Annotated in this window: 46 protein-coding genes and 1 tRNA gene (1 of these 47 running past the window's edge); 23 read left to right on the top strand and 24 right to left on the bottom strand. The window is 58.2% G+C overall.

The window, feature by feature from the left end; all coding sequences use genetic code 11:
• Nucleotides 1-465, bottom strand: the 5' portion of a protein-coding gene (locus tag AC1DK3_RS02395) for a dihydrofolate reductase family protein (RefSeq protein ID WP_477190696.1). 66 nt of this gene lie to the left of the window's left edge; the window shows 465 of its 531 coding nt (coding positions 1-465); the start codon lies at nucleotides 463-465; its stop codon lies off the left edge, out of view.
• Nucleotides 466-732: 267 nt separating this feature from the next.
• On the bottom strand, nucleotides 733-1122 hold the full coding sequence (locus AC1DK3_RS02390; protein WP_477190695.1) for a GFA family protein: 390 nt from the start codon (nucleotides 1120-1122) through the stop codon (nucleotides 733-735).
• 930 nt (nucleotides 1123-2052) lie between these two features.
• Here AC1DK3_RS02390 and fumC point away from each other — a divergent pair.
• The 3 genes from fumC to AC1DK3_RS02375 all read left to right on the top strand — a co-directional run bounded on the left by fumC (nucleotide 2053) and on the right by AC1DK3_RS02375 (nucleotide 4091).
• On the top strand, nucleotides 2053-3444 hold the full coding sequence (gene fumC, locus AC1DK3_RS02385) for a class II fumarate hydratase (RefSeq protein ID WP_477190694.1): 1392 nt from the start codon (nucleotides 2053-2055) through the stop codon (nucleotides 3442-3444).
• 188 nt (nucleotides 3445-3632) lie between these two features.
• Entirely contained in the window at nucleotides 3633-3860 is a 228-nt protein-coding gene (locus AC1DK3_RS02380) for a DUF4169 family protein (RefSeq protein ID WP_477190693.1), read from the top strand.
• The gene (locus tag AC1DK3_RS02375) at nucleotides 3861-4091 is read left to right on the top strand and encodes a ribbon-helix-helix domain-containing protein (protein WP_477190692.1); all 231 of its coding nucleotides are present in this window, start codon (nucleotides 3861-3863) and stop codon (nucleotides 4089-4091) included.
• Between the two features lie 32 nt (nucleotides 4092-4123).
• Here the strand turns inward: AC1DK3_RS02375 and AC1DK3_RS02370 are convergent, their stop codons facing one another.
• Both AC1DK3_RS02370 and AC1DK3_RS02365 read right to left on the bottom strand, forming a co-directional pair.
• Nucleotides 4124-4408 carry a hypothetical protein gene (locus tag AC1DK3_RS02370; RefSeq protein ID WP_477190691.1) on the bottom strand — a complete coding sequence of 95 codons (285 nt, stop codon included), beginning with the start codon at nucleotides 4406-4408 and terminating at the stop codon, nucleotides 4124-4126.
• A 255-nt stretch (nucleotides 4409-4663) separates the two neighbouring features.
• Nucleotides 4664-5119, bottom strand: a complete 456-nt coding sequence (locus AC1DK3_RS02365) for a hypothetical protein (RefSeq protein WP_477190690.1) — start codon at nucleotides 5117-5119, stop codon at nucleotides 4664-4666.
• A 412-nt stretch (nucleotides 5120-5531) separates the two neighbouring features.
• Here AC1DK3_RS02365 and AC1DK3_RS02360 point away from each other — a divergent pair, with 412 nt between their 5' ends.
• The 3 genes from AC1DK3_RS02360 (at nucleotide 5532) to infA (ending at nucleotide 6872) form a co-directional block, all read left to right on the top strand.
• Complete coding sequence (locus AC1DK3_RS02360; RefSeq protein ID WP_477190689.1) at nucleotides 5532-5984, top strand: YcbK family protein; 453 nt, start codon at nucleotides 5532-5534, stop codon at nucleotides 5982-5984.
• A 284-nt stretch (nucleotides 5985-6268) separates the two neighbouring features.
• Nucleotides 6269-6475 (top strand): cold-shock protein, encoded by a 207-nt coding sequence (locus tag AC1DK3_RS02355; protein WP_013214405.1) that lies wholly within the window; start codon nucleotides 6269-6271, stop codon nucleotides 6473-6475.
• Nucleotides 6476-6569: 94 nt separating this feature from the next.
• A complete protein-coding gene (gene infA / locus AC1DK3_RS02350; protein ID WP_339085679.1) occupies nucleotides 6570-6872 on the top strand; it encodes a translation initiation factor IF-1 in 303 nt (100 codons plus the stop codon).
• Nucleotides 6873-6929: 57 nt separating this feature from the next.
• Here the strand turns inward: infA and AC1DK3_RS02345 are convergent, their stop codons facing one another.
• Nucleotides 6930-8231 carry an NTP/NDP exchange transporter gene (locus tag AC1DK3_RS02345; protein WP_477190688.1) on the bottom strand — a complete coding sequence of 434 codons (1302 nt, stop codon included), beginning with the start codon at nucleotides 8229-8231 and terminating at the stop codon, nucleotides 6930-6932.
• Nucleotides 8232-8518: 287 nt separating this feature from the next.
• Here AC1DK3_RS02345 and AC1DK3_RS02340 point away from each other — a divergent pair, with 287 nt between their 5' ends.
• Nucleotides 8519-9901, top strand: coding sequence for a polyhydroxyalkanoate depolymerase (locus AC1DK3_RS02340; protein ID WP_477192851.1), 1383 nt, complete (start codon nucleotides 8519-8521; stop codon nucleotides 9899-9901).
• Nucleotides 9902-10000: 99 nt separating this feature from the next.
• Here AC1DK3_RS02340 and polA read toward each other — a convergent pair whose 3' ends face one another.
• Nucleotides 10001-12985: a DNA polymerase I gene (polA, locus tag AC1DK3_RS02335; RefSeq protein WP_477190687.1), complete on the bottom strand. Its 2985-nt coding sequence runs from the start codon at nucleotides 12983-12985 to the stop codon at nucleotides 10001-10003.
• Nucleotides 12986-13242: 257 nt separating this feature from the next.
• Between polA and AC1DK3_RS02330 the strand changes: the two genes are divergently transcribed.
• Nucleotides 13243-13560, top strand: coding sequence for a hypothetical protein (locus AC1DK3_RS02330; RefSeq protein WP_477190686.1), 318 nt, complete (start codon nucleotides 13243-13245; stop codon nucleotides 13558-13560).
• 168 nt (nucleotides 13561-13728) lie between these two features.
• A tRNA-Arg gene (locus AC1DK3_RS02325) sits at nucleotides 13729-13805 on the top strand.
• A 284-nt stretch (nucleotides 13806-14089) separates the two neighbouring features.
• Here the strand turns inward: AC1DK3_RS02325 and AC1DK3_RS02320 are convergent.
• On the bottom strand, nucleotides 14090-15160 hold the full coding sequence (locus tag AC1DK3_RS02320) for a hypothetical protein (protein ID WP_477190685.1): 1071 nt from the start codon (nucleotides 15158-15160) through the stop codon (nucleotides 14090-14092).
• A gap of 504 nt (nucleotides 15161-15664) precedes the next feature.
• Between AC1DK3_RS02320 and AC1DK3_RS02315 the strand changes: the two genes are divergently transcribed.
• Nucleotides 15665-16687, top strand: a complete 1023-nt coding sequence (locus AC1DK3_RS02315) for a DMT family transporter (RefSeq protein WP_477190684.1) — start codon at nucleotides 15665-15667, stop codon at nucleotides 16685-16687.
• 29 nt (nucleotides 16688-16716) lie between these two features.
• On the opposite strand, the gene AC1DK3_RS02310 is transcribed toward AC1DK3_RS02315, so the two are convergent.
• Together AC1DK3_RS02310 and AC1DK3_RS02305 are read right to left on the bottom strand one after the other, a co-directional pair.
• Entirely contained in the window at nucleotides 16717-17955 is a 1239-nt protein-coding gene (locus AC1DK3_RS02310; RefSeq protein WP_477190683.1) for an MFS transporter, read from the bottom strand.
• A gap of 9 nt (nucleotides 17956-17964) precedes the next feature.
• The gene (locus AC1DK3_RS02305) at nucleotides 17965-18444 is read right to left on the bottom strand and encodes a MaoC family dehydratase (RefSeq protein WP_477190682.1); all 480 of its coding nucleotides are present in this window, start codon (nucleotides 18442-18444) and stop codon (nucleotides 17965-17967) included.
• 617 nt (nucleotides 18445-19061) lie between these two features.
• Here AC1DK3_RS02305 and AC1DK3_RS02300 point away from each other — a divergent pair.
• On the top strand, nucleotides 19062-19670 hold the full coding sequence (locus AC1DK3_RS02300; RefSeq protein ID WP_477190681.1) for a TetR/AcrR family transcriptional regulator: 609 nt from the start codon (nucleotides 19062-19064) through the stop codon (nucleotides 19668-19670).
• Nucleotides 19671-19783: 113 nt separating this feature from the next.
• On the opposite strand, the gene AC1DK3_RS02295 is transcribed toward AC1DK3_RS02300, so the two are convergent.
• The 9 genes from AC1DK3_RS02295 to AC1DK3_RS02255 all read right to left on the bottom strand — a co-directional run bounded on the left by AC1DK3_RS02295 (nucleotide 19784) and on the right by AC1DK3_RS02255 (nucleotide 28923).
• Nucleotides 19784-20419: a GTP cyclohydrolase II gene (locus AC1DK3_RS02295; protein ID WP_477190680.1), complete on the bottom strand. Its 636-nt coding sequence runs from the start codon at nucleotides 20417-20419 to the stop codon at nucleotides 19784-19786.
• Between the two features lie 45 nt (nucleotides 20420-20464).
• Nucleotides 20465-21043 carry a c-type cytochrome gene (locus AC1DK3_RS02290; RefSeq protein ID WP_477190679.1) on the bottom strand — a complete coding sequence of 193 codons (579 nt, stop codon included), beginning with the start codon at nucleotides 21041-21043 and terminating at the stop codon, nucleotides 20465-20467.
• The gene (gene soxC / locus AC1DK3_RS02285; protein WP_477190678.1) at nucleotides 21030-22367 is read right to left on the bottom strand and encodes a sulfite dehydrogenase; all 1338 of its coding nucleotides are present in this window, start codon (nucleotides 22365-22367) and stop codon (nucleotides 21030-21032) included. The genes AC1DK3_RS02290 and soxC overlap by 14 nt, the downstream gene beginning before the upstream one ends.
• A 171-nt stretch (nucleotides 22368-22538) precedes the next feature.
• Nucleotides 22539-23609 carry a bifunctional riboflavin kinase/FAD synthetase gene (locus AC1DK3_RS02280; protein ID WP_477190677.1) on the bottom strand — a complete coding sequence of 357 codons (1071 nt, stop codon included), beginning with the start codon at nucleotides 23607-23609 and terminating at the stop codon, nucleotides 22539-22541.
• A 78-nt stretch (nucleotides 23610-23687) separates the two neighbouring features.
• On the bottom strand, nucleotides 23688-24227 hold the full coding sequence (locus AC1DK3_RS02275) for a flavin reductase family protein (protein WP_477190676.1): 540 nt from the start codon (nucleotides 24225-24227) through the stop codon (nucleotides 23688-23690).
• 65 nt (nucleotides 24228-24292) lie between these two features.
• The gene (gene ribB / locus AC1DK3_RS02270) at nucleotides 24293-25402 is read right to left on the bottom strand and encodes a 3,4-dihydroxy-2-butanone-4-phosphate synthase (protein WP_477190675.1); all 1110 of its coding nucleotides are present in this window, start codon (nucleotides 25400-25402) and stop codon (nucleotides 24293-24295) included.
• 118 nt (nucleotides 25403-25520) lie between these two features.
• Nucleotides 25521-26636 carry a dimethylsulfone monooxygenase SfnG gene (sfnG, locus tag AC1DK3_RS02265; protein ID WP_477190674.1) on the bottom strand — a complete coding sequence of 372 codons (1116 nt, stop codon included), beginning with the start codon at nucleotides 26634-26636 and terminating at the stop codon, nucleotides 25521-25523.
• Between the two features lie 87 nt (nucleotides 26637-26723).
• Nucleotides 26724-27281, bottom strand: coding sequence for an NAD(P)H-dependent oxidoreductase (locus AC1DK3_RS02260; protein WP_477190673.1), 558 nt, complete (start codon nucleotides 27279-27281; stop codon nucleotides 26724-26726).
• A gap of 340 nt (nucleotides 27282-27621) precedes the next feature.
• Entirely contained in the window at nucleotides 27622-28923 is a 1302-nt protein-coding gene (locus tag AC1DK3_RS02255; protein ID WP_477190672.1) for a porin, read from the bottom strand.
• A gap of 616 nt (nucleotides 28924-29539) precedes the next feature.
• On the opposite strand from AC1DK3_RS02255, the gene AC1DK3_RS02250 reads away from it, so the two are divergent.
• The 6 genes from AC1DK3_RS02250 to AC1DK3_RS02225 all read left to right on the top strand — a co-directional run bounded on the left by AC1DK3_RS02250 (nucleotide 29540) and on the right by AC1DK3_RS02225 (nucleotide 38653).
• Nucleotides 29540-30982: an LLM class flavin-dependent oxidoreductase gene (locus AC1DK3_RS02250; RefSeq protein ID WP_477190671.1), complete on the top strand. Its 1443-nt coding sequence runs from the start codon at nucleotides 29540-29542 to the stop codon at nucleotides 30980-30982.
• A 157-nt stretch (nucleotides 30983-31139) separates the two neighbouring features.
• Entirely contained in the window at nucleotides 31140-31442 is a 303-nt protein-coding gene (locus AC1DK3_RS02245) for a putative quinol monooxygenase (RefSeq protein ID WP_477190670.1), read from the top strand.
• A gap of 396 nt (nucleotides 31443-31838) precedes the next feature.
• Nucleotides 31839-33983, top strand: coding sequence for a catalase (locus tag AC1DK3_RS02240; RefSeq protein ID WP_477190669.1), 2145 nt, complete (start codon nucleotides 31839-31841; stop codon nucleotides 33981-33983).
• A 303-nt stretch (nucleotides 33984-34286) separates the two neighbouring features.
• Nucleotides 34287-35354 (top strand): ROK family protein, encoded by a 1068-nt coding sequence (locus AC1DK3_RS02235; protein ID WP_477190668.1) that lies wholly within the window; start codon nucleotides 34287-34289, stop codon nucleotides 35352-35354.
• 79 nt (nucleotides 35355-35433) lie between these two features.
• Entirely contained in the window at nucleotides 35434-37080 is a 1647-nt protein-coding gene (locus AC1DK3_RS02230) for a B12-binding domain-containing radical SAM protein (protein WP_477190667.1), read from the top strand.
• Between the two features lie 781 nt (nucleotides 37081-37861).
• A complete protein-coding gene (locus AC1DK3_RS02225) occupies nucleotides 37862-38653 on the top strand; it encodes a DUF2092 domain-containing protein (RefSeq protein ID WP_477190666.1) in 792 nt (263 codons plus the stop codon).
• 9 nt (nucleotides 38654-38662) lie between these two features.
• Here the strand turns inward: AC1DK3_RS02225 and AC1DK3_RS02220 are convergent, their stop codons facing one another.
• The 5 genes from AC1DK3_RS02220 to AC1DK3_RS02200 all read right to left on the bottom strand — a co-directional run bounded on the left by AC1DK3_RS02220 (nucleotide 38663) and on the right by AC1DK3_RS02200 (nucleotide 47153).
• Entirely contained in the window at nucleotides 38663-41842 is a 3180-nt protein-coding gene (locus AC1DK3_RS02220) for an efflux RND transporter permease subunit (protein WP_477190665.1), read from the bottom strand.
• Nucleotides 41843-41845: 3 nt separating this feature from the next.
• Nucleotides 41846-42967 (bottom strand): efflux RND transporter periplasmic adaptor subunit, encoded by a 1122-nt coding sequence (locus AC1DK3_RS02215; RefSeq protein ID WP_477190664.1) that lies wholly within the window; start codon nucleotides 42965-42967, stop codon nucleotides 41846-41848.
• A 342-nt stretch (nucleotides 42968-43309) separates the two neighbouring features.
• The gene (gene ppk2 / locus AC1DK3_RS02210) at nucleotides 43310-44134 is read right to left on the bottom strand and encodes a polyphosphate kinase 2 (protein ID WP_477190663.1); all 825 of its coding nucleotides are present in this window, start codon (nucleotides 44132-44134) and stop codon (nucleotides 43310-43312) included.
• A gap of 150 nt (nucleotides 44135-44284) precedes the next feature.
• On the bottom strand, nucleotides 44285-45346 hold the full coding sequence (gene cax, locus AC1DK3_RS02205) for a calcium/proton exchanger (RefSeq protein WP_477190662.1): 1062 nt from the start codon (nucleotides 45344-45346) through the stop codon (nucleotides 44285-44287).
• Between the two features lie 25 nt (nucleotides 45347-45371).
• On the bottom strand, nucleotides 45372-47153 hold the full coding sequence (locus AC1DK3_RS02200; protein ID WP_477190661.1) for a SulP family inorganic anion transporter: 1782 nt from the start codon (nucleotides 47151-47153) through the stop codon (nucleotides 45372-45374).
• Between the two features lie 508 nt (nucleotides 47154-47661).
• Between AC1DK3_RS02200 and AC1DK3_RS02195 the strand changes: the two genes are divergently transcribed.
• The 5 genes from AC1DK3_RS02195 (at nucleotide 47662) to AC1DK3_RS02175 (ending at nucleotide 55133) form a co-directional block, all read left to right on the top strand.
• Nucleotides 47662-49914 (top strand): DUF3141 domain-containing protein, encoded by a 2253-nt coding sequence (locus AC1DK3_RS02195; protein WP_477190660.1) that lies wholly within the window; start codon nucleotides 47662-47664, stop codon nucleotides 49912-49914.
• A 43-nt stretch (nucleotides 49915-49957) separates the two neighbouring features.
• A complete protein-coding gene (locus AC1DK3_RS02190) occupies nucleotides 49958-50386 on the top strand; it encodes a hypothetical protein (protein ID WP_477190659.1) in 429 nt (142 codons plus the stop codon).
• Between the two features lie 252 nt (nucleotides 50387-50638).
• Nucleotides 50639-51421: an enoyl-ACP reductase FabI gene (gene fabI, locus AC1DK3_RS02185; RefSeq protein ID WP_477190658.1), complete on the top strand. Its 783-nt coding sequence runs from the start codon at nucleotides 50639-50641 to the stop codon at nucleotides 51419-51421.
• 318 nt (nucleotides 51422-51739) lie between these two features.
• Nucleotides 51740-54496, top strand: a complete 2757-nt coding sequence (locus tag AC1DK3_RS02180; protein WP_477190657.1) for a TonB-dependent receptor — start codon at nucleotides 51740-51742, stop codon at nucleotides 54494-54496.
• 94 nt (nucleotides 54497-54590) lie between these two features.
• Nucleotides 54591-55133, top strand: coding sequence for a peroxiredoxin (locus tag AC1DK3_RS02175; RefSeq protein WP_477190656.1), 543 nt, complete (start codon nucleotides 54591-54593; stop codon nucleotides 55131-55133).
• A 25-nt stretch (nucleotides 55134-55158) separates the two neighbouring features.
• On the opposite strand, the gene AC1DK3_RS02170 is transcribed toward AC1DK3_RS02175, so the two are convergent.
• A complete protein-coding gene (locus tag AC1DK3_RS02170; RefSeq protein ID WP_477190655.1) occupies nucleotides 55159-55935 on the bottom strand; it encodes a DeoR/GlpR family DNA-binding transcription regulator in 777 nt (258 codons plus the stop codon).
• Nucleotides 55936-56062: 127 nt separating this feature from the next.
• Between AC1DK3_RS02170 and AC1DK3_RS02165 the strand changes: the two genes are divergently transcribed.
• Nucleotides 56063-57649 carry an amino acid permease gene (locus AC1DK3_RS02165; protein ID WP_477190654.1) on the top strand — a complete coding sequence of 529 codons (1587 nt, stop codon included), beginning with the start codon at nucleotides 56063-56065 and terminating at the stop codon, nucleotides 57647-57649.
• The last annotated feature ends 22 nt before the right edge of the window (nucleotides 57650-57671 follow it).

The raw sequence follows: 57671 nt of genomic DNA, 5'->3' as shown, positions 1-57671 counted from the left end.
CGGCGGCCGGGGTCCGGCGAAATATGGTTTGCCGTGACCAAGCACGACGGGGTGCAGGTAGATCCGATACTCATCGATCAGGCCAAGTTCGGTGAGGCTTCGCGCCAAGTCCGGGCCAGCAACTTCGATCTCCCCGTCGCGCTCGGCCTTCAGCTTGCGGATCGCACCCTCAAGATCATCCTCAACAAGCGTGGCCTTGGGGCCGACCGACTTCAAGGAGCGCGAGACGACCCATTTCTGCTGGTTCCGCCACGCCGCCGCGAAGGCGCGTCTCTCTGCATCCCATTCAAGATGATCGTCGTCCCAGTAGCGCATGATCTCATAGATCTTGCGGCCGTACACACTGCCCGTCTGCCCCTCCGCCTGCTCGATGAAGTGGCGAAAGAGCGTGGGGCTTGGCGCAAACTTCATGTGATCGACGTAGCCGTCCAGCGACTGGTTCATTCCGAAAACGAGCTTCGCCATGCTGCAAAATCTCCACCCCAGATTACTCAGAATAGCCTCAGCCGCCGTTGCGCGGAAGTGAGGTTGCACACAATCTGCGCGCCGCTTCGTCGATGGGAGCGTTGACCTGAGGTGCGCTTCAAACTCAGTGCAGATGTCGTTGCGACCGCTCACAATCTCCGCGGTTCCGCATCTCCGCACAACGTCCCATCAAACTGCTGTCTTTTTTACGTGGATCCCGACCTGCGCCGGGATCACGAAGCAAGCTGTGACGCCTGAGAGTGAGCTCTAAAACCACATGTCGGCGACGCAGCGGCCGTCGCGCGGCAGATCATCAAAGCTTACGAGCCCGTCGAAGTGATCGATGACGATCGCGCCGACCGCGTCCGGCTCTGCGAGGCGAAGATTGACGGCGATGCGACGGCGGCCGACGTCGCCTGTGCCGAGTTCGCGCCAGTAGGCGACGCAGCCGCAGCCGGGGCAAAAATGAAAGCTGGTCGCCTTGCCTCGGACATAGGCTTTCGTCGGGCCCGTTACGTGGATACCTTCGCCGTCATAGTCGTAGGCCCACAGCACACCGTAGCGCCGGCAGACCGTGCAATTGCAGGCGGTAGCCGATTCCGGCGTGCCTGCGAATGTCCAGCGCACAGAGCCGCAATGACACGATCCTTCGAGCATCTCTTTGAACCTCGCGCGCCGCTAACCATTCGCGAAAATGTTTTGCCGGAAGTAATCCCCGCTGGCGGACAGGCTCGCATACTCACGCTCATCTTTCCACACGCGAAGGGCATGAGCTCGTGCCGCGAGACATGTGTGGTGAAGAGCATGCGGGGTCGCGCGGAGAAATCGGTATGCCGCGGGTTCACTGCCTGCCGCGCGCGGGCCTCGTGATGAGGCGGCGCGGTGAAACGCCGCTCGAAAGGAGATGCGGGGGCGGATGGCGGGTTCGACGGCTCAGGGATCGCTTTCAAAAGCGATCCGCACTCATACGAGAGGCGCCGGACATATGGGCCGGGGCCGAGGCGGAGAGTTGGCATGCACGGGACGGCGCTGGTCCGCATCCCTAATACATATGCAAAGAGCGAGGCCACGCCGTCCCGTCCCTTTATTTATTTGTCCACGGCGACTCGCGTTCCGCGAGCCGGCCGCCGTGGACGCTTGCCGTCGCGCTGTTCATTGATTCAGACCGGCAGGCACATCGTCAACCTGCACGCTCTACCGTCATGCCGACGAAGGTCGGCACCCAGACACCAGTCGCCAGACGGGGTCTATCGGTTTGGCTGGATCCCGGTCTTCGCCGGGATGACGGTGGGTTGGGTCGGCCGCCGGATCTGCCGCGCTCCGAGCGGGATGATAGAGGTGGTGGGTTCAACGTCATTCTCGGCCGAGGGCGGCGCAGCTGCGCCGAAGGCCGGGGATCCAGCGTAAGACTCGTCGAAGACGCAGTATTGGGCCTTCGGCAACTTTTACGCTGGATCCCCGAACCGCTCGCATGCTCGCGGTTCGAGGATGACGGAATGCTTATGAAAAACGCTCGACAAAGCGCGCCCCATGCGCGACGAAGCACGAAATTCGACACATCCGATCCATCACGGGACCGAGCACACCATGAGCAAGACGCGCACCGAAACCGACACCTTTGGCCCGATCGAAGTGGCGGCCGATCGTTATTGGGGCGCGCAGGCTCAGCGTAGCCTCGGCAATTTCAAGATCGGCTGGGAGAAGCAGCCCGCTCCCATCGTTCGCGCGCTCGGCGTCGTCAAGCGCGCCGCGGCCGAGACGAACATGGCGCTCGGCAGGCTCGATCCGAAGATCGGCGATACGATCGTCAAGGCTGCGCAGGAAGTCATCGAGGGGAAACTCGACGATCATTTCCCGCTCGTCGTCTGGCAGACGGGTTCGGGTACGCAGTCAAACATGAATGCGAACGAAGTCATCTCGAACCGCGCGATCGAAATGATGGGCGGCGAGATGGGCTCGAAAAAGCCCGTGCATCCCAACGATCACGTCAACATGAGCCAGTCGTCCAACGACACCTATCCGACGGCGATGCACATCGCGTGCTCGGAAGAGGTCGTGCACCGGCTCATTCCGGCGCTTCAGCAGTTGCGCAACGCGTTGAACGACAAAGCACAGGCTTGGTCGCGCATCATCAAGATCGGCCGCACGCACACGCAGGACGCGACGCCGTTGACGTTGGGCCAAGAGTTTTCGGGTTATACCCAGCAGGTTGAGAACGGCATTGCGCGCATCGAGCAGACGCTCCCGAAGTTGATGGAACTCGCGCAGGGCGGCACCGCAGTCGGCACCGGTCTCAACGCGCCGAAGGGCTTCGCGGAGCTGGTGGCGGAGCGCATCGCATCGATCACGCACCTGCCATTCAAGTCGGCGCCCAACAAGTTCGAGGCGCTCGCCGCGCACGATGCGATGGTGTTCTCGCACGGCGCGATCAACACCGTCGCCGCGTCGCTGTTCAAGATCGCGAACGACATCCGGTTGCTGGGTTCGGGCCCTCGTTCCGGCCTCGGCGAACTATCGCTCCCCGAAAACGAGCCCGGTTCGTCGATCATGCCGGGCAAGGTTAACCCGACGCAGTGCGAGGCGCTCACGCAGGTTTGCATTCAGATTTTCGGCAACAACGCCGCCATATCGTTCGCCGGCAGCCAAGGGCATTTCGAGCTGAACGTTTACAATCCTGTAATGGCCTACAACTTCCTGCAATCCGTCCGCCTGATGAGCGATGCCGCGGTATCGTTCACTGAAAATTGCGTCGCCGGCATCGAGCCGAGGGAAGACAACATCCGCGCCGGTCTCGAGCGGTCGTTGATGCTCGTCACGGCTTTGGCTCCGAAGATCGGTTACGACAACGCCGCCAAAATCGCGAAAACCGCGCACAAGAAGGGCACGACCCTTCGCGACGAAGCCGTCGGCGGCGGCTATGTGACGGACGAGGAGTTCGATGAGATCGTGCGGCCGGAAAAGATGATCGGGCCCGAGTGACATCGCCGGTCTCCCGCTGATCGTCGCAACTTTGCGACGTTCGCGTACAGACTTGCATAACAGCTGCATTGCGACCGAACGGCACTTTCAACATCAAGAGCTGCGTCGCCGTTTGACGGATTTGCGTTGCTGCAGATAAAATGACTGAAACTCAGGATGCGATTTGCATCCTTTGCGGAGTGCATTTTATGACCGCCGAGATCATCAATCTCAACAAGGTCCGTAAAGCCCGCGAGCGTGCCGACCGGGAACGGGAAGCGCATGAAAACCGGCTCAAATACGGGCAATCGAAGTCGGAGCGGGGCCTTGTTGACGCGCAGCATCGCAAGTCTCAGTCCGAGCTCGACAGGGCACAACGGGAAGACAATCGCGCCGATGAAGACGCCGACGATATCGATCCCAACGCCGCCTCGTAAATGAGGCCCGAGAAGCGCTCGTTCTCGATTCAGGGCCACAGAACGTCGGTTTCGCTCGAGAAAGCGTTCTGGATTGCTCTCAAGGAAGCTGCCGCCGAAGATGGCATGACACTCGCGAGCTTGATCAATTCCATCGACAGAGGACGCGGGGATGCGGGACTGTCGAGCGCCGTTCGCGTCTGGTTGCTTGACCGCCTGAAAGCGCGCGCAGAGGCGAAGGCCGCCGATTAGCGGCAGCGCGGCGTACCCGGCAGTGATGCCCCTTATCGGTACCTGGCCCGGTTGCGCTCGCGAAATTGGATGTCCGGCGGGCGGCTCGAACCGGTGTCGCACCACGGATTGCCGTAATAGCCGTAGCGGCCATTGATCGGCGTGCAGTCACGCTCGACTGGCTTCTCGTACCAAGGCTTCGGCTTCGCTCTAGCGTGCTTCGCCAACGCTTCGGAGGCTGGGGCGACTGCGGCGAGCGCCAGGAAAATTCCGATCAAATACGCTTTCAAGACAGCTCCTTCGCGAGGGTAGAATTCCTTCGAGGGTCCGGATTTCATTCGGCTCGGCGCTCTCGATTTGCCGCCTCCGGAACTTAGGTATTCGACGCGATGGTTGCCAGCCCACTCGAGTTGCCGATGCTTATCACGAGGGTCGTGGCCCCGCCGGTCATCTTGCCGACGGGGTTACGTTTGAGGAAATGCGTGACGGTTCCATTGACGCCGAAAAGGCGGGGCCGGGACGTGGAAACTGCCGCCCCGTTGCCGTTCTGATCTCAAATGTGTGGCCGTTAGGTCACCTAGGCCGTCTCGCCGTTAAGGCAGACGACCCCAGCTGAAGAGACCGTAAAGCCAAGCCGCCACTGCGCCGAATCCGGCAGCGATGCACAGGATGGGTACGATCTCGCTGACGTTGCCTTCGAGCAGCGGCGACGGGCGTTGCGCGAGATGTGGCATCACAATAAATGCGCTGATGAGGCCCGGTCCGAAGAGGCCGAGGATGGCGCCGCGAATGGTCATCATGCCCTCAGGCTTCCAGCCGAGGATCAGGCCAAACAGTGCGCCCCAGAGGCCGCCGGTCAACGTGTTGCCCACGATCCAGGGCAGGTCGAGCGTTGGCACAAGCAGGCTCGGCACAGCGTCCGTGCTCCAGGGCATCGCGTTCCAGCCGGTCCAATATTGCACGAATAGCCAGCTGATCCCTTCTTGGGCGATGAGCGCCGCAATCACCCCGGCGACGAAGCCGATCAAAAGACTTCTCAAGGCATTCATGATCGTGTCCCCTTCCCTGCTGTCCCCTTTTGCGCGATGTGCCCCGCGCCCTTCTTGCTACTCCGCTTGCGCGAACTATTCCATGCCTGTTGCTCAATTTACAGATTTCGACTGAAGGCTGTTTGCGAGACGCAACGGACGCGATGTCCTTACAACTCGCCTTATTTTGGCCCATCGGGTAAGGCTTTCAGTACACGCCGCACAAAACGGTGCACTCGTCTTCCGTGACAGGGCACCTCCGGTCTCGTTGAGATCACGGTCGTGAGGCGCACCGGGGGGCTGGCGCTCGCGGTCCCCTGTCCAATCCAATGCTCCGCAGCGCGGGCCTTCTGGCTCGTCATAGCCGCTTCACGGGGAAGCAGCGGGCGGTGCGATTCGACCTTCTCCCATCATTGAACACGAGGGACTTCCCATGAGTAAGGGATCGACTATTGCTGTGCTTTCTCTGGCACTTGCCGCGTTTGTCGCGCCGAGCCTGGCCGAGGCTAAGTCGTACAACGGCGGCAAAAGCTATCGCGCCAAAAGCCATGCTACCGCCAGCCGCCGCGCATCCGGCGACAGCACCGGTTGTCTGACATCGGAAGCACGCAACCTCCTCGCGCGTATCCGGGGCCAATTCAACAACGTCCAAATCGTCTCGACCTGCCGGCCGGGCGCAAAGATCGCCGGGACGAACTATCCCTCGAAGCATGCTTCGGGACAGGCGATCGATTTCCGGGTGCCGGGCCGCAAAGCCGAAGTCGTCCGCTGGCTGATCGCCAATTATAAGAACGGCGGTATCATGACCTACAACGATATGGATCATATCCATGTCGACGTCGGCGCCCGCTTCGTCGCTCTTAACCGTCCGAGCGGCCGTACCTGAAGCTTGTAGGCGGGCCGTGCGGCCCGCCTCAATTTCAATCAGGCGTTGTCCGCGGGATGCTGAAACGACATGCATTTCAGGGCTCTGTGGCGCATCCTGGCGGCCTCCGTGCCGCCTGCGACGATCTTGCCTTTCTTGAAGGAGCAAGGCATAAAGTCGCCATCGAACACGCCTTGGCTTACTCTTCGACAGCGCTACCGCCTGCCCTAAGACGTCTCCATCGCGCGATTTGATTATCTCCGGACATTCTGCCGGGGAATGCATGTTTGCTTTGGAGGCAATTAATGTCGAACGGGACTGTGAAGTGGTTCAACGGTCAGAAGGGTTACGGCTTTATTCAGCCTGAAGAAGGTGGGAACGATGTTTTCGTTCACATTTCGGCAGTTGAGAGAGCAGGTCTTCAGTCGCTCCGCGAAGGCCAAAAGATCTACTTTGAAACCGAGCGTGGGCGTAACGGCAAGATCGCTGCCGTAAACCTCCGTCCTCTCTAAGGTTTTCGAGGCCACTCCACTCATGCGGGGAGCAGCTCGGCTGCTCCCCGCTTTTCTTATCCAGGTTATCAAAAAAGGAAGTTCGGGAGATCGAATGGCGAAAGAAGAGATGCTCGAGTTCGAGGGTGTGGTGGACGAAGTTCTGCCTGACGCCCGCTGTCGCGTGAAGCTCGACAATGGGCATGAAGTCATTGCCTACACCTCGGGGCGCATGAAGAAGAACCGCATCCGCATTCTCGCCGGCGACCGTGTGACGGTCGAGATGACCCCTTATGATTTGACCAAGGGCCGCATCAACTTCCGTCACAAAGACGGTCGTCCCGGTAGTGGCGGCGGCGAACCTGCAGGCACGGCACGCTCGAGCGGCGGTCCTCCTCGTCGCGGCGGCGGACGCTAATCACGACGGACTGCGCGCTGCCTTCAACCGCAGTGCTCTCCCGCGAGTTAACGGGTTTTAGTCACTAACGGAAAGTTCGGCGGCGCGCTGCTTGTGATTGGCGCCGAGGCGCTCGGCGGTCCAGAGCCAAGCGACCACCAGCGGAATGGCGATTGCTCCCGTTGCTCCTCCAGCAAATCCGAGCCCGCCTCCGACGATCGAAAAGAGCCACCCCGACGTCGCATCGCCGCCGCGAAATACGACCGTGTCGATGAAGTTCTGCACCTTGTATTTATCGGCTGGCGTGGCGAGCGTGTAGACCACCTTTATCGCGGGATTGGCGAGCGCGAACGAAACGATCCGTTCAGCAACCATAACGGCGGCGACAATCCAGAGCGCCGCGTCGAACGTCAGCAGGAGCACGCCCAGCGCGCCTGTCAGCGGCAAAGCAAGCAACGCTCCCGTTACGCCGAAACGGCGGAGAACGCGCGCCGTTCCGAAGACTTCGATCAGGAACGTCACGACGCTGACTGCGAGGTCGCGGCCGGAAAAGAACAGCACGCGGTCGGCGCTGTTGTCTATCGATGCCGCGACGAGGCGCGCCTGCTCCAGATAAAAAAACGTTCCGATGATGTTCGTGATGAAGATGAAAAGCGCGAGGCGCGCGAACATCGGTGTCGTGAAGACCTTTATCGCGCCGTCGAATATGCCGCCGCCTGCGGGCTCGGACGCCGTCTTCGCTTCTGCCGGTCTCAGGCGGCGCAATTGCAAGCTCGCCGCCATCGAAGCGATCAACAGTACCGCCGAGACAGCCAAGAGATCGACAGGTGGCAATACTCTGACCAATCCTTGCGTGAGCAATGGCCCCGCGAGAGCGCCAGCCGTGCCGCCCGCCGAGATGAAGCCGTAGAGCCGCGTCGCTTCCTCGTGCGACCAGAGTTCCGACATCAGACTCCAGAAGAGGGATACGACGAAGAGATTGAAGACGCTCGCCCAGACGAAGAACGATCCCGCCACCCAATGATCATCAGGCGACACTTTCAGCACGAGCCAAAAGATGACGAGGTTCGCCGAGAAGAAGCTGTAAATCGACGGAAGCACATAACGGCGCGGAAAGCGTGTCGCGACAAATCCGAAAAGCGGCACGAGGACGAGCATCACGATGAAGACGACCGTGAAAAGTTCGCGGAGCGAATCCTTGCCCAGCGAGACGCCGATTTCATCGCGAACGGGACGGATGATGTAGTAGGCGGACAGCAGCGCGAAGAACATCGCGAACGACGCGAGGAGTGCCGTGATCTCTCCGGGCGCGACATCAACAAAGCGCCGTAACCACGAGCCGGACGAGGTCGTCGATGAGGGGGATCGTTGTGATGGCATGCTGGCCGGAGTTCTCGCAGCTATCTCTCTTATTGTCTTCCCGGAACTAACAGCGGCGAGCGCGCGTCATCGTGATTGACGCGATGCAGCGGAGAAGACCGGGCGGAGACGCTGTTCGGCAGTGTACCTTTAATGCACGGGTGTGCCTTATCGTTAGGCACGCAAACGTTTTCTAGATTGTGACTATGACCAATCGTTCTATACTGACGCAGTGCAGCAACAACAAGCTGTCCGGTGAGTTGGCAGTCAGCGGGAAATCCTTATTAACACAAGGACTTGCGACAGATATGAACTACTACGCCTATGAAATGGCCCATGCGTTCATGTCCCCTGTCCGATTCGGTGTCCAGGCTCTGCGTCAGACGCTCGGCTGGCCTCTCAACCCGATGAGCTATACGGCTGCGGGCAAGAACATGATCGCCGCGTGCGAGGTGTTCGAGAACATCACGCGCCGTTATGGGAAGCCCGAGTTCGGCATCAAAAGCGTGCAGCTCGCGGGGCTCACGCTTCCGATCCGCGAGGAGATCGTTCTCGCCAAGCCATTCTGCAATCTTATTCATTTCGATCGCGGCCAAGCCGAGACCGGCAAGCGTTACGATCCGAAAGTTCTGATTATCGCGCCGATGTCCGGGCACTACGCGACGCTGCTCAGGGGCACGGTCGAATCCATGCTTCCCGAACACGACGTCTACATCACCGACTGGGCCGACGCTCGGAACGTGCCGATTGCGGCGGGCCGATTCGATTTCGATGATTTCGTCGATTACCTGATCGACTTCATGCGTTTCATCGGCACAAACACGCACGTCATCGCGGTATGCCAGCCGGCCGTCCCCGCGCTTGTCGCGGCCGCGCTGATGGCTTCGCGGAGCGAAATCTGTCAGCCGGCGTCGCTTGTGTTGATGGGCGGCCCGATCGACACGCGCCGTAATCCGACGAAGGTCAACGATCTCGCGGCAGATAGATCAATCTCGTGGTTCGAGTCCAACGTCATCTCGACCGTGCCATTTCCGCATGCGGGATTCATGCGGCCGGTTTATCCGGGTTTCATGCAGCTCACGGGCTTCATGACGATGAACCTCGAGCGGCACATGAATGCCCACGTCGACCTGTTCAACAATCTCGTCAAGGGCGACTGCGACAGCGTCAACCAGCATCAGACGTTCTACGAGGAATATCTCGCGGTCATGGACCTCACTGCGGAGTTCTATCTGCAGACCGTCCAAACGGTTTTCCAGGAGCACCTCCTTCCCGATAAGAAGCTGATGCACCGGAACGAGCTCGTCGATTGCTCGGCCATCCGCAATACCGCGCTCATGACCGTCGAAGGCGAACGCGACGACATTTGCGGCCTCGGGCAAACGGAAGCCGCTCACGATCTCTGCGTGGGCATCCCCCACGACGAGAAGGTGCACTATGTGCAGCAGGGCGTCGGCCATTACGGCGTGTTCAACGGCACGCGCTGGCGCACCGAAATCCAGCCGCGCATTCGTGAGTTCATCCGGACGATCAATTACAAGCGGCTGACCGGCAATCAGTCCACGCGCATGCCGAAGCCGTACCGGGTGCTGAAGGATGCTCCGGACGTTGCTCCCGATTGGCGCTCGACGTCGAACGGCGCGCTCAACGACGTCAACGGCAAGCATCCGCCGTCCGCCGCTGGCGAATAATTGGAGCGTCGGCCCGGATAGAAGCAGGATCGACGCGCTAAGTTTTTGTTGTCGCATCGCTTTTGCACAAACCCGGTGCCCACTTTTGTGCGCGATGCTCTAGTGCGCCTCGTCCCAGTTGTAGGCGGCTTTCGCGTCGACGTGGATCGGCACCGATAGCTTGACGGCGGGTTCGCCCGCCGTTTCCATCACATGCCGCGCGATGTCGATAAGCTTTTGCGCGTCCCCTTCGGCCACTTCGAAAACGAGTTCGTCGTGAACCTGCAGAAGCATGCGGGCCGACGCCAACTTCGCTTCCTCGATAGCGCCCGGCATTCGGATCATGGCGCGGCGGATGATGTCGGCCGCTGAGCCTTGTATCGGCGCGTTGATCGCGGCCCGTTCGAGGAAACCGCGCATCGACGGGTTCTTCGTGTTGATTTCGGGATAGTGAATTTTCCGCCCGAAGATCGTCTCGACATGGCCGTGCGCATGCGCGTGTTTCTTCGTCGCTTCCATGTAATCGCGGATGCCGGGGAAGCGCTGAAAATATGTCTTTATGTAATCGCTCGCTTCCTCGCGGCTGATACTCAGCTGGTTCGCGAGGCCAAACGGCGAGATGCCGTAGATGATACCGAAGTTGATCGCCTTGGCGCGGCGACGCACCTCGCCCGGCATATCCTTGACCGGCACGCCGAACATTTCCGACGCCGTCATCGCGTGAATATCGAGGCCGTCGGCGAAGGCCTTCTTCAGCTGCGGAATATCGGCGACGTGCGCGAGAACGCGCAGCTCGATCTGCGAATAGTCGGCCGAGACGAGCTTCATGCCCTTGTCCGCGATGAAGGCCGTGCGAATTTCCCGGCCCTCCTTCGTGCGGATCGGGATGTTCTGCAAATTGGGATCGGACGAGGCGAGACGGCCGGTCGTCGTCGACGCCAGCGCGTAGCTCGTATGGATGCGCCCGGTGGCTGGATCGATGTATTCGGGCAGCGCGTCGGTGTATGTCGAGCGAAGTTTCGAGATCTGCCGCCATTCGAGCATCGTATTGATCAGGCGGCGCGCATCGCCGTCGAGTTCTTCATTCGCCGCGAGTTCGTCAAGCACGTTGGCGCGGGTTTCCCATTGACCGGACTTCGTCTTCTTGCCGCCTGGCAGTTTCAGACGATCGAACAGAAGCTCTCCGAGTTGCTTTGGCGAACCGAGGTTGAACTTGTGGCCGACCAGGCCGTTGATCTCTTCCTCGAGCCTGACGGCGCGCTGCGCGAACGCACTCGACAGCCGCGCAAGGATATCGCGATCGACCTTGATGCCCGCGTGCTCCATGGCGACGATGACGGGCACGAGCGGCCGTTCCAGCGTCTCGTACACCGAGGTAATGCGTTCCGCCGCGAGACGAGGCTTCAGGACTTTCCAGAGCCTGAACGTCACGTCCGCATCTTCGGCCGCGTATTCGGTCGCCTTATCGAGCGGCATTGCCGCGAAGGTCTTCTCGGACTTCTTGGCGCCCGGCGCTTGTCCCATCGCTTGCGCAAACGTCATGCAGGCGTGGCCGAGGTGGCGCTCGGCGAGAACATCCATGCCGTGCGCATTGCGTCCGCCGTCGAGCGCGTAGGAAATCAGCATCGTGTCGTCGAACGGCGTGACGTCGACGCCGTAGCGCTTCATCACCAGCGCATCATACTTGATGTTCTGGCCGATCTTCAGGACAGACGAGTCTTCGAGCAGCGGCCTGAGGACGTCCAATGCTTCAGTGATCGGAAGCTGCGGCGGCCGGTTGTCGGCGCCGCCAAAGAGATCGTTGCTTGGCCCCGTGTGGCCGAGCGGCACGTAACACGCTTCACCCGGCGCGACGGCAAGCGAAATGCCGACGAGGTCGGCGCGCGTCGCATCGAGGTCCGTCGTCTCGGTGTCGAACGCGACGTAGCCTGTCTGGCCGGCCTTCCTGAGCCATTCCTCCAGGCGGGATCGAGTCGTGATCGTTTCGTACTTACTGCGGTCGATCGCCTTTGCGCGCGCGATCGCCGTTCCAGCGGCGACGGCCGCCGCCGGAGTGGCATCCTCGAATGCCGCTTCTTCGCCGAGCGCCTCGATTTTATCCGACGTCGATTGCGCTTTGGATTTGAGGCTCGAGCCGACCGAGATCGCGAGCGGCGGCGGGGCTTCTGCACCCAAGCCTTCCGCGATGCGCTTCGTGAGCGTGCTGAATTCCATCGTGCGCAGGAAGCCGAGGAGAGCATCGGCCTCGGGATCGCGAACACCGAACGCTTCGATTCCAATCTCGAGCGGCACGTCTTCTTTCAAGAGAACGAGCTGACGCGAGATGCGCGCCTGCTCGGCAAACTCGATAAGCTTTTCGCGCCGTTTCGGCTGCTTGATTTCGCCGGCGCGCGCCAAGAGCGTATCGAGATCGCCATACGTCGAAATGAGTTCGGCCGCCGTCTTGATGCCGATGCCCGGAACACCCGGGACGTTGTCGACGGAATCGCCCGCGAGCGCCTGTACGTCGATGACTTTTTCGGGCGGGACGCCGAACTTCTCAATCACCTCATCGCGGCCGATGCGCTTGGCTTTCATGCCGTCGAACATCGTGACGCCGGGGCGCACGAGTTGCATAAGGTCCTTGTCAGAGGACACGATCGTGACATCGCCGCCGGCGTTCACAGCCTCTCTGGCGTACGTCGCGATTAGATCGTCGGCCTCGTAGCGGTCGAGTTCGATGCAGGCGACATTGAACGCTTTTACCGCGTCCCGGATCAGGGGAAATTGCGGAAGAAGTTCCTCCGGCGGCGGCGGGCGGTGCGCCTTGTACTGGGGATAGATGTCGTTCCGGAACGTCTCCCGGCCGGCGTCGAAAATGACGGCAATATGGGTTGGCGCTTCGGACGTTTTCGACTCGCGCAAAAGCTTCCAGAGCATCGCGCAGAAGCCGTGCACCGCACCCACGGGCAGCCCGTCGGAAGGACGCGTCAACGGCGGAAGGGCGTGGAAGGCCCGGAAGATATAGCCTGAGCCGTCAACCAGATAGACGTGGCTTCCCTTGACGATCGGGACCAGTTCCGCCGCGCCAATGACTGAAGGCTGCTCAATTTTGTTCTGCTGCATCTTTGCTCTTTTGGCCATGTCTCGGGCGGTTAGGCACGGGGCGCGACTTGAGACAATCGCGGCTATTCTCAAAACCGCGGGAAGGCGCGTTCCTCGACGAAATCGCGGCCATTATCGCACGCTGGCGGACCAATCTGCCAATCGGGCTGGCCGGTCCGTTGACAGCGCCCTCTGCCCCGTGGCTGATGTCCGCCAACACCTATGTAGGGTGCCGGCTGGGGAAGTTGCAAACCGTCACTTTGGGGAGACTATTTGTCATGCGCACAACCGTCAAATTCATGGCCAGCGTCGCCGCCGTCGCGGCGATGACTTCCGCTTTCGGGGCCGTCGACGCCCAAGCGCTGCCTCGCTGCCGCGCACCCGTCGAAGGCGTTGCGACCGCAACCGGCATTCTGGGGACGGGTTCGGAGAAAGCCCGGATCGAAGCCCGCGAGAACTGGAAGAGCACGGTGCGCAACCTCTATGGTCCCCGCTACTCCGACTTCTGGAATGCACAGGGCAAGCAGTGGGACTGCAAAAAGGGAGCGATCCTGCTCGCGAAATGCGTCGTCGTTGCCAAGCCCTGCCGTTATTGAGCCCATTAGCGCCCGAGGCTTCCTGGGAAGCGCGGGCGCGAGCTGACGAGCAAACGCTAGAAAACGTAAGGTGAGGCGCGAAGTCTCACCTTTATTTTCGAACAGTTACCGCGCCGCAGGCGTCTGCATTTGCGGCGCGCCGATGAATGGGCTATCAGTCTCGCCGAAGCACCCGTAGCTCAGCTGGATAGAGTGTCGCCCTCCGAAGGCGAAGGTCGCAGGTTCGAATCCTGCCGGGTGCGCCAACCTCTCGTTGAAATAGCTGGAACTTTTCAGGCGTTGTTCCCGACGTAGTTCGGAACGAGCGTGACGCTGTTGCGCATGAGTTGATGCGAGTGGGTACAGCCGGGCAAAGCCCGTCTGCCCAGATCCGGGACGACGTGGCGGCCATTTCCGTCGCCCTCAATTGTGGACGGTTGCGTCCATCGCTCAGCATTTGGCACGGGCATTCGCTGCACAATATTTGACGAAAAGAGGCGCCCGGCGGCGTGGCAATCGCCGGGCGCCCACAGCTTGAGTGGAAGCTATCTCAAGCAACGTCGTCCCATTCTCCGGGCGTCTTTTGTCCCGCCCACAGATACGGTTGCTGAAGTCCAATTCCGAATACGAGCGGAATAACGAGCGACCAGTTCACGCCCATGTAGGCGTACGTGAGAAGCTCCTCCATGCTTGAAAATACTGGCCCGATCAGCTTGGTCAGCAAGCTCGCGACGATTACGTCAATCACGAGATATGTCACGCACGCGAGGATGCCGCCCCACGGCATTGGTATCTTCGAGAACGGCCAGTTGTGCGTGATGATCGGCATCGCGTAATTGATCGATGTCGCCGTCATGAAGCAGAGCAGCCAGAAGCTGTCGTCCGTGAAGTGCCCCATGCTCCAAAACGGTGAAATCGGAGATTTGTCAAAATCCCATATTCCTGCAGCCGCCGAGATCTGGAACGACAGGCAGGCTGTCGCGAATAGAATTGCCATGATCACGATCGCGCGTCCGGGCTGGGGCAGGCCGCGTGTGAGAAATGTCAGTGTCCCCGTGCTCAGTCCGACGAGCAAGAATGGAAACCACCATGCGGGTATCCATTTCACCGCGGAGTGCGTGATCAGGTAGGTAAGACCGGTGAAAAGCAGCAGATGAATGAGCGCCTGGCGATGCGCCGGTAGCTTCGCAACGAGGAAGTTTCCGCCCCCAAAACAGAAGAAGGCGAGAAGAAACCACGTCGTTCCGACGAGCGGAAAAATGCCGTCAGCGCCGGGCCCGATCAGAAAGATGAGTTTCGCACTCCACCATCCGAGAAACCATGAGGCGATGACGAGTGCTACGCCGCGGAGCATCTTGTCTTTGATGGAGTTGAACGGCCAGAAGCCCGAGACGACAAAGAAACAAGCCCACCAGGCTGAAAAGATCTGCCAGCTGACGTTATCCAGCCAGAATGATTTTTCGATATCCGCTCCACGCCATGGGCCGATCGGATTTGCAGTGACCCAGAGGTTGACCAGATAGCAAGAGACGATGGACAGACCATAAATCCAGACGAAGCCGCGTACGGCCTCGCTCGGTCGATAAGGTGCAACAGCGGCTGACATTGTAGTAGCTGACACGCATTTCCTCCTTTTTTGTTTCCTGCCGCTGGCAACGCCAACAGCAAGTGGACTTCTTATTTGAGGGAGTGCAGTGAGCGAGACCGCTCACCTCATCGCTTGTGCCGATAGTCTTCAGGAAGAAGAGCGTTGCGAGCGATTGGCGTCGCGTGGACGAAGCCCACGACGAGATTGCCAACCGATACGGAACATCGCTTCGCTTTCACTCGCGACCGTCGGCAAACGGCAATCGGTCTTTCATCGGGCTTCCCTCGTCGATTACTATTGTCATTTGTTTGTATCGACCGGTACATACTGATATAGCTCCGTACGGAAATCAAGTGATTTGACTTCGGTCGCGTGCCGGAAGCTCAAATCCGATCGCCGGACCCGAACGCTTCAGTTGCCTCAAGGCGGGCAATCGAGTACCCGACGGCGAATGGATCAATTCGTGAGCACAAAATTGACGAGGCTCGTCGAGAGAGGACGAACTTCCGGCGAGGTGGACGTTTTCAAGGTGGGATTTTGAGCAACGCGTCACGACTTCGATGGGGGCTGCTTTATGCTTTCATCGCCTGCATGTTCTGGTCCTCGCTGTACGTCAGAACAGACTTCGTCGCCCCCTACGGCACGGCCGACTTGGCCATTGTTAGATTTTCTTTTTCAACGTTGCTCGCGATGCTCATCCTGCTCGCACGAGGGAGCTTGCGACGGATTTTTACCGAGCGAACGCGAGCCGAATGGCTTTCCGCATCGGCACTCGGATTTTTGGGATTCACCGGTTATTATTTTTTTCTCGCCACAGCGATTAAATATACGTCCGAGGTCATCACCGTTGCGATCATCGCCATGATTTCCGTCGTGACGCTGCTCGTGAACAATGCGCTGTATCGCGAATTCAGATGGCATGTGGTGGCATGGCCAGCACTTCTGGGGGGCGCGGGCGTCGCGACGATCGTCTGGAGCCAGGTTCACGCGGGAGCCTTTTCATTCACCGATAATGGAATGAAGGGACTCATCGGTCTAGCCGCGGCATTGGTTGCGCTCGCTATGTGGAGCGCTTACCAGGTGCTCAATAAGCGCGCCCTTATTCGCTTTTCCGCAGTATCCGTCGAAGACTGGACATTACTGACGCTCATTGGCGGCGCGATCGCGTTGCCGCCGCTTCTCGCCATTCTTCCGGCGTCGCCGATGAGCGAGGAATTCACACTCTATTCGCAACCTCTAGGACCATCCACATTACCATTGCTGGGATGGGGATTGTTTCTGGCTATCGGCGCTTCGTTGCTTTCCCTGAGTTCCTGGAACCGAGCGCAGAAATATCTTCCGCCGACACTCAGCGGCCAATCCGTCGTATTCTTGTTGCCGCTGGTCTTCGCTCTCGGCTGGTACTATGGGCGCTTCTCGGCCGACGCTTTCGCGATGCTGACGGGTATAGGACTTCTTTTTCTTTCGGTTGGCGCGACGATCGTTCTCCAGCACCCTCCGAAGTGGCTGCCAAAGAGTTTCCGCACGAATGCGAGTGGCGTAGACGCGGATAGCCTTTGACGCCGCATCATCGGGCGAGCCCGAGGTGGCTATCTCAAACCGTGGCCGATCTTCACGGCCTGAGGCAGTTGTCGCAGACGAAACATCGCGATCGTACCGATCACGGGCCCCGGCACGAGCACGAGGAAGGCCCATTGCCATCCGCCCAAATAGTCGGCGAGCATCGGCACGACACGGATTGCAATGACGGTCAGCGCGAAGCCTAAACCCAGCTGAAGAGCCAGAGCCGTACCAACGAACGATGACTCTCCGACTTCTGTTACGATCGCCGAGAACTGCGCGGAATCGCCGATGACCGTCACGCCCCATACCACCGATACGAGCAGGAAAATCCAAAGAGGCGCATCGAATGCGAAGCCGATGAGCAACGCGCAAAGACCGGACAGCGCCATCATGATCGAGGTCGTCGCTGTGCGCCCGATGCGATCCGCCATCACGCCACCGAGAATGCAGCCAATGATGCCCGAACCGATCACGGCGAACGTAATCAGAGACGCGCTCGACGTGCTGAGGCCTCGCAGCTGCAGTGCCGCCTGGGCGAACGCCAGGAACCAGCCCCACATTGCGTACAGCTCCCACATGTGGCCGAAGTAACCGATATTCGCGAGCATCACCGGCTTGTCGCGCAGCACCCGTCCGATCTGGCGAGGATCGAATGTCGCGCGCGCGAACGGGTTAGGTCCTTCGACCGCGTACCGCGCCATCAGCAATGCGCCGGCGACGGTCATGATGGATGTCGCGCTGACGACCAATTTCCAATTCAAATCCGTCGTTATCGCACGCAAAAGGTGCGGAAAAGCCGAGCCAAGCGTCAGCGCTGCAATCACACAGCCGAGCGCCAAGCCGCGACCCTGCACGAACCACGTCGAGATGAGTTTCAGGGCCGGCGGATAAACCCCCGCGAGCGCCATTCCCGTTATGAAGCGCAACGCAATCGCGACCTCAGCGCTTGGAGCGACGAGCAGCGCGAGATTCGCCGCCGCAGCGAGAGCAGCCGAAGCCGACATCAGTGTGCGCGCGGCAATGACGTCTGGAAGATTCAAAAAGCTTGCGCCGAGCGCTCCAACGACAAATCCAATTTGTACGGCATTCGTCAGCCACGCAGCGGAACTGGCATCAAGCGACCAAACGGCGCGAAGTTCAGACACGATCGCAGTCGCAGAAAACCACGTCGTCATGGAAAGCACGATCGCGAAGCTCAGAATCGCGAGCATTTTCCAACGCGATTCGTCGAGCGCGCGCTGGCTCGAATGCGAAGTAACCGTCATGAGTTCCCTCTACTCCACCGCAACTTGCATGGCGGCCATATGTCTGCGCAACGGCGACACATAAACGACCGCCGAGCCCGAAAGGCACACGCTCCCGTCTTCGCCATAGATCGTCGTGATCAGCTCGCAGATGGGTTTGTCTTCGCGCACGGATGTAACCTCGACTTCCGCCGTGATCATCTCATCCACGCCGACGGCGCGAACGAAGCGCCAGTTCACGCCAAGAAAAACGGTACCAGGCCCTGGAAGGTCTTCTGCGACGATCGCATTGAGAAGACCCGAGGTGACGCCTCCTTGAACGATGACGCGACCGAAGGCAGATGCCTCCGCGAGTTTCTGGTCGTAGTGCAATGGGTTGTAATCGCCCGTCATTTCAGAAAAACGCGTGATGTCCTCTTGCGAGGTCCGGCGCGAGCGGCGCGCCCGCGATCCGACGGACGGCTTACCGTTCAGCGTGTCTTCCCAAACGCTCGTGGCGGATGTCCCCATTGCGCTAGTTCCTTTTGTGCTTGTTTTTATTCTGCGCGACTGAACTTGCATGCGCATCGCGCCCACTCGCCAGCTCGAGCGGCAACACGGCTTTCAACGAAACACGGGCTGTGGCGCGCAGAGTTCTGAGGACGCCCGGCCAAAGTCCGTGTCGGGCAACCCGCCGCAAGCGGCCGCACAACCGGTCTTTGGAACCTGCAAGATTTCGCGAATGAATTTGGTCTCCAAAATTGATTTGGAAAACCCGTAGCGAAGAGCCCGATATTCGGAGCAAGCCCTGTCCGATATCGGAACTAGCCTGTATGCTGATTGCCTCAGATTTTTCTTTTTCGCGCCCGCAAAAAAAATGCGATGCTTTCGCCAGCGCGACGGAGTGTGGTTGACTCAAAAGCAGCGTCATTTCGGGCGTCGCCAAGTTCCCAATTGTATGCTGTTATCGTAAAGTACGACGGTCATTTGGATTGAGCCGACGAACAGTTTTGGAGGCCTTCTTGTCACGCTCAGATTTGAAATCGCCGGCCCGGGCGGGACGAAAGCGACAATCATCAGGCCTTGACCTTAGCACCAGTGTACCGACTAGTCCACACACACATTGGTCTGCGGATAGCGATAAGAACATGCGAAATGGGAAGTCGACCGTCGCCGGGGGTCAGCAATACGAGCGAATTCAAAAGATTGCCGCAGACTTGTTTGCGACGCGGGGCTATCGCGCTGTGGGCGTCGCAGAAATTGGGGAAGCGGTCGGATTAGGCAGGGGCGCGCTTTATTATCATATAAGCAGCAAGGAAGATTTGCTGTTCAACATCGCGGTTCGATATATCGAAGATCTGGTCGTTGCGGGCAGAGACTCGCTTGCCTCCGAGCCCGATCCCAGAAAGCGGATTTACATCCTTAGCCGCAATCTGATGCACACGATTTTCGCCAACCTGCCGGAAATGACTGTCTGCTTCCGCGAAGCCGATTGCCTCACCGGTCAACGGCATCGGATCGTATCCGAACTCCATCAAGCGTATCAGGACATCTGGACGACGACGTTCCGGGAAGGAGAGAAGAAGGGACTTTTTCGTTCTCTGCCGACGGTTGCGATAAAGGGCATCCTAGGTATGTACTTCTACAGTTTCCTTTGGCTGAAGCCCTCGGGCCGAAAGTCCTCACGCGAGATCGCCGACGTGTTCGCAGACTTGGCGCTGTCGATCGCGGAATCCAAAGGGCGGCAAGCTCCTTGAAGGGGCGGCCGCTCTCCCTCAGCGGCGACAGTCCTTACGTATTCGGCATTTCCCCAAGAAATTGATGGCGCAGCTCAATGGAGCCGCAGACGGGCATACATCGCCGCCGCGCGTCAGACGTCGTGCGCCATACGCAACCGCTTTGTTTCGAGATAGCGATGGTTGTGCGGGTTCGGATCGACGACCAGCGGGACGCGTTCGATGACAGAAATGCCGAGAGCCCGTAGGGCCTGCTGCTTGAGCGGGTTATTCGACAACAATCGAACCGTATTCATGCCGAGTTCCAACAGTGCTCGGCCAGCCAACGTATAGTCGCGAGCGTCGACGGGAAACCCAATCTCGATATTCGCGTCGATCGTGTCGATCCCTTGATCTTGAAGAGCGTAGGCCTGCAGCTTCTTGAACAATCCAATCCCGCGCCCTTCCTGGTAGGGCGCGTACGCAATTGCTCCGAACGGCGCTGCACAAATGGCCCGCAACGCCATCTGCAGTTGTTGGTGGCAATCGCAGCGCAGCGAATGAAAAATATCCCCCGTTACGCAACCCGAATGGATGCGCACCAGAGGGATGGTTGCTTCTGTCGCCTCAGCGGCACGGTGAACAAGAACGACGAGTTGTTCGACCTCATCGTCACCTTGATACGCATAAGCATCAAGGCGAACCTCCTTGCCCTCCAACTCTATCGGTACCACTGTGGCGACGACGCGTAGGACGGCCGGTTCGACAGCTTTTATGGCGCTTATCCGCATTGCAGTTTCGCCTCCTGGAGACGCGACACGTTTGAGGCTGCGGCTTCACTTCGCCGGCAACGCCGATTGGTTGATCCGATACATATCGAGTTCGGGGCCAGATCCGTCGAAGAAGCCTTTGGCGTTTGGCATGACGACTTTCCGAAGCGTCTTGGCGTCCACGACCTGCTTTTCATCGATGACCTTCCCGACCGACAGGATGTAGGCCGACAGCGCGTACACCTCGTCGGGCGTGAGAGAGCCCGGTTGGTCAAACGGCATGGTGCGCCATATATAGTCGAATAGCGTGCTGGCATAGGGCCAGTAGCTCTCGACGGTTTTGAGGGGCTTGTCCGTCGCCAAGCTTCCCCTTCCGCCTGTGAGCACGGGGCCTCCGAGTTCCTTTATCCCCTCGAGATGCTCGCCATGACAGTGAGCGCACCGTTGTGCATAGATTTCACGGCCAGCAGCTGACGTCCCTTGTCCAGGGGGCAGAGTTGCGCCGTCCGGCTGAATGGCAAAGAATTTTGCCAGTTCTTCTGAGGTGACCGGCGTGCCGACACTCGCTTCTGTGTCGTCAGCGTGGGACAACACAGGCCACAAGCAGAAGAGTATTGCCGTGCACAGGCCTCTAAACGTGGACATTGGACACACTACCGTCTGAAGCGACGGCCCAGCTTTGAATGGCGTTGTAGTGGTACACGGAGTTCACGCCCCGCACGCTGATGAGTTCCGAGCGCGTCGGCTGAACGTTGCCGGCTTCATCGATACACCGGCTTTGTAAGATGGCCGACTTGCCATCCCAGTGCCAAGGGTAGCTGAAACGCACCGTGCTCATGGGCTCCGGTACGCTATCGAGCCTGGCCGGCGCCCACGTCTTGCCGCCATCGAGCGAAACGTCGACTGCATAAACGCGGCCGCGTCCGGACCACGCGAAACCCTTGATCAGATAATGACCGGGCTTCGGCAGCATCATTTCGCCGGAAGGGAACGTGATGACGGACTTTGCATCCATCTCGAGGGTGAACAGTTTCGCACGCCCGTCCTTCAACAGGTCGGTATAGGCGGCCGTTTCCTCATGCGTCATGAACGGACGGTCACTCACTTGCAGGCGGCGCAGCCACTTGATTTGCGTATTGCCTTCGAAGCCGGGCAATATGAGGCGGAGCGGGTAGCCCTGCTCGGGCCGAAGCGCTTCTCCGTTCTGTCCATAAGCGATGAGCGCATCCGACATCAGCTTGCCGATCGGAATGCTGCGGGTCATCACCGCGGCATCTGCGCCCTCTGCCAAGACCCACGCCGCGTTCTCTTTCAAGCCCACGTGACGAGCGAACGTCGCAAACGGAACGCCGGTCCATTCGGTCGTGCTCAATAATCCATGCGTGACTTGGACATTTCTTCCAGTCGGCTTCGACCATTCGTCCAACGTATTCCCGGAGCACTCGATGAAGCAGCGCCGCGTGATAGATGGCAGGCTCCTAATCTCGGCGATCGTGAATTTCTTCGCGATATCGACGAGACCGTGAACGTACAGTTCGTGGCGCGAGGGATCGATGGTTGGAATGCCGCCGTGATGGCGCTCGAAGTGCAGCCCTGACGGCGTGAGGTTGCCGATCGTTGCAGCAAGCGGCGTATATGTCCACGAAGTTCCGTCGAGTGGACGATCCGCTTTTAAACGCACCTCGGTCTCGAATTGCGAGCGTGTGCCATAGCCGTTGTCTTCGTGTACGCCGCGACCCATCTCCTTCGTCGGATCGTCGGGAACGTCGTAAAGGACCGCACCGGGAGGTGCCGTCTTCTTCTCGGCGAGCGCGGGCGCAGCTGCCAACGGCACGGCAGCGGTCGCCGCGGCGGCAGAAAATATCAGCTTGCGCCGATCAAGCTCGAGATGAGGCTTCATCCCGTCTTTGCAGGGACAATCTTCGTCGGATGGGCTGGCCGTAGCTTCGGTGTTTCGGTTTAGCGACACCAGAGCCTCCTGAAATCTGCAATCTCGCGTTAGTGTATGTATCAGTCGGTACAATGCAAGCTCAAATGCAGGACCGCTGATTAAATGATGACGTCCGCCTGACGACGCGGAGAACTACTGCCGTTTTGCCCTTCGCAAAAACGTTCTGCGTCGTAATTTGCTGTGCAGGACTTAGTGTCCGGCAGCGCTCGCAATGGCGCACGCACGTCGGTCGAGCACACTCTCGATCGCGGGTTCTTGAAAGTCGCTGCCCAGCAGGCGCCGCGCGGACAGGCAGTCGGCATCGATCTGCTTCGTCAGGGCAGAGACATTGACGAAGGTCCGTTCGGATCTCTGAAACGCCACGAACTCGACGAGCAATTGCGCTCCGTAAATGTCCCCGCTGAAATCCAGAATGTGGACTTCGAGACGCGGCGCTCCGTCGTCAAACTGGGGTCGCGTTCCGTAGCTGGCCACCCCGTTCACAATTTTTCCATCGATAAGAACGCGCACGGCGTAGATGCCGAAGCCGATGCGTACATCGTGGAAGGGATCGAGATTGGCTGTCGGAAAGCCGAGCTCACGACCACGCTTGTCGCCGTGAACGACGATGCCTTCCATCGTCCATCGGCGACCCAGGAGATTGTTGGCCGCCTTGATGTCACCGAGAGCCAGCCGCGATCGTATTGCTGTCGACGTAATGATCTCATCGCTCTCCATCAGGACCAGCGGCGGGATCACCTCAACAGTCGTGCCGGCGCAAGGACCCAATTCGGCAAGTTGGGTTACACCTCCGATGCGCTTTTTACCGAAGCGAAAATTTCTGCTTGCGATGATCCGCTCGGGCTCGAAGCCTCGCGTCAGCACTTGCTGGACGAACGCCTCCGGTTGCAGCGACGCCATTCCGGAATCGAACTTGAGAGTGATGACATCATCGACACCCGCTTCCTTCAGCAAACGGGCTTTCTCACCGGGGCCTGTCAGTTGAACGAAAGGCTCGTGCGGCGCCAACACGACACGAGGATGCGGATCGAACGTGATCGCCACCACACGGCGTCCGTCGACCCGCGCCATCTTCGACGCACGTTGTATGACCTCACGGTGGCCTCTATGGACGCCGTCGAAATTGCCGACGACGACATAGGCGCCTCGCAGATGGTCCGGCAAATCTTGCAATTCGTCCAACGACCACGACGACGGACCTGCGGATTTAAGCTCCGCAGACCGCACGTCGCCTTCTGCATTGAGGGTATTGAGGCTCATCGCGTGCTCGCTTCCCACTTGCGGGCTGCGTCCGCCGGCTATTCGCGTCCGAATGAATTCGCCCGGCCGCAGCAGCCGTCAAATATGTGAAATCATCCCGTAGCGGGCGTCGTGATAGACCAGCGGCGTGACGGCTTCGACATCCGTTCCGACGACCTGACCGACAAATACGGTGTGCGTGCCGATCGAAATTCTCTGTTGAATTTCACATTCGAGCTGAGCTGCGGCACCCTTGATGAGGGGCACGCCTCTTTCGCTCAGGCGATGCTCGACGGAAGCGAATTGATTTTCGCCCTTTGTAGCGAAATGTTCTGCGATGCTCTTTTGGCCATCAGCCATGATATTGACGGCAAATGCGCCTTTTCTATCGATATGCGGATGAGTCCGCGCCGTCTTGTTGACGGCGATGAGGATGGTGGGTGGTTCGGCGCAAACACTGCAGACCGCGGTCGCGGTAAATCCGTAGAGCGTGCCGTTCTCTTCCGTAGTGATCACAGTCACACAACCGGCGAGCTGGCGCATGACTGTTCGAAAGGCATTGGCATCGACCGTGGCCGGTTTGCCGGTCAACGCCGCACCGATGCTGTTCATCGCGCTCCGAATAGACCCCATCTGCATAAGTCAGTCTCTCCTCATTTCAGGCAATGAAGGTCGCGTCCCCACCGGCTCACGCCTTCGCAAATTCACAACGATTCTTTCCCGACGATCGTCAGCCCATAACCTTCGATGCCGACGAGCGTCTGATCGCGGCTAGACAGCAGAATCATGTCTTTGATCCCGAGGTCGACGAGGATTTGCGCACCGACGCCGTACTCGCGCAGCTGCGGGCCCGGCCGGGAATGCGGGCTGCTATTTCGAATGCGATCGGAAAGCGCACCGCGACGGCCATCGTTCAAAAGAACAATGACTCCCCGTCCCCGCCGCATGATCTTGAACATGGCGCTATTCAAGCCTTCTCCCTCGCGAGAGAGGATCGCGTCGCTCACCAGATCCGACCTGTGCAGGCAAACTGAAATTGGACCCGGCTTCGTGATATTTCCCTTGATCAACACGGCATGCTCGGACCCGTCGACTGTGTCTTGGTAAATGGCCAATTGCCATTCACCGAAGCTCGGGTGATGAATCGCGGACGTCGCGACACGGGTGACAAGCCGCTCATGGCGAAGCCTGTAGGCGATGAGATCAGCAATCGTTCCGAGCTTGATGCGATGCGCGCTCGCGAATTTTAGCAGATCCGGCAGGCGCGCCATCGTGCCGTCATCGTTCATAACTTCGCAGATGACGCCCGAAGGATTGAGACCGGCGATCCGCGACACGTCGACGGCAGCTTCGGTATGCCCGGCCCGTACGAGCGTGCCGCCTTCCCGCGCAATCAGCGGGAAAATATGGCCCGGAGTGACGATATCGTTCGACGTGCTTTCCGGATTGATCGCGACCGCGATAGTTCGGGCCCGGTCGGCAGCGGAAATTCCCGTCGTCACCCCGGTCTTAGCTTCGATCGAAAGAGTAAAGGCGGTCTGCAGTCCCGTTTGCACGGATTGCGCCATGGCGCTGAGCTTCAGGTGCGCAACACGCTGAGGCGTCAGCGCCAAACAGATGAGCCCGCGCGCATGCCGAGCCATGAAGTTTATGGCTTCAGCGGTCGCGAATTGCGCTGGAATGACTATATCGCCTTCGTTCTCCCGACCTTCGTCGTCGACGAGAATGAAGCAACGTCCAGCCCTGGCTTCTTCGATAATATCTTCCGCAGGGCTGATTTCTTCAGCGTCGTGGTTCGTGAACATGAAGTTCATAACTTCGCTTCCTTCCCCGGATCGCCTAGAAACCGCTTTAGCCAGCGTCTAAACTCTCTTTTCTTCGCAGAAGGGTGGCGCGGTCTCCGAGCCATCCCCCACCGCCTGTTTTAAAGTGTTAAGCGATCGCTTGCCTTTTCGTCGGGGCGGCGCGCTCGAGTTCGCGGACGAGCGGAATGACCCGCTCACCGAAAAAGCGCGTCTCCTCATGGAAGTGCAAGAACCCGCAAAGAACCATGTCCACGCCGATTTTGCGGAGTTCGTATATGCGGAGCGCGATCTGCTCGGGCGTTCCGATCAAGTTCGTGTTGAAGCCATCGTTGTATTGAATCAAATCGCGGCTCGTGGACTTCACCCACATCCCCTTGCCTTCCTTGGTCGCCTGCCCGGCCTCCTTGACCGCCACGCGGAAGTTCTCGACGGCCTCCGTATCGGCGCCGCGGACGATACGCTCGAGTTCGGCCTGAGCTTCCGCTTCCGTCTCGCGAGCAATCACGAAGGCATTGGCAACGAATTTGACTGTCCGGCCTTTTGCCGTCGCAAGCTTCGTGACGTAATTGATCTGCTCTTTGAAGCCATCGGTGGTATTGCCATTCATGCAATACCAATCCGAAACCGAAGCCGCCATTCTTTGCGCAGCGAGCGAATTTCCGCCTTGGAAAATCTCTGGCGTCGGACGACCGGGAATGACGAGCGGCTTTGGCTTCAGTGTATAGCCGTCGATCTTCCAGTACTTGCCCGCGTAACTGAAATCGTCTTCGGTCCACGACCCGCGAAGAACCTCGATGAATTCCTGCGAGCGGACGTAACGCTCATCGTGCTCGACCCACGGAACGCCAAGCGCATCGAATTCGGCGCGACACCAACCGCTGACCACGTTGATCGCCCAGCGGCCATTGAAGATTTGATCGGCAGTAGCACCATGCTTGGCGACGACACCGGGATGAAACATCCCCGGAAGTATGCCGGTAATGATGTTGAGCGTTTCGGTATGAGCGAGGAGCGCCGTAGAAAATATCAGCGCGTCATGCTGATACTCGGCACCGTAGTGGCCCATGAAGCGGATCTGCGTAAGGGCGTACTCGAAGCCAACTTCTTCCGCGATCTTGGCGAGTCTGATGTTGTATTCGAGACCCCAGTCGGTGCGTTGCGGGACCTTGCTCACAACAAGGCCACCGCTGGCACTGGAAACCCAATGCGCAAACTTCATCGGACTAGCGTTCTTGACGCCCATGACTGCTGCCTTTCGATGCCTTAGCGGGAGCGTTGCCGATTTTTACAGAGCATACGGGTCAACGAATGAGGGAATTGCTGCGGCAGGCTATTCGACCAATTGACGAACAGGCACACGCGAAGGCAAAAGCAGGCCGACTGCTTCATCTGCCGCTCTTTCGATGCGCTCTCTAAGGGCGAAGCTCGAAACCGCACCATTTGCGAAATCGTCGCTGAGGCCATAGAGCCCGGTTGTCACAGTCTGTATCGCGAAAAAGCCCATGAGGGGCCGCATTTGATGCTCGATCACCAGGGCGTGCATTGGCGTACCGCCAGTTGCACACAATATCGCCTTGCGGTTACGCATGGCGTCGCGATCGACAAGATCAAAGAAGTGCTTGAGCAATCCCGTGTAGGCTGCACGATAGACCGGCGTTCCGATGATCAGCAGGTCCGCTCGCTCAACGAGTCGGAGAAGTTCTTCGCCTTTGACGGAGACGTCAGGGCGCGTCAGTCCGCACATGACTTCATGGCCAACTTCAGACAAGGCGATGTTATAGCTGTCTGTTGGCAGCGCGGTCGCGACGGCATCAGCAACGGCGTCAATCAAGATGCCGGTCTTCGATTGGCGCGTCGGACTGCCGTTGATCCCTACAATGGTCAACATCAGGCGTTTCCCTAGACATTTTTTTGGGTCCATTGACCGGACCACTTGTTTGTATCGATCGGTCCATCATTATGTAAAATTTCCAAGAGACGCAAGTGGGATCAGCGATCAGCTGCAAGTTCGTCCGCATACTTTCTCACTTTAAATTTAACGCGCCTCGAGTCCTGAGCTCAAATGCATCGCCCGCGCATGAAAGAAGGGCATCCTCCTCTGCGTGGAAATTATCCAGGCAACCCCGAGCTGCGACCGCGATCGCGAATTAAAATCATGCGGACACAAAAAAGCCCGAAGCTTTGAAAGCTTCGAGCTAAGTCGATGGAGGAAGCAGTCTAAGAAGAAGCTAGAAATTTATCATGCTGCCAAACACGATCGTGGACATGTCTTTCGTGTTGACACCAGGAACGTCGACTTCGTGGTTTCTATAGCGAAGCCAAACCGACATAGCGGCAGCATCTATTTCCTGAACTGCTCCGAAGCCCCAGAAGCGTGTCGATGATCCCTTGATAACCTGGGATGTATCGTCGGAGGCGTCGCCGGGCGAACCGCCATCACTAACGATCATCGCGCTGTTGTTGGCTCCGAGGTATTCGCCGTAGGGAATCGTCGCCCCGAGCGGATTGAGCTTCAGACGGACACCACTCTTCATATACCAAGTGTCTGTCGCCGGATTATCGACCAGGCCGCCCTGCTCAGTCAGATGTCCCCAGCCCGCTGTGCCAAACCAGCCCGAGGGAAGATGCTGAACATAAAGGCCGGCCTGAGTGTACTTCAACTTTCCGTCGGGCGGCGCGCCGAGGTTCGAGTCCGTGGTCTCAGCATACGTCAGAGCACCCGCAATCTTGAAATTGCCGAGCGTATTTGCGTACCAACCTGCAAGCGCCCAATCGTCGTCTTCGCCCCACGATGCTGTGGCAGAGAAACCTTTGTAGGCGGGAGTATCGTACCTGATCGCATTCCGTGGAAGACCATCGCAATCACCCGGACCGCCGCCGTATCCCCGGCACGACGACGCGTTACCCCAGATCATCGACTGGCCGGGGGCAAAGTTGCCGCGAACATTGAAGCCAAACACGTCGTAAGCGACCCAATAGGCCGCCGCCAGCGTTCCTGAGCTGTCGAGCGATACGATCGCGTTGTCGTCGGCCGGCGAAACCTTGCCGACGCTGAGCTTGCCCAGCTCCTCGCTCTTCAGGAACCAGTATGAATAAAGCACCTGCACGCTATTCTTAGCGCCGGTCAACGCCGCAGGGCCGACAGGCGTGTTCTGGTTCGTCGTGTACACGTCGCTGTCGATCGCTTCGAGATGGAGCACGTAGCCGGCCGACAAATCCTTGTTGATCTTAGCCGTTCCCGTGAAATTCACGTTGCTCGCGAATGCCGTTCCCAGTCCGGAGATGTACGTGTTGGATTCAACGCCGTCGTCCCAGTAGACGACTTGCTCAGCAACCCAGCCCGACACCGTCAGCGAAACTTTTCTGTTGCCTTTAACAGCGGCGGACGCCTCAAGTTCGGCAATTCGGTCTTCGAGATCAGCACAGCAATTGCCTCCAAGATCAGCAGCCGACGCCCCCGTAACACCAACGAGACCCAAAAAAGCCGGCGCGAAAACAGCAGCTTTTCGTGTCTTCTTCTGAATTTTCATTACTTCCCCCATTCGAATCGACAGCGTAGAACTAACAGACCGACCGACTGGTACAACAAGATTGAAAACCGACCGATAGGTACATATGCGCAAGGTGCGGGCGAAGACCGTGCCCGGACTATTCGCTTGATCTCGGAATATTGATCATTGTCAGCCCATTACGCGGGCGCGCTCGAAAGAATTGCGTTTTGACCACGCATCGCATTTTTTCGCCGCACAATGACAATTAAATTGGAAATTGATTGAAATAACGAGTTGCGCTTGCGTTTGGCGGTAAAATCCGATTATGTGGACCGGTCGGTACACCCAAAAGTGACCGATAGGTACATAGCGAACAATCGGCATCGGGGCTTCGTTGGGTTGCTTTTTGGAACGCGCAAGTAACTCGCCGCTTCAAAAACACGAACAAAGCCACAGGAAAGTCTGCGCCCAGGCTTCTCCCGAAGGTTCTGATTGATCAGCGATGTCGAGGCTCACGAATTGCATTCGTAGCGCAATTCACGGCCGGCACCCTATCGGAGCGCGGGAAAGATAAGCCTGAAAAATGTCCGCTTTATAACCAGCGAGCCCGACGAGACGTGACTGTAACCGTGAAAAATACGAACGAGGAAACGCAATGAAACCGAGGATCATCCTCAACGCTTTCGATATGACGTGCGTTAGCCACCAAGCGGCGGGCACGTGGCGCCACCCATCCAGTCAAGCTTCGAAATACAATGACCTTGATTACTGGACGAACATGGCGCGGGAGCTGGAACGAGGATGCTTCGACACGCTGTTTATCGCTGACGTCGTCGGTGTTTATGACGTCTATCGCAACTCGGCGGAAATGGCCCTTAAGGATGCCGCCCAGGTTCCTGTTAACGACCCGTTCGCCGCGATCTCGGCAATGGCGGCGGTTACCAGCCACGTCGGATTCGGCGTTACGGCAGCCGTGACGTTCGAGCCGCCTTACCTTCTGGCGCGAAGGCTTTCGACCTTGGATCATCTGACCAAGGGCCGCATAGCTTGGAACGTCGTGTCTTCTTATTTGAACAGCGCCGCCCTTAATATGGGTATGGATAAGCAAATCGCTCACGACGAGCGCTACGACATCGCCGAAGAATACCTGGAGGTGATGTACAAGCTCTGGGAAGGGTCGTGGGAAGACGGCGCCGTTCAGCGCAACAAGGAAACTGGCGTCTTTACGGATGGTAGCAAGGTCCATCCGATTCAGCACCAAGGAAAATACTTCAAGGTCCCCGGCTTCCACTTGTGCGAACCGTCTCCACAGCGCACTCCGGTGATTTTCCAGGCTGGCGCATCTGGCCGCGGCCGCCAATTCGCGTCCAAGCATGCCGAAGGCATGTTCATCCTGACGACGAACGTTCAGCAGGCGCGAAAGATGACGGACGACATCCGGAATCAAGCCGAAGCACAGGGCCGTTCTCGCGACTCGGTGAAGATCTTCATGCTGTTGACCGTTATCACCGGTCCGACCGACGAAGCTGCACAGAAGAAGTACGAGGAATATCTTTCGTACGCGAGCCCGGAGGGCATGCTCGCGCTCTTCGGCGGCTGGACGGGCATCGACTTCTCGAAGCTCGATCCGGACGAGCCACTCAAGGCTATGGACAACGACAGCCTTCGCACAACGCTCGAGTCGCTCACCAGCGGCAGCGACAAGGCGTGGACGGTCCGGGACGTCATCAAGAACCGCTGCATCGGTGGTCTCGGTCCTGTGCTCGTTGGTGGACCGCAAAAGGTTGCCGACGAACTGGAGCGTTGGGTCGACGAAGGTGGGATTGACGGCTTCAACCTTGCCTATGCGGTAACGCCTGGAACGACGACGGACTTCATCGACTTTGTCGTGCCTGAACTGCGCAAACGCGGCCGCGTGCAAACATCTTACAAGGAAGGTACGATGCGCGAAAAGCTCATCGGCACGAAGGATGGCAACGTCGAGAGCACGCACCCGGCTGCTAAGTACCGGACTGCTTATGTTGGCAAAGAGAGCGTTGCTAGCAAAACGATCGCGTCAAAGTTCTCGGACGTCACGAAGGTCCCCGAAACGGTCTAGGTCTAGCGCTTCAACACTTCTAATCAGCGAGGCGGACCCAGCGGTTCCGCCTCGTATTGCATGACGATCAGCGAACTCCGCTGACGACGCAACGTGCCACGACTGGCGTATCCGCCTTGCTGCTCGAGCGCCTAGTCGCAACAGGAGGAATGACCCAATGGCAAAGCTCGCACTCTACGTTCGTCTCGAAGCGAAGCCCGGAAAAGAAAAGGCTTTGCAGCAGTTTTTGGAAAGCGCCCTTCCACTCGCCGTCAACGAGCCGGACACGCCGGTCTGGTTTGCACTGCGTTTCGGCCCAAGCACATTTGGAATATTCGACGCGTTTGAGACGGAAGAAGGCCGCCAAGCTCATCTCAACGGTCCGATTGCCGCCGCGCTCATGTCGAAAGTGGACGAGCTCCTCGCGGTCGCACCAAAAATCGAGCACGTGGATATTCTCGCGGCCAAACTCCCCAGCTGATCATGACGTAGAAACGCGCGAACCCGCCGGCGTGGGGGCTCCCCATCGGCAGGGTTTCGGCGACAGTTCCACGTGTAAGACCCGGAAAAATTGGCGGCCCGCTTCGCGACGTCATAGGTTGCATCGGTGCGGCCGTTGGCGAAAACAAGGACCGCGACTTCTCAATCCGCCGCACTGTCACGGGACACCGGTTTCGGCATGGAACGAATGAAGGTCCGGCGTTCGGCGCCGGACAAGACGCCTTTGCAATTCACAGTCGATCAGATCTCATCGGGAGGGTCAGTCTGAAATTCCCGAAAGCGGGCCGGAACGGAATCTCCATTGGCGCTGTTGGGCACATTGCACGATGGCAACGGTATAACGGAGAGTTCGACCTTCTCCGACTTGGAGGCGCGTATGGCACCCGCAAAGCAACGTCCCGTCAAAAGAAGCCCTTCTCAAAAAGGCCTGACGCTCGCGTCAAATCCAACAGGCCCGCACAAGACCGCTGTTGAGAAAGGGGGAGAGATTCACCAACAGTCCACCAGCCCCGACATTTTTCTTACGACCCAGCAAGGCATCCCGGTTGCGGACGACCAGAATTCGCTAAGGGCCGGTAGCCGCGGTCCGACGCTTCTTGAAGACTTCCATTTTCGCGAAAAGATCTTTCACTTCGATCATGAACGCATTCCCGAGCGCGTGGTGCACGCTCGCGGATACGGCGCGCATGGATATTTCGAGCTCACCAAATCTCTTTCCAATGTCACGCGCGCGGACATTTTCCAGAGGGTTGGCGAGAAAACCGAAGCATTCGTTCGCTTTTCGACCGTCGCCGGCAGCAAGGGATCATTCGACTTGGCGCGCGACGTCCGCGGGTTCGCCGTCAAGCTCTATACCAAACAGGGTAATTGGGATCTCGTCGGCAACAACATTCCGGTGTTCTTCATTCAAGACGCCATCAAGTTTCCCGATGTCATTCATGCCGTGAAGCCCGAGCCGGACCGGGGATTTCCACAAGCCCAATCGGCGCACGATACGTTCTGGGATTTCATCTCGCTGACCCCCGAGAGCATGCACATGATCATGTGGATCATGTCGGACAGGGCCATTCCGCGATCATTCAGGTTCATGGAAGGCTTCGGCGTGCATACGTTCCGCTTTCTAGATGAAAAAGGGCGATCTACCTTCGTCAAGTTCCATTGGAAACCGAAGCTCGGTCTGCAATCCGTCATGTGGAACGAAGCCGTCAAAATCAACGGGGCGGATCCCGACTTCCACCGGCGCGATCTCTGGGACGCGATTACGAGCGGCAATTTCCCGGAATGGGAGCTCGGCGTTCAGCTATTCGATCAAAAATTCGCGGACAAGTTCGCATTCGACGTACTCGACGCCACAAAGCTCATTCCGGAGGAAGTGCTTCCGGTGCAAATCGTCGGCCGTCTTGTCTTGGATCGGGTCGTCGACAATTTCTTTGCCGAGACGGAGCAGGTCGCGTTCTGTACCCAAAACATTCCGCCCGGCATCGACTTCAGCGACGATCCGTTGCTGCAAGGGCGCAACTTTTCCTATCTCGATACGCAATTGAAACGTTTGGGCAGCCCAAATTTCACTCATCTCCCCGTGAACGCACCGCGCTGTCCGTTTGCCCACTTCCAGCAGGACGGACATATGGCGATGCATAACCCAAAAGGGCGCGCCAACTATGAGCCGAACAGCTGGGGCGACGAAGGTGGACCGCGCGAAACTCCATCGTTGGGATTTCGGAGTTTCGCCGAGCCGGTCGAAGGCCCGAAGCAGCGGCTACGGCCGGAAAGTTTTGCCGATCACTATAGCCAGGCGCGCATGTTCTATCGGAGCCAGACGGTGCCCGAGCAGAAGCATATCGCCGATGCGGTGGTATTCGAGTTGAGCAAGGTCGAGCATCCACATATTCGCGAGCGCATGGTCGCGCACCTTCTGACCATCGATAAAGCTCTGGGTCGAAAAGTGGGAGAAGGCCTCGGATTGGATCTTCCCGATCCTGCCGTTCCCGCAAAGAAGCCGATCGATGCAGGAACGTCCGAGGCTTTGAGCATCGTCGCACGCTGCCCTGGCACATTCGCGGGCCGGAAGCTCGGCATCCTCGCAACGTCCGGCGCCGACGCGAAGACGTTCAAGGCGCTCGTGAGTGCCGTCGATAAGGCGGGAGGCGTCTGCGAACTGGTGGCTCCGAAGATTGCGGGCATCACACTTTCAGACGGCACCGAGATCGCCGCCAAGCACAAGATAGATGGCGGGCCTTCGGTTCTCTTCGATGCGGTCGCTATTCTCGCGAGCGAGGACGGCATTGAGCCGTTGCTGAAAGATGCGCCGAGCCAGGATTTCGTGCGCGACGCCTTTGGACACTGCAAGTTCATCGCATTCACGCATGACACGAAGCCGCTGCTGGAGAAGTGCGGTATATCCGACAGTCTCGACGAAGGATGCATAGAGCTGACGCCTACGAATGCCGCGGCATTCGTCAAGGCTTGCGGCAACCTTCGGATATGGGATCGCGAGGCGAGCGTCGACCTCGACGCTTAGCCGAACGCGCCAGATCGTTATGAAGTTTTACAGGAACCGCGGCGCTGCAAAACGGAAACGCAGCTGAGCCGTACATGGGCGCGATATTAACGCTAGGTTTGATCACTGAAGTTTAGACGACGCGCCTGAGTGCACTCACTGGTATCGCCTGGCGTGCAACGGAGGTTCTCAGCCTCGCAACCGATTGCCAGGGATGTGCGTTGCAATGCTGGCTGCATAGCGACGACGGGAGCGTCAGCTATGCGGCCCGGGCCAAAACATCCATTCACGCGACAACTTGGAAATCAGGCAGCAGTGACAGTCATGGACAAGCCATCCCCGTCGTTAGAGCTGCCAACGCATGGGGCCGCTACTTTGCCCAGCGTGACGGTCGACAGTTACAATATCGAAGTGCGCGATGACGACGGTTTCGTCGGCGACAAAGCGAGCAAGGGCGCATTTTGGGACATCGTCGAGAAATGGCGCAAGGCGCTACGGAAGGCCGGCGAAGACCCGTTCGGAAAGACGGCAACGGAAGAGCTGTCGAAGAAGCAGCTGGTCGACGAACTGGAAAAAGGTGATCTGGAAGCTGCCGGCGTCGTACAAAGTGCGGTCGAAGAATTCTCTCAGCAGTTCGCCCATGTCATCCGGCGATTTTTGGGCACCAAGGAATGGCGAGATACCGAAGCAATCGTCATTGGTGGCGGGTTTCGCGGCAGCCGGCTGGGAGAACTCGTGGCGGGCCGGACGGGACTTCTTCTCAAGGCCGACAAAATCAAGGTCGACCTTGAAATGATTCACAATGACCCCGACGATGCCGGTCTAATCGGCGCGGCCCACCTGCTGCCGCCCTGGATGCTCAAGGGGCACGATACAATGCTTGCCGTCGATATCGGCGGCACCAACATACGCGTCGGCACGGTGGAATTGAATATCGGAAAATCGCGTGATCTCGTGAAAAGCAAAGTGGCGAACTCAGAGATCTGGTGTCATGCGAAGGACGAGACTGATCGATCGGGCGCTGTCGCCCGATTGGTGAAGATGCTCGAAGACCAAATTCGCTGGAACGGCAAAGAGAAGCTCGCGTTGGCGCCCGTCATCGGCATTGGCTGTCCGGGCATCATCCGCGAGGATGGCTCGATCGATCGCGGCGGCCAAAATCTTCCCGGCAATTGGGAGAGCAGCAGCTTCCATCTTCCCGGGAGCATCAAGGAAAAGATAGGCGAGATCGGCGGATCCGAAGCGATGATCGTCATGCATAACGACGCCGTTGTTCAGGGATTGAGCGAATTGCCCCATATGCAAGATCGGAAACATTGGGCGGTTCTGACGATCGGAACGGGTCTCGGCAATGCGCGTTTCACCAACCGCGAAGTGAAGAAGCAAAAATAAGAGTCGCTCAGCGGCCTTGATACGATCTCGTTTGAAGCGAAAGACTAAGCCTCGGCAATTTTACAGTTGAGGGTGAGTGATGGCAGATATTGTAATCGTCAATCCGCGCTTCAACACATCTTTTTGGGGCATGGAAAAATGTATGGGACTGCTTGGCAAGCGAGCCAATCTCCCTGTCGCCTGCCTGCCCTTGCTCGCGGCGCTCGTTCCAAAGCACCATGACGTGACAATTATCGACGAGAACGTCGAAGACATCGACTTCGCTCGTCTCGGACGGGCGGACATGGTGTGCGTCACGGGCATGACTGTCCAGGGAACCCGGATGCGGGAAATTCTAGAGGAGGTTCGGGCTCGCGGCGCCTTCACTGTCGTCGGCGGCCCGATGGCGACTGTCGAACCGGAAGAACTCGAGGATCTCGCCGATGTCATCTTCGTCGGCGAGGCTGACGTTACGTGGCCGCAGTTCATCAACGAGTGGGACGCCGGCCGGCACGCTTGCCGCTACGAGCAACGCGATAAGACCGACATGACAACCTTGCCACCGCCGCGGCTCGATCTCCTCAAATCACAATATTACATGTTCGGAAGCATGCAGATCTCACGCGGGTGCCCGTTCACCTGCGAGTTTTGCGACATCATCGTAACTTTCGGGCGAAAGCCGCGCTTGAAATCCACTCAGCAAGTGCTTGCAGAACTCGACGCTTACTATCGCGAAGGCATAAAAATCGTCTTCGTCGTCGACGATAATTTGATAGGCAATAAGAAGGCCATCAAGCCGACGTTGCGCGAGATCGCAAAATGGCAGGAAGACCATGCCTATGCGCTCACCCTCTTCACCGAAGCATCATTGGATCTTGCGGAAGACGACGAGTTGATGAGCCTTATGGGGCGGGCCGGTTTTCAAAGCGTGTTCATCGGCATTGAAAGTCCCGACGAGGCGTCTCTCAAAGAAACGAAGAAACTTCAGAACGTACGTGAAAGAGCGGGCACACTCATTGAACGTGTCAAACGCATTCAAGACAGCGGGATTGACGTCTGGTGCGGGATGATCGTCGGATTCGACAACGATAAGCCGGCGGCGTTCGATGTTCTTCCGGGATTTTTAGCCGAAGCGAGGATCGCGAACGCCCTCATCGGCTTGCTGCACGCGATTCCGACTACGCCGCTCTTCGATCGCCTGAAAGCCGCGGGCCGATTGAATGACGCGGCAGGCAGTGAGACTTTTGGCACCAACGTCATTCCACTCGGCATGTCGCCGGACATGTTGCGCGACGGTTTGGTCAGAGTGACGGAGAATTCCTATTCGGCGAACGCCTACTTCCAGCGTCTTGATGCACTGTTCGTCGACGGTGGCTTCAAGTTCGCCGCGCACCGGCTCCCTTATTGGCGGAGCCATCGGTTAGCGTGGGCAAAAAGCTGCTTCGAGAATTATGTCATGTTCCTTGTGCTGGCGAGCCGTCTTGTTCGCCGCGTCGAGGACAGAAGCTTGGCGCGCCGTTATCGCGCCCAGCTTCTCGCCGCCTTTCGCGCCCGCATGTTTGAGCCTCAGTTGCTCTTCACCTACGCGGTGAAAACGGCGATGCACTATCATTACGATGCGATCGCGAAGAGCCTTTCGGCTTCAGCCGGCGGCCCGGTTCCCGAGTCCGTGCGCTCTTTTTCGCGCGCACGTTCGCGCCACACTTCCGATCGGGTTACGACAGTAGAGAATCGCTCGGTGCATTAGGAGCGCTCGGCGCTCCAAACGCCTGAGCACAGACCCGAGGGGCCGCTACCCCTCCAAGTTCCGCCGCCTCGAAATTGGCCGAACCGTCCGGTTCCATAGGCGATGCGCGGGCCGGCCACCGCATTCATACGGGCTTGTCCGGAGCCCGAAACGCGGCCCCCCAATTGAATTGGGTAAAAAGCGAAAGATCCACTCGTCGAGTAAATTCGGCCACCGTTGATCTCGAGGCCAATCGCGATGTAACCGCAATGGCCGCGGGTCGTCTCAGCGACCATGCTCCAATTTCCATCATACCGGGCCGCAGCTGCGGGCGGAGCCGAACAGATAATTGCGGAAGCAGCCAACAGAGCGATGTTGCTCATACGATTGCCAATCATAGGAAACCTCCTACGTGCATCCATGCGATTTGTTCGGTTGGCAGGGCACGTCGCGACTCCAGACTCGGAAGCCTCTCCAATCCGCGCAGACCTCGTCACTTGTTCGAACAACGACTTGGCTGCGGCTGCCGCGCAATCCAACTTGCACCTCAGATGCCGGTTCCGTCCTCTCGTTTGCAATGTCGGGACGTTTCGGAGCTGATGTCGTTGCTCCAGATCGTGAAGGCATGACGGAGCCGATCGCGGTTCTTCATAATGCGTCCTCTCTCTGATCCAAAGATAAAAGATTTACCAAATTTACTCGCATCGCGACGCGACACCTCGGATCCGTTTGACTAGAGCCATGGCGCGACTGAGAGTGAAGAAAGACGGGCGGGTTACTGCATATCTCCAGTGAGGCTGATATGAAGTGGACTATTATTTGCTCGAAATTCTCTGCAATTCGATTTCTGACGTTGCTGCTCTCCTTCGCCGTCTTTCCGATAACCATCTGCGTTGCGCAAAGCGTGGTGCCGCAATCTGCTGCGCAACAAGCGAAAGCGGATGACACGAGGGCAGTCTTCAAAAGATTGAACGACTATCTGAGAAGCAGCGACGTTCAGTTCCAGACGTCCTACGATTCGCGCAATACGTCGCTTGGAGCTTCTCGAGGCACGGCCAGATTTTTTGTGGCGCGTCCGAATCTGCTGAGAGTTCAGCTCTCCGGAACGGGCTTTTCCTATTTGATCGTATCGGACGGAACGGTGTTCACAATTTACGACGAGAAAAAGCGAAGATACGCGCAGATTCCGGCGCCGGAAAAGCCGATCCAAGCGGTAAACCTATTTACCGGCTTAGCCGTCTTTGAAGCGCAGGTACTTCGATTTCTCGGTGCCATTGGCGACGTCGCAAATGGCGACCCGAGCGTCAGGACTGATGTCAGCGGATCGGAACGCGTTCAGGATGCGCAATGCAACCGATACAGCATCGGATATGCATCCGACCGAGATACGGACAAATGGGACGTTTGGCTTGAGAATAGCGGTGTCCCGCTCCCCTGTAAGACGGTGTTGATGAGCCAAAACAACGGGAATGTGCAGACAAACCTGTACGATTGGACGAACAGCCGATCTCCGCCCGATGCCTTCACGTTCAACCCACCGGCCGGAAGCACGAAGGTCGACATTGGTGATTTGGATATGCGGCCGCCATTCTGACGCGAACTCCTAGCCTTGCGTGGGTACGCTATTTTGGCGTTGCGCCGTTCCATTCCCCTCACCCTCGACGCGCGGACGAGAGGCTGGCCGTAGCCGCTCGCGTAGTGCTTGAAATGTAACGTATAGGGATGGTATCGCGAAAATGCCGATGACGGACGCGAATATCATTCCACCGAATACCGGCGTGCCGACGTCCCGTCGCGCAAGTTCCGAAGCGCCTGTTGCGATGACCAGCGGTAGCAGGCCAAGTATGAAAGCCAAGGACGTCATCATCACAGGCCGGAACCGCAACCGGCTGCCTTCGGTGGCGGCCTCGCTGAGCGCGACGCCACGTTCTCGTTGATCCTTGGCGAACTCGACAATCAGAATGCCGTTCTTGGCGGCGAGACCGATCAGCACAACCATACCGATTTGGCCGTAGAGATCGAGAGTCAGACCGCCGATGACGATCGCCGCAAAGGCCCCGAAAACACCGATGCTGACCGACAGCAGCACCGGAACCGGAATGACCCAGCTTTCGTAGAGCGCGACGAGGAATAAATAAGCAAACAGCAGCGCAAAGCCGAGAATGATCGGCGTTTTGCCCTCGGCGCGCTTCTGCTGAAATGCCGTGTCGGTCCATTCGCCTGCATAACCCTCAGGCAGCGTGCGCGCCGCAACCTCCTCCATGGCGTTGAGAGCTTGTCCGGACGAAACGCCCGGCGCGGGGCTACCCTGAACAGTCGCTGCTCGGACGTTGTTGTAGCGAATGACTGCCGGCGGTCCGATGACGGGGCGAACCTCCACCAGACTACGCATCGAAATCATCTCGCCTTTCGCGTTGCGCACATTGATCCGGTAGATATCGTCCACGCTCGTTCGATCGGCGGCATCTGCCTGAACTTGCACTTGCCACGTCCGTCCATAGAGATTCATGTTGTTGACGAAATATCCGCCAAGCGAAGCCTGCAGCGCTTGGAACACGTCGCTTAGCGACACGCCGAGAACCTGCACCTTGTCTCTGTCGATCTCGAGATACAGCGAGGGATTGGTCGCCGTATAGGTGCTGAACACGCGAGACAGTTGCGGATTTTGATTGGCGGCTACGAGGAGACCGCGCAATACCTGCGCCAAAGCTTTCGGGTCGCTTCCGCGCAGGTCTCTCAGCACGTATGTAAAGCCGCCGCCGGACCCAAGGCCGATGATTGGTGGGGGTGCCAAAGGCACGACGGTACCGCCGACCAGTTCTCTAAATTTCGGTCCGAGCCGCGAGATAAGCGCGTTTGCGCCCTGCGAACGATCTTTCCGCTCGGAAAACGGCTTGAGCGTAACCACCATGAAGGCGGCATTTGCCTGCGAATAGTTATCGATGAAATTGAGCCCGATAACCGAGGTCACATCTGCGACCGCCGGCTCGTCCTTCAGAATTGCTTCCGCTCGCTTCACGATGTCTTTGGTGCGAACTATCGAGGCGCCGCCCGGAAGCTGAGCAATGACGTACAGCGCACCTTGATCGTCTTCGGGTAGAAAGCCGGTTGGCGTTATCTTCGCCAGACCGACAATTCCGACGGACGCCACGGCAACAAGAACCAAGCCGATCAGGGAGACCCGCAGCATGCGTGCGACGGCGGCGCCATAGGCGTCTCTGATATAGTCGATCCCCCTCATCGCGGCTCCGATGAGCCCCCTTTTGGGTCCATGGTGAGGCTTCAATAGAATGCCGCACAGGGCAGGCGAAAGCGTCAGCGCGTTGATTGCTGAGAGAAGCATCGCTACCGCAATCGTCACCGCGAATTGCCGAAACAGCTCGCCGGAAATTCCCGGAATGAAAGCGACGGGCACGAACACGGAAAGGAGCACCAGCGTAATGGCTATGATCGGCGCTGTGATTTCCGCCATGGCGAGCTTTGTCGCCTCGGCACTCGACAGTTCGGGACGCTCCTCCATCACGCGCTCGACGTTCTCAACCACGACGATGGCGTCGTCGACGACGATACCAATGGCCAGCACCACAGCGAGCAACGACACGGTGTTCGCGGAGTATCCGATTGCGAGCAGAACGATGAAAGCGCCGATCAAACTCACGGGCACGGCAAGTGTCGGTATCAACGTTGCCCGGACGCTGCCGAGGAAGAGATAGACAACGATGACGACCAGAATAAACGCTTCGATCAGCGTCTTTTGCACTTCGTGGATGGTGTCGGTTACGAACTCGGTGGGATCGTAGGTGACTTTCCAAGCAAGATCCGGCGGAAATCTTTTCTCCGCGTCCGCTAGCTTCGCACGGACTTCCTTCAGGGTTGCGATCGCGTTGGCGCCGGGGGCCTGGTAGATGGCGATCACCGCTGCGGGACCACCATTGAAAAGCGTTTCCCGATCGAGATTGGCTGCGCCGAGTTCGAGGCGAGCCACATCACCAAGCCGCAATACCGAACCGTCGGGATTCGTCCGCAACACGATCTTCTCGAAATCCGCGACGTTGTTGAGGCGTCCCTTTGTCTGGATGTTGAGTTGTAGTTGTTGCTCGTTGGAGATCGGGCGCGCGCCGATACGCCCGACGGCCGCTTGAAGGTTTTGCGCGTGGATCGCGTTTATAATATCGCCGGTCGTAAGGTTCAGACCGGTGAGCCGGTCAGTCCGAACCCAAGCACGCATGGCATAATCTTGCGGTCCCCAAAGCGTTGCATCACCGACGCCGGGCGTACTTTTGATCTGATCAAGAAGGTTGATCGTGACATAGTTGGAGAGGAATAGCGGGTCATAGGTATGCTTCGGGGAATAGACCGCTAAGACACCAAGTAGTGCGGACGACTTTTTCTTTACCGAAACACCCTGCCGTTGGACCTCCGGCGGCAAGCTGGAAAGCGCGACCTGGACTCTATTATTTACGTTGACCGTGTTGATATCGGGATTGGTCCCGATCTCGAATGAGCAGATGAGCGTGTAGCTGCCGTCATCGCCACTCACGCTCTTCATGTAGATCATCTTGTCGACGCCGACGACCTGCGCCTCGATGGGCTGCGCAACAGTCGCGTCGACGACCGATGAATTAGCGCCAGGATACGTGGTTGTGACCTGAACCTGCGGCGGAACGATATCGGGATATTGGGCGACCGGTATCGCGTATAGAGCGAGCGCGCCTGCGATTGTGGTGACTATCGCAATGACGATTGCGAGGCGTGGACGGTCGACAAAGAGCGCGGAGAGCATCGGTCAACTCCGATCGGCGGTTCCGGGCAAAGGTGTTGCGATGACCGATGATCCCGGACGGACCGACTGCAAGCCCTCCACGATCACCTTCTCTCCGCCTGATAGGCCTTCCTCGACTATGATGTCGCTTCCACTCTCACTGCCCGTTTTGATCCGCCGGACCGATGCTTTGCCGTCATCGACGACGAAGACGTAAACACCTTGCTGATCTGCAATGAGAGCCGCCTGGGGGACGACGACTTTTTCCTTGGGCTCGCCGGATTGAATGGCAACGCGCACCAGTTGTCCGTCTATCAACGCGCCGGTCGGATTGGGAAACTTGGCGCGCACGAGAACGGTGTCAGTCGAGCGATTGACCGTAACGTCCACAAAATCGATGGTGCCAACGCGGTCATATGTACGGAGATCGGCGAAGCGCAAGGTCGCCTTCAGTTGCGTGACGTCGAGTTGGCGCCCGCTCTCCTGTACTCGCAAAAATTCCCGTTGGCTGACCGGGAACGTAACGTACATCGGATCTTGGCTGACGATGACCGTGAGTGGACCGCTATCAGGGCCAACGACATTTCCTTTGGTTACGCTCGTCCGGCCGATTTTTCCGGCGATCGGCGCTGTGATGTCGGTGTACCCCAGGTTGATCTTGGCCGTATCGAGAGCCGCTTGGTTGACGAGAATGGTTCCCTTGGCTTGATCGTCCGCCGCGACCGCCTGGTCTCGCGCAACAGCGGTGCCGGCGTTTTTCTCGTAGAGCTCGCTCGCTCGTTTGAGCTGAACCTCACTCAAAACCTTGGAGGCTTTACTGCGCTCCAACGCCCCTGCAGATTCGTTTACCGCCGCTTTAAAGAGCCCGCTCTCGATGCGATAGAGAGGCGCGCCAACGCCGACCATGTCGCCTTCTTTAAATAGAACCGCTTCCAAGTAGCCCGTAATTCGCGCCCTAACCTCGACACGGTCGATCGCTTCAACGCGCCCCACAAAATCCAGGGCGGACGACACAGGCTTGCGTTCCGCGCTCGCTACGCCAACGGAAATTTTCTCTGATTCGCCCTGTTGTGCATGAGCCTGTTGTGCAGGTGCTTGGGAGGCGCCCAAGCACAAGACCACGACCGCGATATTGGCAAGGCGCATTCGGCCTCCCTTAAAATAATCGCCGACTGAATGACGTGTTCTGCCGAACTTTTATACTTTTCGTGGACAAAGCCTTCGCTAACAATACGCCGTTGACGGCGCCGGGTCACTCACTCGTATCAAGTGTCGTCGCACACGGTTACCGTCGTTGCGACCCGCGCAAAGATCCACCTATTCCGCCGCCGCTTGCACGGGACAGAGTCCTATACGCAGCATTAGGATTAAGCGGGAAAGACCGCCATGGCCCCTTCAGTATTACTCAACTATGACGCCAGAGGCGACGCTCGTGACGGCGATGCCCGGACCGGCAGTGGCAGTGACTGCATGACGGATGCTTCTCGATCAATGTGGCTCGGGAATAAATTTGAAGGGATACGCATCGCCGGAATCGCCGACATGCCTCTTCGGCAGCTTGACCTTGTCACGCTTTATTTCGACATAAGGAATTCGGCTCAGAAGGTGTTCGATAATGTTCAGCCGGGTTCGTCTTTTGTCATCTGACCGCGCTACATACCACGGCGCCCAGGGTGTATCGGTCGCCGAGAACATCTCGTCCCTGGCACGGGAATAGTCGTCCCAGTGGGTGTAGGATTTCAGATCCATCTTTGACAGCTTCCAGATCTTTCGACCATCATCGATGCGCGCCTCTAGCCGCTTCGTTTGCTCGTCAGGGCTTACCTCCAGCCAGTATTTGATGAGAACGACGCCGGAGTCGACAATCGCTTTTTCCACTTCCGGCACGATCTTCAGGAAGCGCTGTGCCTGTTCCTCCGTACAGAAGCCCATCACACGCTCGACGCCTGCGCGATTGTACCAGCTGCGATCAAAGATCACGATCTCGCCGCCGGCTGGAAGGTGAGGTAGATAGCGCTGAATGTACATTTGAGTCTTCTCGCGCTCCGTTGGGGCCGGAAGCGCAACCACGCGAAAGATGCGCGGACTTACTCTTGCTGTTATAGCTTTGATGGTGCCGCCTTTGCCGGCTCCATCGCGTCCCTCAAATACGACGCAGATCTTCTGGCCCTTGTGACGAACCCATTCCTGCAACTTTACGAGTTCGACATGAAGCTTCTCAAGCTCGCGCTCGTAGTCCTTGCGCTTGAGTTTCACATTGTGTGACGTCGCTTCTTCGTATGAATGAGCTTTAGCGTCTTTGCCGTGTTCCATGTGAGTCCTCAGCCAAACCGAGTGCCCAACCGTCGCCAATTCGAAGCCCAAGCCGATTGTGGCTGATAAAGGCTGCGCTTGAAACAACTCATCATGTTTTTAGCTATTAATTCGCTATTGCGTCGCGAGAAGCGAATGAGAAGCGGCCGGCTAAGCTTGCGGAGTCAGATAGAAAGCAAGGCCCAGTATCAGGTAAACCGCGAGTAGTTGCACGCCCTTTAACCAATCTGACCGGCCATCGCCTGCGATTTGCCCCGTGATCACCACCGCCACAAACACAGCGAGCAGCAAGCCCTTCCCGAACAGGAGATCCATGGGCTGTGGTCCAATAAGCAAGCTCGCCAGAACAAGGACAGGCGCTACGAAGAGCGCAACTTGAATACTTGATCCAATCGCAATCGATAAGCTGAGGTCCATGCGGTTCCTTGCAGCTGCGGTAATGGCGGTTGAATGCTCGGCAGCATTTCCGATTATCGCGATGACGAACACGCCAACGAAGATGTTGCTCAGTCCGAACGTGTGCGCGGTCGGCTCGACCGTGCCAACGAGGATCTCGCTCAGCCACGCAATTGCAACGGTGCAGGCTGCAAGGACTAAGATCGATCGTGCGAGCGTCCATGCTTGCGCTTGCTCGCCATTCTCCGAGGCCTTGGCGCCACGAAAGAATGTCGGATGAGTCCACAAGGAGAATACGAGAAACATGGCGTAGACAGCCAAAAGCACGAGCGATATCGAGATGCTCAGCGCTCGCTCGCCTCCGGCATACCGCTCTCCCACCAGAACACCGTAGGCGGCCGGAATGACGAGCGCGATGACCGCTAAGGTCAGCATCGTCGCCTCGGCGCGGGCACCCGCAAGATTGAAATGCTGTTCGCGATAGCGCAGGCCGCCAGCCAGCATGGCAGCGCCAAGCACAAGAAGAATGTTTCCGACGATCGAGCCGACAATAGTCGCTTTGACGACATCATGAAGTCCGGCGCGCAATGCGGCGAGAGAAATGATCAGCTCTGCCGCGTTACCGAATGTAGCATTGAGTAGCCCGCCAACGCCTTCACCGGATCGGTCCGCAAGCTGCTCGGTTGCGCGCCCAAGCCATCCTGCCAAGGGAAGTATAGCGATCGCTGCCGAAGCGAAGATCAGCGCATAATGGCCCGGGGCGAAGTGGTTAAGCGCGATTGCGACAGGGCCAAAGACCAGCAACCAATTCGGCATCGTTTGTCTCCGCGGTTCGCGATGGTCATGGACGCCTGTCCTCCCAATCGACCCAGTCAACAGGGTGAGTGTCCAGGTAGGCGCTGACGGCTGCGCCGACGGTTGGGAAGAACGACTGCTCACCGAGTGCTGTGAGCAATCCGAAACGCTTCAACTTGTCTTTGACTGGGTCTTTCAGCTCCGCAAACGAAAGCTTTATGCCTGCCTCTCGCAAGGTGCTGTCGAGTTCCGCCACCACGTCCGCCGCGGTGACGTCGACGCTTGTTACCGGCTCCGCGGCAACGACCACCCACTGCACCGGCGTCCGCGAATTCTCGACGGAGGCAATCACGCTTTGCTGAAACAGCTCCGCGTTCGCGAAAAACAAGGGCGCGTCCCAGCGGAAGAGCACAAGACCGGGCACCTGCCGGGCCTGCGGGTAACGAACGATGTCGTGATAGCCTTTGACGCCTTCCGCCCGGCCGAGAATGGCGAAGTGGGGCCGCCAGGCGTCCCAAAGGAATTCGATGACGGCCACGATCACAGCGAGCGCGATTCCCTGGATGGCACCGAACACGGCGACGCCAGCAAAGCACAGCATCGACAGCCAGAACTCCCATTTCTGCATGTGATAAATGCGGACCAAATCGTGGACCTCGATCAGTCCAATCGCCGACGCGATGACGACCGCGGCAAGTGCGCTCATCGGCAGGTGTTGCAGCAAATTCGGCGCCGCTATGATGAGTAGGGCCACCGCAATCGCTCCTACGACGCCGGTCATTTGCGTCTTTGCGCCAGCCGCCTCTGCGACCGGGGTGCGGGATGAACTACTGCTAATTGGAAAGCCCTGAAAGAATCCGGCTGCGAAGTTGGCTGCTCCGAGGCCGATGAGTTCCTGATTGGGATCGACGTATGTTCGCGTACGCGCAGCGTAGGCGCGCGACAGGACGCTCGTATCGGCAAAGGAAATGAGAGCGACGGCGAGGCCGCCGGACAGAACTGCCGTAAAATCCGCCGTGGTGATCCAAGGCACAGCGAACGCCGGCAGACCCTGCGGTAATGGACCGAGAACCGATACGCCTGCGTTCTCGGACAAGCCGAAGATTCCCACGACGGCCGTCGCGCCGATGACGGCGATCAATATCCCCGGGACGATCTTCAATCGCTTGAGGATGAAGATCGCCGCCAGGGTTACGGCTCCAACGCCGAAGGCGACCCAGTTCACGCGTCCGTTGAGTATGCCGTTACCGATCGCCCAAATATCGCGTAGGGGACCGGGACTTTCTACCGAAAATCCCAACAATTTTGGCACTTGGCTGAGCAGCACCGTCAATGCGATGCCATTCATGTAGCCGTAGCGAATGGGCTTCGAGAGAAGCTCCGTCACAAAGCCGAGCCTCGCCAATCCCGCTCCGATGCACACAATGCCCGAGACGATGGCCATTGCACTCGCAAGAGCCACCGCGCGCATTGAATCGCCTGCCGATAGGGGCAGCACGACAGCAAGAATGACGGCGGCCAGCGATGAATCCGGTCCAAGCACAAGAATGCGGCTTGGGCCAAAGACGGCGTACACGAGCAACGGGATAATGGTCGCGTATAAGCCATAGATGCCCGGCACGCCCGACGCGACGGCGTAGGCAATTCCGACAGGCACGAGCATCGTGGTGAGCACCAAGCCGGCCACGAAATCATGCCTCAGCCAGCCAGCATCGTACTCCTGCAGCAGTCGAATGCCGGGAAGCCAACGCTTCAGGCCGGATTGGTTTATAGCGTCGTGCCGACGCGATAAGCGGCCTTTTCTGGGCGCGGACGGATCAATGGTCATCTCTGGCGCCCCGAGGGCGCAGTTCCGCAATCACTTTGCAAACTGCTATCTCACAATTGCGCTGTTGGGCAGCGGCCGCAAGAGAGAGATATTCGTTGCGCTCCCCACCGGAGCCTTCTTGCAATGCACAAGCAAATCCCGCTCGCGCTATCGCCTGAACGCAACTGGTAAAAGGCGCTCAGCGCTTGCTGAACGAGATCCAGCATTCGATAATTGGTCTTTATGCTGTATTTTAATCAATCGATTGCGAGCGGCCTTCGCGGAAGAAATGCGCTTCGAAATGGCGTTGGCAATTTACTCAACTGCAATGCGAACAGGCTTGGGACCGCGCTGCAAGTGATCGATTCTGGGTTATGTCGGCGAACTATCGTTAATGAGCGAGATCGCGCCGAGCTTTGATCTGCAAACTCACGCTTGCGATTTATCACATCCTAATCTTGATTTCGATCGACGTCGGCATATGCTTCAAAAAGTTCGTATGCAGGCTGATAAATTGGAGTAACCGGACATGGCAGATCCAACGATCTCAGCCGTCCGAACACCGAGCAACACGTGGCCTCTCGACTTCGCTCACGACACGTGGACCTATTCGATCGATGCTTGGCAGCGGAGCATTCTCTTTCTCGATGCGCTCGAGCAAAGAGGCTCTCAGTATCATGAACACGCAGCCAAGCGCGCGCCGCACGTTCTGAAATTCGCCTGCGAGCTTGTCATCGATGGCCGGACATTGTCAAAACCTGTGAACTACGCGCTCGTACGCATAGTCCCGTCTGAGGACGACAAGCCCGACAAACATAAGCGGCCATTTGTGATCGTCGACCCAAGAGCTGGGCATGGGCCCGGCATCGGCGGGTTCAAGCCGCAGAGTGAGATCGGCGCGGCGATGAAGGCCGGGCACCCTTGCTATTTCATCGGCTTTCTCCCGGAGCCGGTTCCGGATCAGACAATCGAAGACATTGCACAGGCCGAAGCCGTCTTCATTCAGCATGTCATTGGTCTCCATCCGGAGGCAGAGGGCAAGCCAGCCGTTATCGGCAATTGCCAGGCGGGTTGGGCCGTCATGATGGTCGCGGCCGCGCGGCCTGAGCTTTTCGGCCCGATCATCATCGCAGGGGCTCCCCTGTCGTATTGGGCCGGAGCGCCGAAACAGAATCCCATGCGTTACACCGCCGGTTTGCTTGGCGGCACATGGCTCACCGCTCTGCTCGGAGATACTGGGAACGGCAAGTTCGACGGCGCGTGGCTCGTGTCGAATTTCGAGAACCTCAATCCCGCAAATACTCTTTGGGCCAAGCACTACAATCTCTACTCGAAGGTCGACACCGAGACGCCGCGATATCTGGACTTCGAACAGTGGTGGGGCGGACATGTGCTGCTGAACGCCGGCGAGATGCAGTTCATTGCCGATGAATTATTCGTCGGAAACAAACTCGCCACGGGCGAGATCGCATCGTCCAATGGCGGTCGTATCGATCTGCGTAACATTCGCTCGCCGATTGTCGTGTTCTGCTCGAAGGCAGACAACATCACGCCACCGCCGCAGGCCTTGGATTGGATCCTCGATCTCTACGACAGCGTTGACGACATACKGGCTCACGGCCAGACGATCGTTTACGCGGTGCACGAGTCCATCGGACATCTCGGCATCTTTGTTTCGGGCTCGGTCGCCATGAAGGAGCACGATCAATTCGCGAGCAATATCGATCTTATCGATGCACTACCGCCCGGTCTCTACGAAGCTGTGATGACTCCCAAGAACGGTAACGAAGCCGGGGCCGAATTCATCGGGGGCGACTATCTCGTCCGCTTCGAAGCCCGCACATTGGATGACATCCGCGCGCTTGGCGGCAACAGCGAGCATGACGATCGCGCGTTTGCAACCGTCGCTCGCCTTTCCGAAATCAACCTAGGGCTCTATCGGACGTTTGTGCAGCCATGGATGGGGGCCTGGACCAACGAGACGACCGCAGAGTGGATGCGCAGGTTTCATCCTCTCCGGATGCAATATGAGATTTTCTCCGACTCCAATCCTCTGCTGCAGCCCCTGCTCTCGAATGTCGAGTGGATCAGAGAAAACCGCCGACCTGTTCCGCAAGACAACGCCTTATGGCAGGCGCAGGAAAGCTTCAGCGAGTGGTTCATTGATACGCTCGATACCTATCGCGATCTTCGCGACAACGCGATTGAAGCATGGTTTCACGCATTTTACGGTTCGCCGCTTTTGCAAGCACTCGTGGGTCTCAAAGCGAGCGACGATAAACCTCGCCGAAGACCGAATGACCCCGTCGCCAACCGTGCGCTGATCGCGCAAAAAATTGAAGAGCTCAAGAGCCGGATATCAGACGGCGGTCCGCGAGAAGCCATTATCCGCGCGCTTCTTTATATCCGCATGCCCGATGGAGTCGTTGACGAGCGCGGCTTCAATCTTTTGCGGCGCATGCGGGAAGAGACCGGCAAAGGCGTCACTCTCGCGACATTCAAACAAATCGTGCGCCAGCAGTTCCTGATGCTGTTGCTGGACGAGCGCGGTGCCGTCAACGCCATTCCGTCAATGCTCGCAAGAAATCCGGATCTTGCCTTCAGAATGAAAGGCAAGCTCGACCGTATGATCGAGGTCGTCGGTGTCGGAAGCAAGCCAACGCGGGAGCGGCTGGCGGAGATCGACGCCATCTTCGAATCCGATGAGTTGCAGAATTTGACCCGGCAACACGCGGCCGCTGCTCCAACGGTGCAAACAGTCAGAAGTTCGAAGCATCACTGAAAAAGCGGATTTCCGCCGACCGAAGACAGAAGGAGAAGAAATCATGCCAGGACTTTTGCGCCCCGAAGATCTGCAGATGATCGCCTCCGACGCGGAAATGGAAGAGCTGAAGCGCGAGCAAAAGCTCAGTCAAAGCAAGAAACAGCAGCAACGCGAGCTGCGCGAAGCCTTCATGTCGCGCAAAGTCGCGCCTGAGGCCGTCGAGCGCATCAACAATGCCGTGCGCATCGCAGCTCAAAACGGACATCATCACCTACAGGTCATTACGTTCCCGTCGAACTACTGTAGCGACGGCGGTCGACGCATCAACATAGCGGATCCCGAATGGCCAACGACGCTAACCGGCTTCGGCAAGGACGCATTCGAATTCTATGACGAGCAATTGCGTCCACTCGGGTACAAGCTTCGCGCAGAGATCGTAAGTTTTCCCGGCGGGATGCCTGGTGAGGTGGCACTTTCCCTTGTGTGGTAACCTTTTTCGAAGGAGAGAGGTTATGGCGAAGGCAGCCATCTCAGAATTGCGTCGCCACGAGAAGTAGGAACTATCTTGGCTCGGCATCGAGCTCTCTGAACAAGCCAACGCGAACAACGAGCTTCGAATTTCGCGGACGGGATCGCGCGTCGCTTGCTACGTGCTGCCGACCGATGAGGAGCTGACGATCGCGCGGCACACGCTCCGGACGCTGCGAGCGCATACTATAGAATCGCGGGAGGAAAAGCGGGCATGATCGACGTTGCATCGCTGAACCTGCTCAAGGGTAAAAAGGCGCTAGTCACCGGCATCGCGAACGATCAGTCGATTGCGTGGGGATGTGCCAAGGCCTTTCGGGCCTTCGGCGCCGATGTTGCAATCACCTATCTCAATGACAGGGCCAAGCCCTACGTCGAGCCTCTCGCTAAAGAGATTGATGCCCCTATGTTGATGCCGCTCGACGTTCAGCAGGAGGGCCAGCTCGAGCAGGTATTCGAAAAAATAACGAAGGAATGGGGCAGGCTGGATCTTTGTGTTCATTCGATCGCGTACGCGCCGAAGGAAGACTTGCAGGGGCGCGTTGTCGATTGTTCCAAAGACGGGTTTCTTCGAGCGATGGAAATCTCGTGCTGGTCATTCATCAGAATGGCCAAGCTCTCCGAGCCCTTGATGACATCCGGCGGAGCCCTGTTCACGATGACTTATTACGGCTCGCAAATTGTGGTCGAGCATTACAACATCATGGGACCGGTGAAGGCTGCTCTCGAATCCGCGACACGCTACATGGCCGCCGAACTCGGGCCGAAAGGCATCAGAGTTCACGCGATATCTCCCGGTCCGCTGAAGACTCGCGCCGCCTCGGGCATCCCCGAATTTGATAAGCTCCTTCAAAAAGCACAATCGAAAGCGCCGAGCCGTAGTCTGGTTTCGATCGATGATGTCGGCATCGCGGTCGCGTTTCTCGGTATGGACGGAGCTAAGCTCATCACCGGCGAGACGCTATACATCGATGGCGGCTACCATATCATTGATTAGATCGAGCGCCGATGAGGCTCGCTGGGATTAGTTCAAGCGCAAGCGATCGCTCAGCGCCGCGAAACTCTTACAAATATGTAAACTTATTATCCTTGCGCGGAGCATTCAGTTGCTCCCCCGCAACCTTATTCATTCCGAACAAAAATCGGGAAAACTTTCCACTCCCATCGGGTTCGCCGTGTCCGCCAATGTGGCCTAGCTGAATTGTCGATTCTCGTTTGCCACAAACCGGGGAAGGCAAAGAGCAGAATCGATAACGCTACTGCGCGATGTTCTCCTGTTCGGAAGAACATACCGGCCGACATGATGGGGGACGGCATGAAGTATTCCGCTTTCTCCTTGGCGACTGTGGTCGCGTTGTGCGCGACGGCGGAAATCGCGGGGCCGGCGATCGCGCAAGATGCGGGAGGGGCGGCGCCTTCCACATCGACGCCGTCCACATCCACGCCAGCACCTTCCGGGGGCGCCACAACGCCGGGTGCGACTCTTCCGGAAGTGCAAATCATTCAGCAAAAAAAGCCGAAACCGGCCCCTTCCAAACAGGTGACCAAAGCGCCAAAGAAGGCGAAGCCGAGCCCATCCGAGCAAGTGAGCAAACCGCCCGTGAAAAAGCTGGCTCCAGTTGCGGCTGCGGCTGCCGTTGCGCCACCGGCATCTGGTCCACCGCCAGTCGCGCCGCCACCGGCTGTCGAATCCGATACGGAAGGCGTCTCGCAGGGCCTGCCCTACGAGGTTGCTCCCGGTCCGAGCACCGTCAAGATGTCGCCGATCAGCGGTAGTGAAATTCCAATCGAGAAAGTGCCGGGTGGCGTTAGCACGATCTCGGCTGGTGAGATCGCGCGGCTCGGGGCCGATTATGTCCCAGACGCCTTGGCGCACTATGTGCCCGGTGTGATCCTCAGTGACGTCCAAGGAAACGTCTTCCAGAACAACGTCGACTACCGAGGCTTCACTTCATCGCCAGTCGATGGCGTGCCGCAAGGACTTGCCGTCTACCAGAATGGCGTCCGCATCAATGAAGCCTTCGGAGATACGGTCAACTACGACTTTCTGCCCGCCATCGCCATCGGCAGCATAACGGTCATGAGCGGCAACCCGGTCTACGGCTTGAACGCGATAGGCGGCGCGCTGACGATCGATATGAAGGACGGATTCACATATCAAGGTTTGGAAACGGATGCGCGCTTCGGATCCTTCGGCCGGGCACAGGGCTCCATTCAGGACGGCACGCGATTTGGCAATTGGGCGACTTACATTGCACTCGAGGAAATTTACGACGACGGCTACCGCGATTTCGGAACGTCAGATATCCGCCGGATGTATGCCGATCTCGGAGTGAGAGGCGATGGCTCCGAGTTTCATATCAACTTTACCGGCGCCGATAACACCGTCGGCGTGGCGGCCGCTTCGCCTGTCGAGTTGTTGGATGAAAGGTGGAGCAAGATCTTTACATCCCCGCAATCGACGACCAATCAAATGGAGATGGTATCTGTCAACGGAAAGGTAAAAGCCACCGACAACTGGGACCTCGCCGGCGTTGCCTACTATCGCCACTTCAATCAGCAGCATGTCGACGGAAACATTTCCAACGCGAGCCCTTGCCCGATCTTGCCCTCAAGCACACAGACCGGAGCGTGCTTTCAGAACCTGGATGGCACCAATATCCTGCTGGGTGATACCAACGGAAATACAATCATCGTGCCGAATGACCTGACAGGTCTCGGCGAAATCGACCGGACGTCGGTCGACGCAAACAGTTTCGGCGTTTCACTCCAGGCGGTAGACAAAGAGAGGCTCTTCGATCATCACAATCAGTTCTTGGTAGGAGCCAGCATCGATCACGGCAACGTGTCGTTTCAATCCTCCGCCGGGCTTGGCTTTTTCCAACCGAATTTCGTCATAAGGGGGGGCGCCGGGTTTGTCGGGCCGTTCGGCCGGGGATGCGATCTCACGGGATCGGGAGATCCGGGCGACGGATGCACTCCGAATGGAACGCCCACGTTGTCCGAGATTCGGCCGGTCAATATTTCGACGACGAACACTTACTACGGTGTCTTCTTTGCAGACACCTTCGACGCGACGGATCGATTGGCCCTGACGGTCGGCGGCCGATATAATATCGCTGACCTGCGGATCCACGATGAAACAGGTCTGGCCCCGGACCTCAACAGTTCATCGAACTTTACGCGCTTCAATCCGATGGCGGGCGGCACGTATAAGCTCTTTGACGGGATTTCGGTTTACGCCGGCTATTCCGAGGCCAATCGCGCTCCGGTTCCTGCGGAACTCGCCTGCGCAGATCCCAACCAACCGTGCCTTCTGCCGAGCTTCTTGACGTCCGATCCGCCGTTGAAGCAGGTCGTCTCGAATACGTGGGAGGCGGGCTTCAGGGGGGAAAACACAAATATTCTGGCGCACGAAAAGCTGACCTGGAGTCTGGGTTATTTCCGCACCACTAACAACGACGACATCACTGAGGTCGCATCATCCATCATCGGGCGCAGCTCCTTCGCCAACGCCGGGGAAACACTGCGGCAGGGCCTCGAGGCGCAGGTGAATTACTGGTCGGGACGTCTGTTCACCTATATGGGATACAATTTCGTCGACGCTACATTTCAGAACGATCTGACTCTTCCCTCGCCCTTCAACCCTGCAGCCGATGCAGATGGAAATATCTTCGTCCACCCGGGAGATCGCATACCGGGCGTGCCGGCCCACAAGTTCAAAGCTGGCTTCGACTATGGTATGACACCGCGCTGGCGCGTGGGCGCTGATCTGATCGCTGCAAGCAACCAGATCTTCTTTCACGACGAATCCAATCAGAATGAGCCACTCGGTGGTTATGCGAAGGTCAACCTGCATACCTCCTACGATGTGACCAACAACATTCAGATCTACGGGCTCGTGGACAATCTCTTTGACCGGCACTACGGCGTTTACGGAACGTTTTTCGATGTTGAAGACGCCAATGACAGCGGCGCGGCTCTCGGAAGCATAACCTTTACGGATCCACGCACGATTATACCGGCTCCGCCAATCACGGCGTATGGCGGTATAAAGTTCAAGTTCAACTAGGGCGCCATGGCATCCGGAACCATAGCGTTATATGTTGAACTAAATCATTCGCCGTTCCCGCTCACGGGTTCGGCCCGCCGAAGAGGGAACCAACATGCTGACACGATATATCTTGGTCGTTGCCATGCTCTTCTCTTGCGGCGCCGAGTCGGCTTTGGCGGCGCTGAAGCCTGGCGATAAAGCGCCGATGTTCAAAGCGCACGCTTCACAAGGCGGCAAGGAGTTCACGTTCTCGCTTGCCGAGGCGCTGAAAAAGGGACCGGTGGTCGTCTATTTCTATCCGCAGGCCTTCACGTCGGGCTGCACCATCGAAGCGCACGAATTCGCGGAGGCGATGGTGAAATTCAACGCCCTCGGCGCGTCAGTCATTGGCGTCAGCAACGATGACATCGCGACGCTCAATAAGTTTTCGACATCGGAATGCCGTAGCAAGTTTCCGGTCGCGGCTGATAAGGATCAGCACATCATGACGGCATACGATTCCGTGATGATGGGTTTCTTGCCATATGCAAACCGCACATCGTACGTCATCACGCCGGATGGGCGGATCTCGTATGAATACACATCGCTCGATCCGTCGGACCACGTGAAAAATACGCTGGCAGCAATCCAGAGCTGGAAGGCCAAGCACGAGTAGTTGCGCGCTCTCTCGTCCTTAGCTCTCAGCCGGCCCTGATTGTCGAAACGCCCGCATCTTCGAGGGCGTCGGCGATCGCGTGAGGCGGCTCGGATTCGGTGACGACGCGATGCACTGCTTCCAGCGGCGCGACCTTGATGAGGCCGCCGCGGCCGAACTTCGAAGCATCGGCGAGCACCGTGACGGAACGCGATTGCGTGATCATCGCGCGCGCGACATCCGCTTCTCTCAAATCGAAATCGAGGATGCCCACCGTCTCGATCGAGCCGACGGCAAGCACTGCGTGGATGGCATGAAACTGGCTGATCTGGTCGATGGCCATCGGGCCCAGATTCTCGGTGCTTTCAGCGCGGTACTCGCCGCCGATCAGGAATGTCGAGTTGGAGGCGCCGCGCGCCGCCAGCGCCGCGATCGCCGCGGAATTGGTGATGACGGTCAAACCGCTTGCCATCGCGAGCTCTTCCGCAAACAGCAATGTCGTCGTTCCGGTGTCGACAAACAGGGTATCGCCGGGCTCGAAGAGTTGTATGGCACGCCGGGCGATGGCGCGCTTGGCCTCGGCATGCTCCAGGAGGCGGCCCTGAAACGATCCCTCGATGTCCGCCTCGATAGCCGTGCGAGGCTCGGCGAGGGTCGCCCCCCCATGGATTTTGCGAACGCGGCCGCGCTCCGCGAGGTCCGTCAGATCCCGGCGGATCGTTTCCCTTGAAGTTCCAAGGAGTTCCGCCAGCGCATCGACGGTTACCCGCTCGCGCTCGCGAACCATTTGCTCAATCCGTTCACGCCTTAGGTTAGGCCGCATCGTTTTCTGCCCGTTCGGTCATTTTATTTGACTGTTCAGCCATTCTATTGGAGCATGCCACAGATATTTCGCCCATACGGGCAAAATGTGGACGCTGTCGATCCGGGTTAACAACTGGGGGTTGGGAATGGGTCAGGACGAAGATACCAAAGTATTGCATTCGATGGGCTACGCGCAGGAACTGTCGCGGCGCATGGGTGCATTCTCGAACTTCGCAATTTCGTTTTCCATCATCTGCATCCTTGCCGGCGGCATTACTTCATATCCGCTCGCAATGGGAACGGGTGGCGGTTTCCAAGCAACGGTGGGCTGGATCGTGGGCGGCGTCTTCGCCCTCGTCGTTGCAGCATCGCTCGGACAGATCGCATCAGCCTACCCGACGGCCGGTGGTCTCTATCATTGGTCATCCATCCTTGGCGGTCGTGGTTGGGGTTGGGCAACGGCTTGGATCAATCTCCTCGGCCTGATCTTCGTCGTCGCGTCGGTCAACGTCGGCGTGTGGCTTCTGTTTCGGGACCTCGTTCTCGCCGGCGTTTTCCACATGGACGTCACGACGTGGACCACTCTGTCGACCGACCCGCTGCCAGCCGGCATGACGGCCGATCAAGTCGCGGCCAACAATAACCATGCCTATCTGGTTCAGGTCATTGCAGTCAGTCTCATTACGTTTTGTCAGGCGGTTTGCAACCACTTCGGCATCAAGCTCACCACTGCACTCACGGATTTTTCGGGCTACCTGATCCTCGTCGTTGCGGTGGTTTTGACTGCAATGTTCCTGATCTGGGGAGCGAGCTGGGATTTCTCGCGCGTCACGACGTTCGTCAACAACACGGGCGAGGCTGGCGGCGGATATGTGCCGGAGCCACGCACGGCTCTCATCGCCTTCCTCATCGGCCTGCTCTATCCGCTCTATACGATCACGGGCTTCGACGCGTCGGCGCATACGTCTGAAGAAACCCGCGATGCACGCAATGCCGTGCCGCGCGGCATGATCCACTCGGTGTTCTGGTCACTCGTGTTCGGCTTCGCGATGGCGCTGTCGTTCGTGCTTGCCACCCCCGATATGGCGGCGACGGCCAAAGACGGCGCAAACGCTTGGTTCAACCTCTTCAATAACCTGCCTGCGCCGCAGGTGCTGAAGGACGTGATTGCGATCTCGATCGTGGTCGCGAACTTCATCTGCGCCCTCGCCGGTCTCACCTCGACTTCGCGCATGATCTTCGCATTCGCCCGCGACGGCGGCCTGCCGGGATCGAGCATTTGGAAGAAGGTCAGCCCGACGTGGAGAACGCCGGTTCCGGCCATCTGGCTCGGAGCGGTGCTTTCGGTCGCCGCAACGCTCTACTCGCCGGCCTTTGCCGCACTTGCTGCCGGCTGTGCGTTGTTCCTCTACGTATCGTACGCGATGCCAATCGCGGCTGGCCTCCTCGCTGAAGGAAAGACCTGGACCGAGTTCGGGCCGTTCCGCCTCGGCATCTGGTCGAAGCCGTTAGCGCTCGTTACCATATTTGGTGTCTTCGTGTTGATGTATGCTGGCATCCAGCCGCCATTCGACATTCTCATCAACTACGCGCTCGGCCTGCTCGTCCTCCTCGTGGTGCTGTGGTTCGGAATCGAATCGCGTCGCTTCAAGGGGCCTCCGATCGGAGCCGAGATTGCGAAGCGGCAGGCTGAAATCGCTGCGGCCGAGCGCGCCGTCGGCGAAGCCGTTTAAGACTCATGTAACGAAGGCCGCG

This window comes from Hyphomicrobium sp. 01T421 (assembly GCF_056398805.1).
This window is presented reverse-complemented; position numbering and strand designations above follow the sequence as displayed.

Bases quoted from the DNA above. Each gene is read 5' to 3' on its own strand.
- AC1DK3_RS02390 (WP_477190695.1), bottom strand. From the start codon at position 1,122: ATGCTCGAAGGATCGTGTCATTGCGGCTCTGTGCGCTGGACATTCGCA.
- fumC (WP_477190694.1), top strand. From the start codon at position 2,053: ATGAGCAAGACGCGCACCGAAACCGACACCTTTGGCCCGATCGAAGTG.
- AC1DK3_RS02380 (WP_477190693.1), top strand. From the start codon at position 3,633: ATGACCGCCGAGATCATCAATCTCAACAAGGTCCGTAAAGCCCGCGAG.
- AC1DK3_RS02375 (WP_477190692.1), top strand. From the start codon at position 3,861: ATGAGGCCCGAGAAGCGCTCGTTCTCGATTCAGGGCCACAGAACGTCG.
- AC1DK3_RS02370 (WP_477190691.1), bottom strand. From the start codon at position 4,408: ATGAAATCCGGACCCTCGAAGGAATTCTACCCTCGCGAAGGAGCTGTC.
- AC1DK3_RS02365 (WP_477190690.1), bottom strand. From the start codon at position 5,119: ATGAATGCCTTGAGAAGTCTTTTGATCGGCTTCGTCGCCGGGGTGATT.
- AC1DK3_RS02360 (WP_477190689.1), top strand. From the start codon at position 5,532: ATGAGTAAGGGATCGACTATTGCTGTGCTTTCTCTGGCACTTGCCGCG.
- AC1DK3_RS02355 (WP_013214405.1), top strand. From the start codon at position 6,269: ATGTCGAACGGGACTGTGAAGTGGTTCAACGGTCAGAAGGGTTACGGC.
- infA (WP_339085679.1), top strand. From the start codon at position 6,570: ATGGCGAAAGAAGAGATGCTCGAGTTCGAGGGTGTGGTGGACGAAGTT.
- AC1DK3_RS02345 (WP_477190688.1), bottom strand. From the start codon at position 8,231: ATGCCATCACAACGATCCCCCTCATCGACGACCTCGTCCGGCTCGTGG.
- AC1DK3_RS02340 (WP_477192851.1), top strand. From the start codon at position 8,519: ATGAACTACTACGCCTATGAAATGGCCCATGCGTTCATGTCCCCTGTC.
- polA (WP_477190687.1), bottom strand. From the start codon at position 12,985: ATGCAGCAGAACAAAATTGAGCAGCCTTCAGTCATTGGCGCGGCGGAA.
- AC1DK3_RS02330 (WP_477190686.1), top strand. From the start codon at position 13,243: ATGCGCACAACCGTCAAATTCATGGCCAGCGTCGCCGCCGTCGCGGCG.
- AC1DK3_RS02310 (WP_477190683.1), bottom strand. From the start codon at position 17,955: ATGACGGTTACTTCGCATTCGAGCCAGCGCGCGCTCGACGAATCGCGT.
- AC1DK3_RS02305 (WP_477190682.1), bottom strand. From the start codon at position 18,444: ATGGGGACATCCGCCACGAGCGTTTGGGAAGACACGCTGAACGGTAAG.
- AC1DK3_RS02300 (WP_477190681.1), top strand. From the start codon at position 19,062: ATGCGAAATGGGAAGTCGACCGTCGCCGGGGGTCAGCAATACGAGCGA.
- AC1DK3_RS02295 (WP_477190680.1), bottom strand. From the start codon at position 20,419: ATGCGGATAAGCGCCATAAAAGCTGTCGAACCGGCCGTCCTACGCGTC.
- AC1DK3_RS02290 (WP_477190679.1), bottom strand. From the start codon at position 21,043: ATGTCCACGTTTAGAGGCCTGTGCACGGCAATACTCTTCTGCTTGTGG.
- AC1DK3_RS02280 (WP_477190677.1), bottom strand. From the start codon at position 23,609: ATGAGCCTCAATACCCTCAATGCAGAAGGCGACGTGCGGTCTGCGGAG.
- AC1DK3_RS02275 (WP_477190676.1), bottom strand. From the start codon at position 24,227: ATGCAGATGGGGTCTATTCGGAGCGCGATGAACAGCATCGGTGCGGCG.
- ribB (WP_477190675.1), bottom strand. From the start codon at position 25,402: ATGAACTTCATGTTCACGAACCACGACGCTGAAGAAATCAGCCCTGCG.
- sfnG (WP_477190674.1), bottom strand. From the start codon at position 26,636: ATGGGCGTCAAGAACGCTAGTCCGATGAAGTTTGCGCATTGGGTTTCC.
- AC1DK3_RS02260 (WP_477190673.1), bottom strand. From the start codon at position 27,281: ATGTTGACCATTGTAGGGATCAACGGCAGTCCGACGCGCCAATCGAAG.
- AC1DK3_RS02255 (WP_477190672.1), bottom strand. From the start codon at position 28,923: ATGAAAATTCAGAAGAAGACACGAAAAGCTGCTGTTTTCGCGCCGGCT.
- AC1DK3_RS02250 (WP_477190671.1), top strand. From the start codon at position 29,540: ATGAAACCGAGGATCATCCTCAACGCTTTCGATATGACGTGCGTTAGC.
- AC1DK3_RS02245 (WP_477190670.1), top strand. From the start codon at position 31,140: ATGGCAAAGCTCGCACTCTACGTTCGTCTCGAAGCGAAGCCCGGAAAA.
- AC1DK3_RS02240 (WP_477190669.1), top strand. From the start codon at position 31,839: ATGGCACCCGCAAAGCAACGTCCCGTCAAAAGAAGCCCTTCTCAAAAA.
- AC1DK3_RS02235 (WP_477190668.1), top strand. From the start codon at position 34,287: ATGGACAAGCCATCCCCGTCGTTAGAGCTGCCAACGCATGGGGCCGCT.
- AC1DK3_RS02230 (WP_477190667.1), top strand. From the start codon at position 35,434: ATGGCAGATATTGTAATCGTCAATCCGCGCTTCAACACATCTTTTTGG.
- AC1DK3_RS02225 (WP_477190666.1), top strand. From the start codon at position 37,862: ATGAAGTGGACTATTATTTGCTCGAAATTCTCTGCAATTCGATTTCTG.
- AC1DK3_RS02220 (WP_477190665.1), bottom strand. From the start codon at position 41,842: ATGCTCTCCGCGCTCTTTGTCGACCGTCCACGCCTCGCAATCGTCATT.
- AC1DK3_RS02215 (WP_477190664.1), bottom strand. From the start codon at position 42,967: ATGCGCCTTGCCAATATCGCGGTCGTGGTCTTGTGCTTGGGCGCCTCC.
- ppk2 (WP_477190663.1), bottom strand. From the start codon at position 44,134: ATGGAACACGGCAAAGACGCTAAAGCTCATTCATACGAAGAAGCGACG.
- cax (WP_477190662.1), bottom strand. From the start codon at position 45,346: ATGCCGAATTGGTTGCTGGTCTTTGGCCCTGTCGCAATCGCGCTTAAC.
- AC1DK3_RS02200 (WP_477190661.1), bottom strand. From the start codon at position 47,153: ATGACCATTGATCCGTCCGCGCCCAGAAAAGGCCGCTTATCGCGTCGG.
- AC1DK3_RS02190 (WP_477190659.1), top strand. From the start codon at position 49,958: ATGCCAGGACTTTTGCGCCCCGAAGATCTGCAGATGATCGCCTCCGAC.
- fabI (WP_477190658.1), top strand. From the start codon at position 50,639: ATGATCGACGTTGCATCGCTGAACCTGCTCAAGGGTAAAAAGGCGCTA.
- AC1DK3_RS02180 (WP_477190657.1), top strand. From the start codon at position 51,740: ATGAAGTATTCCGCTTTCTCCTTGGCGACTGTGGTCGCGTTGTGCGCG.
- AC1DK3_RS02175 (WP_477190656.1), top strand. From the start codon at position 54,591: ATGCTGACACGATATATCTTGGTCGTTGCCATGCTCTTCTCTTGCGGC.
- AC1DK3_RS02170 (WP_477190655.1), bottom strand. From the start codon at position 55,935: ATGCGGCCTAACCTAAGGCGTGAACGGATTGAGCAAATGGTTCGCGAG.
- AC1DK3_RS02165 (WP_477190654.1), top strand. From the start codon at position 56,063: ATGGGTCAGGACGAAGATACCAAAGTATTGCATTCGATGGGCTACGCG.